This is a genomic window from Pseudomonas sp. GT1P32 (assembly GCF_054897805.1).
Genome location: NZ_CM142704.1, coordinates 3285281 through 3342951, shown reverse-complemented (window position 1 = coordinate 3342951; position 57671 = coordinate 3285281). Strand labels below are relative to the sequence as shown.

At 59.0% G+C, this 57671-nt stretch carries 52 protein-coding genes and 1 pseudogene (2 of these 53 running past the window's edge); 29 read left to right on the top strand and 24 right to left on the bottom strand.

Features of this window, described 5'->3' with window-relative positions; translation table 11 throughout:
• Positions 1-679, top strand: partial view of an RHS repeat-associated core domain-containing protein gene (locus ACYZUC_RS15390; protein WP_461996638.1) — the 3' portion only. It extends 287 nt beyond the left edge of the window; 679 of the gene's 966 nt are visible here — the last part of the coding sequence; its start codon lies beyond the left edge, outside the window; the stop codon is at positions 677-679.
• Between the two features lie 82 nt (positions 680-761).
• On the opposite strand, the gene ACYZUC_RS15385 is transcribed toward ACYZUC_RS15390, so the two are convergent.
• The 13 genes from ACYZUC_RS15385 to yaaA all read right to left on the bottom strand — a co-directional run bounded on the left by ACYZUC_RS15385 (position 762) and on the right by yaaA (position 19009).
• Complete coding sequence (locus tag ACYZUC_RS15385) at positions 762-2213, bottom strand: mannose-1-phosphate guanylyltransferase/mannose-6-phosphate isomerase (protein ID WP_461996637.1); 1452 nt, start codon at positions 2211-2213, stop codon at positions 762-764.
• A gap of 190 nt (positions 2214-2403) precedes the next feature.
• The gene (locus tag ACYZUC_RS15380; RefSeq protein WP_461996636.1) at positions 2404-3057 is read right to left on the bottom strand and encodes an alginate O-acetyltransferase AlgF; all 654 of its coding nucleotides are present in this window, start codon (positions 3055-3057) and stop codon (positions 2404-2406) included.
• A gap of 14 nt (positions 3058-3071) precedes the next feature.
• Positions 3072-4247 (bottom strand): alginate O-acetyltransferase, encoded by a 1176-nt coding sequence (locus tag ACYZUC_RS15375; protein WP_461996635.1) that lies wholly within the window; start codon positions 4245-4247, stop codon positions 3072-3074.
• A gap of 11 nt (positions 4248-4258) precedes the next feature.
• Positions 4259-5824, bottom strand: a complete 1566-nt coding sequence (locus tag ACYZUC_RS15370) for an MBOAT family O-acyltransferase (protein WP_461996634.1) — start codon at positions 5822-5824, stop codon at positions 4259-4261.
• A 210-nt stretch (positions 5825-6034) separates the two neighbouring features.
• Positions 6035-7156 carry a mannuronate-specific alginate lyase gene (locus ACYZUC_RS15365; protein ID WP_461996633.1) on the bottom strand — a complete coding sequence of 374 codons (1122 nt, stop codon included), beginning with the start codon at positions 7154-7156 and terminating at the stop codon, positions 6035-6037.
• 7 nt (positions 7157-7163) lie between these two features.
• Complete coding sequence (locus ACYZUC_RS15360) at positions 7164-8612, bottom strand: alginate O-acetyltransferase (RefSeq protein ID WP_461996632.1); 1449 nt, start codon at positions 8610-8612, stop codon at positions 7164-7166.
• A 10-nt stretch (positions 8613-8622) separates the two neighbouring features.
• A complete protein-coding gene (algG, locus tag ACYZUC_RS15355; protein WP_461996631.1) occupies positions 8623-10194 on the bottom strand; it encodes a mannuronan 5-epimerase AlgG in 1572 nt (523 codons plus the stop codon).
• Between the two features lie 26 nt (positions 10195-10220).
• The gene (locus ACYZUC_RS15350; RefSeq protein ID WP_461996630.1) at positions 10221-11705 is read right to left on the bottom strand and encodes an alginate export family protein; all 1485 of its coding nucleotides are present in this window, start codon (positions 11703-11705) and stop codon (positions 10221-10223) included.
• Positions 11702-13204, bottom strand: coding sequence for an alginate biosynthesis TPR repeat lipoprotein AlgK (gene algK / locus ACYZUC_RS15345; protein ID WP_461996629.1), 1503 nt, complete (start codon positions 13202-13204; stop codon positions 11702-11704). Before algK ends, ACYZUC_RS15350 begins: the two co-directional genes overlap by 4 nt.
• Positions 13205-13219: 15 nt before the next feature.
• Complete coding sequence (locus tag ACYZUC_RS15340) at positions 13220-14389, bottom strand: PilZ domain-containing protein (protein ID WP_461996628.1); 1170 nt, start codon at positions 14387-14389, stop codon at positions 13220-13222.
• Positions 14390-14425: 36 nt separating this feature from the next.
• Positions 14426-15907, bottom strand: a complete 1482-nt coding sequence (alg8, locus tag ACYZUC_RS15335) for a mannuronan synthase (protein ID WP_461996627.1) — start codon at positions 15905-15907, stop codon at positions 14426-14428.
• A gap of 182 nt (positions 15908-16089) precedes the next feature.
• A complete protein-coding gene (locus ACYZUC_RS15330) occupies positions 16090-17406 on the bottom strand; it encodes a nucleotide sugar dehydrogenase (protein ID WP_461996626.1) in 1317 nt (438 codons plus the stop codon).
• A gap of 823 nt (positions 17407-18229) precedes the next feature.
• Entirely contained in the window at positions 18230-19009 is a 780-nt protein-coding gene (gene yaaA, locus ACYZUC_RS15325; RefSeq protein ID WP_008025377.1) for a peroxide stress protein YaaA, read from the bottom strand.
• A gap of 252 nt (positions 19010-19261) precedes the next feature.
• On the opposite strand from yaaA, the gene ACYZUC_RS15320 reads away from it, so the two are divergent.
• The 13 genes from ACYZUC_RS15320 to ACYZUC_RS15260 all read left to right on the top strand — a co-directional run bounded on the left by ACYZUC_RS15320 (position 19262) and on the right by ACYZUC_RS15260 (position 31898).
• Positions 19262-20386 carry a polysaccharide deacetylase family protein gene (locus tag ACYZUC_RS15320; RefSeq protein WP_461996625.1) on the top strand — a complete coding sequence of 375 codons (1125 nt, stop codon included), beginning with the start codon at positions 19262-19264 and terminating at the stop codon, positions 20384-20386.
• A 335-nt stretch (positions 20387-20721) separates the two neighbouring features.
• Positions 20722-22116 carry a PhoH family protein gene (locus tag ACYZUC_RS15315; RefSeq protein ID WP_008025381.1) on the top strand — a complete coding sequence of 465 codons (1395 nt, stop codon included), beginning with the start codon at positions 20722-20724 and terminating at the stop codon, positions 22114-22116.
• Positions 22117-22347: 231 nt separating this feature from the next.
• A complete protein-coding gene (moaC, locus tag ACYZUC_RS15310) occupies positions 22348-22821 on the top strand; it encodes a cyclic pyranopterin monophosphate synthase MoaC (RefSeq protein WP_008044525.1) in 474 nt (157 codons plus the stop codon).
• Positions 22818-23060, top strand: a complete 243-nt coding sequence (gene moaD / locus ACYZUC_RS15305) for a molybdopterin converting factor subunit 1 (protein WP_008025385.1) — start codon at positions 22818-22820, stop codon at positions 23058-23060. Before moaC ends, moaD begins: the two co-directional genes overlap by 4 nt.
• Before the next feature lie 3 nt (positions 23061-23063).
• Complete coding sequence (moaE, locus tag ACYZUC_RS15300; RefSeq protein ID WP_008044526.1) at positions 23064-23516, top strand: molybdopterin synthase catalytic subunit MoaE; 453 nt, start codon at positions 23064-23066, stop codon at positions 23514-23516.
• Positions 23517-23825: 309 nt separating this feature from the next.
• A complete protein-coding gene (locus ACYZUC_RS15295; RefSeq protein ID WP_461996624.1) occupies positions 23826-24602 on the top strand; it encodes an ABC transporter substrate-binding protein in 777 nt (258 codons plus the stop codon).
• Between the two features lie 313 nt (positions 24603-24915).
• A complete protein-coding gene (locus ACYZUC_RS15290) occupies positions 24916-25425 on the top strand; it encodes a disulfide bond formation protein B (protein WP_032828589.1) in 510 nt (169 codons plus the stop codon).
• Positions 25426-26253: 828 nt separating this feature from the next.
• On the top strand, positions 26254-27198 hold the full coding sequence (cyoA, locus tag ACYZUC_RS15285) for a ubiquinol oxidase subunit II (protein ID WP_008025394.1): 945 nt from the start codon (positions 26254-26256) through the stop codon (positions 27196-27198).
• Between the two features lie 3 nt (positions 27199-27201).
• Positions 27202-29232 (top strand): cytochrome o ubiquinol oxidase subunit I, encoded by a 2031-nt coding sequence (cyoB, locus tag ACYZUC_RS15280; RefSeq protein ID WP_461996623.1) that lies wholly within the window; start codon positions 27202-27204, stop codon positions 29230-29232.
• 3 nt (positions 29233-29235) lie between these two features.
• Complete coding sequence (locus ACYZUC_RS15275; RefSeq protein WP_192346092.1) at positions 29236-29862, top strand: cytochrome o ubiquinol oxidase subunit III; 627 nt, start codon at positions 29236-29238, stop codon at positions 29860-29862.
• Positions 29863-30198 carry a cytochrome o ubiquinol oxidase subunit IV gene (gene cyoD, locus ACYZUC_RS15270; protein ID WP_095132945.1) on the top strand — a complete coding sequence of 112 codons (336 nt, stop codon included), beginning with the start codon at positions 29863-29865 and terminating at the stop codon, positions 30196-30198. It begins immediately after the preceding gene.
• Between the two features lie 11 nt (positions 30199-30209).
• Entirely contained in the window at positions 30210-31097 is an 888-nt protein-coding gene (gene cyoE / locus ACYZUC_RS15265) for a heme o synthase (RefSeq protein ID WP_461996622.1), read from the top strand.
• Between the two features lie 348 nt (positions 31098-31445).
• Complete coding sequence (locus ACYZUC_RS15260) at positions 31446-31898, top strand: hypothetical protein (RefSeq protein WP_461996621.1); 453 nt, start codon at positions 31446-31448, stop codon at positions 31896-31898.
• A gap of 54 nt (positions 31899-31952) precedes the next feature.
• Here ACYZUC_RS15260 and ACYZUC_RS15255 read toward each other — a convergent pair whose 3' ends face one another.
• Both ACYZUC_RS15255 and ACYZUC_RS15250 read right to left on the bottom strand, forming a co-directional pair.
• Complete coding sequence (locus tag ACYZUC_RS15255; protein WP_461996620.1) at positions 31953-32231, bottom strand: DUF3077 domain-containing protein; 279 nt, start codon at positions 32229-32231, stop codon at positions 31953-31955.
• A gap of 506 nt (positions 32232-32737) precedes the next feature.
• The gene (locus ACYZUC_RS15250) at positions 32738-34156 is read right to left on the bottom strand and encodes an aminotransferase-like domain-containing protein (protein WP_461996619.1); all 1419 of its coding nucleotides are present in this window, start codon (positions 34154-34156) and stop codon (positions 32738-32740) included.
• 148 nt (positions 34157-34304) lie between these two features.
• On the opposite strand from ACYZUC_RS15250, the gene ACYZUC_RS15245 reads away from it, so the two are divergent.
• From ACYZUC_RS15245 to ACYZUC_RS15200, 10 genes are all read left to right on the top strand, one after another.
• The gene (locus tag ACYZUC_RS15245) at positions 34305-35405 is read left to right on the top strand and encodes a hypothetical protein (RefSeq protein WP_461996618.1); all 1101 of its coding nucleotides are present in this window, start codon (positions 34305-34307) and stop codon (positions 35403-35405) included.
• A gap of 42 nt (positions 35406-35447) precedes the next feature.
• Entirely contained in the window at positions 35448-36728 is a 1281-nt protein-coding gene (locus ACYZUC_RS15240; protein WP_461996617.1) for a biotin carboxylase, read from the top strand.
• A 49-nt stretch (positions 36729-36777) separates the two neighbouring features.
• Positions 36778-37275, top strand: coding sequence for a RidA family protein (locus tag ACYZUC_RS15235; protein ID WP_008025407.1), 498 nt, complete (start codon positions 36778-36780; stop codon positions 37273-37275).
• 82 nt (positions 37276-37357) lie between these two features.
• On the top strand, positions 37358-37825 hold the full coding sequence (locus tag ACYZUC_RS15230; protein ID WP_461996616.1) for a cupin domain-containing protein: 468 nt from the start codon (positions 37358-37360) through the stop codon (positions 37823-37825).
• 206 nt (positions 37826-38031) lie between these two features.
• Positions 38032-38676, top strand: a complete 645-nt coding sequence (gene yfcF / locus ACYZUC_RS15225) for a glutathione transferase (RefSeq protein WP_223554796.1) — start codon at positions 38032-38034, stop codon at positions 38674-38676.
• A 31-nt stretch (positions 38677-38707) separates the two neighbouring features.
• Complete coding sequence (locus ACYZUC_RS15220) at positions 38708-40048, top strand: KamA family radical SAM protein (RefSeq protein WP_461996615.1); 1341 nt, start codon at positions 38708-38710, stop codon at positions 40046-40048.
• Between the two features lie 24 nt (positions 40049-40072).
• Positions 40073-40945 (top strand): branched-chain amino acid aminotransferase, encoded by an 873-nt coding sequence (locus tag ACYZUC_RS15215; RefSeq protein ID WP_461996614.1) that lies wholly within the window; start codon positions 40073-40075, stop codon positions 40943-40945.
• 21 nt (positions 40946-40966) lie between these two features.
• Complete coding sequence (locus tag ACYZUC_RS15210) at positions 40967-41725, top strand: TauD/TfdA family dioxygenase (RefSeq protein ID WP_008025417.1); 759 nt, start codon at positions 40967-40969, stop codon at positions 41723-41725.
• Positions 41726-41792: 67 nt separating this feature from the next.
• A complete protein-coding gene (locus ACYZUC_RS15205) occupies positions 41793-42752 on the top strand; it encodes a diiron oxygenase (RefSeq protein ID WP_461996613.1) in 960 nt (319 codons plus the stop codon).
• A 13-nt stretch (positions 42753-42765) separates the two neighbouring features.
• Entirely contained in the window at positions 42766-43566 is an 801-nt protein-coding gene (locus ACYZUC_RS15200) for an N-acyl homoserine lactonase family protein (protein WP_461996612.1), read from the top strand.
• A gap of 94 nt (positions 43567-43660) precedes the next feature.
• Here the strand turns inward: ACYZUC_RS15200 and ACYZUC_RS15195 are convergent, their stop codons facing one another.
• Complete coding sequence (locus tag ACYZUC_RS15195; RefSeq protein ID WP_461996611.1) at positions 43661-45091, bottom strand: aminotransferase-like domain-containing protein; 1431 nt, start codon at positions 45089-45091, stop codon at positions 43661-43663.
• Between the two features lie 221 nt (positions 45092-45312).
• On the bottom strand, positions 45313-46017 hold the full coding sequence (locus ACYZUC_RS15190; RefSeq protein WP_461996610.1) for a hypothetical protein: 705 nt from the start codon (positions 46015-46017) through the stop codon (positions 45313-45315).
• On the opposite strand from ACYZUC_RS15190, the gene ACYZUC_RS15185 reads away from it, so the two are divergent.
• The gene (locus tag ACYZUC_RS15185; RefSeq protein ID WP_461996609.1) at positions 46017-46211 is read left to right on the top strand and encodes a hypothetical protein; all 195 of its coding nucleotides are present in this window, start codon (positions 46017-46019) and stop codon (positions 46209-46211) included. The two genes, ACYZUC_RS15190 and ACYZUC_RS15185, sit on opposite strands and share 1 nt — an antisense overlap.
• 28 nt (positions 46212-46239) lie before the next feature.
• Here ACYZUC_RS15185 and ACYZUC_RS15180 read toward each other — a convergent pair whose 3' ends face one another.
• The 3 genes from ACYZUC_RS15180 to ACYZUC_RS15170 are packed head-to-tail and all read right to left on the bottom strand — an operon-like array spanning position 46240 to position 49023.
• Positions 46240-46740, bottom strand: a complete 501-nt coding sequence (locus ACYZUC_RS15180; RefSeq protein WP_461996608.1) for a hypothetical protein — start codon at positions 46738-46740, stop codon at positions 46240-46242.
• Positions 46741-46792: 52 nt separating this feature from the next.
• On the bottom strand, positions 46793-48310 hold the full coding sequence (locus ACYZUC_RS15175) for a sensor histidine kinase (RefSeq protein WP_207285715.1): 1518 nt from the start codon (positions 48308-48310) through the stop codon (positions 46793-46795).
• Positions 48307-49023 carry a response regulator transcription factor gene (locus ACYZUC_RS15170; protein WP_461996607.1) on the bottom strand — a complete coding sequence of 239 codons (717 nt, stop codon included), beginning with the start codon at positions 49021-49023 and terminating at the stop codon, positions 48307-48309. Before ACYZUC_RS15170 ends, ACYZUC_RS15175 begins: the two co-directional genes overlap by 4 nt.
• Before the next feature lie 150 nt (positions 49024-49173).
• Between ACYZUC_RS15170 and msrB the strand changes: the two genes are divergently transcribed.
• Genes msrB through msrA form a run of 3 tightly spaced genes read left to right on the top strand, consistent with a single transcriptional unit; the run spans position 49174 to position 52241 of the window.
• Entirely contained in the window at positions 49174-49692 is a 519-nt protein-coding gene (gene msrB, locus ACYZUC_RS15165) for a peptide-methionine (R)-S-oxide reductase MsrB (protein WP_461996606.1), read from the top strand.
• 34 nt (positions 49693-49726) lie between these two features.
• Positions 49727-51502 carry a cytochrome c biogenesis protein DipZ gene (locus ACYZUC_RS15160; protein WP_461996605.1) on the top strand — a complete coding sequence of 592 codons (1776 nt, stop codon included), beginning with the start codon at positions 49727-49729 and terminating at the stop codon, positions 51500-51502.
• A gap of 31 nt (positions 51503-51533) precedes the next feature.
• On the top strand, positions 51534-52241 hold the full coding sequence (gene msrA / locus ACYZUC_RS15155) for a peptide-methionine (S)-S-oxide reductase MsrA (protein WP_461996604.1): 708 nt from the start codon (positions 51534-51536) through the stop codon (positions 52239-52241).
• Between the two features lie 16 nt (positions 52242-52257).
• Here msrA and ACYZUC_RS15150 read toward each other — a convergent pair.
• Both ACYZUC_RS15150 and ACYZUC_RS15145 read right to left on the bottom strand, forming a co-directional pair.
• A pseudogene (locus ACYZUC_RS15150) lies at positions 52258-53278 on the bottom strand (GGDEF domain-containing protein).
• 65 nt (positions 53279-53343) lie between these two features.
• Positions 53344-54249, bottom strand: a complete 906-nt coding sequence (locus ACYZUC_RS15145; RefSeq protein ID WP_461996603.1) for a LysR family transcriptional regulator — start codon at positions 54247-54249, stop codon at positions 53344-53346.
• 102 nt (positions 54250-54351) lie between these two features.
• Between ACYZUC_RS15145 and ACYZUC_RS15140 the strand changes: the two genes are divergently transcribed.
• Positions 54352-55527, top strand: coding sequence for an acetylornithine/succinylornithine family transaminase (locus tag ACYZUC_RS15140; protein WP_461996602.1), 1176 nt, complete (start codon positions 54352-54354; stop codon positions 55525-55527).
• 87 nt (positions 55528-55614) lie between these two features.
• On the opposite strand, the gene ACYZUC_RS15135 is transcribed toward ACYZUC_RS15140, so the two are convergent.
• Positions 55615-56130: a P-loop NTPase family protein gene (locus tag ACYZUC_RS15135; protein ID WP_461996601.1), complete on the bottom strand. Its 516-nt coding sequence runs from the start codon at positions 56128-56130 to the stop codon at positions 55615-55617.
• A 64-nt stretch (positions 56131-56194) separates the two neighbouring features.
• Positions 56195-57671, bottom strand: the 3' portion of a protein-coding gene (locus ACYZUC_RS15130) for an alkaline phosphatase D family protein (RefSeq protein ID WP_461996600.1). 446 nt of this gene lie beyond the right edge of the window; only the last 1477 of its 1923 coding nucleotides appear in the window; the start codon falls outside the window, past its right edge; its stop codon occupies positions 56195-56197.

Sequence of the window (57671 nt, the reverse complement as noted above, 5' to 3'; positions counted from 1 at the left end):
GAATCTACTGTTGCAGCGCCATGACAAAACGAAGGGAGGCTACGAAGAAACCCATGATTATCGCGTTTTCGAAGTGGGTGATCCGGAGTACGCCTTGACTGGGCAGGAAATCGTTGAGGCATTGGAGGGCTACCGCAAGACGTACCTGGACCTGGCGCATCGTGCATCCACTAGCGGTGCTGGAAAGTCGGAGTTGGGCCTGTCGATGATAGAACTTTCAAATCAAGCAGGACGGATGCGTGATCTCGCTAAGGGCATTGATGGATCAACTGCTTCGGCACCAGCGAACAAACCTCGCTTTTTTGCATTGATGAAAGCAAAGCCGGAAAACGGAAAGCGAGAAATCCTGGCCATTCAGAAAATATCGATAAGTCAGCGCACCGCTGGTGAAGACAGGGCGTTTGTCAGTGGCGTTATTCAGAACCCACTCATTCGACCTGAGGTGAGGGGCGGTTTTAGCGATCTGCCTGGGAGAGAGTCGATACCTGTACTGAGGCGGGTGCGAACCTTCGTTACGGTTCGGAGTTTGAACGAGGTGGGCAAAAGTACGAACATGAAATATGTGCTGTTTGGCTCAACAAACAATAGAGACTTGGACGTGGCGAAAAGACTCAAGGCAAAATTGAAGTCCGAGCCTACCCACCTGCCACTTTCGAGGTTGAACCCGAAAGGTCGATGATTTTCATAAAAAAAGCCCCCACCCAACCCACTGCGGATAGGGAACGCAGTGACCTGGACGGGGGCTTCTTTTTACCGATGACTTACTGCGCGATGGTCTTCACCGAAACCCCACGCTCAATCGGCGTAGACCGACCATAGATATCTTCAAACCGCTCGATATCGTCCTCACCCAGATAGCTACCCGATTGCACCTCGATAATCTCGAGTGGAATCTTGCCCGGGTTGCGCAAACGGTGAACCGAAGCAATCGGAATGTAGGTCGACTGGTTCTCGCACAGCAGGAACACATTCTCGTCGCAGGTCACTTCGGCGGTGCCGCTGACCACGATCCAGTGTTCGGCGCGGTGGTGATGCATTTGCAGTGACAGGCACGCGCCCGGTTTCACCGAGATGTGCTTGACCTGGAAGCGGCCGCCCATGTCCACCGAGTCATACGAACCCCACGGACGATAGACTTCGCAGTGGTTCTGGGTTTCGCTGCGGCCCTGTTCGTTGAGGGTGTTGACCATCTGTTTCACGCCTTGGACCGAGTCCTTGTGGGCGATCATCATGGCGTCCTTGGTTTCGACCACCACGATGTTTTCCAGGCCGATCACCGACACCAGTTTGCCGTTGCCATGGATCATGCAGTTTTTGCTGTCCTGAATGACCACGTCGCCTTTGGTGACGTTACCGTTGACGTCTTTGTCATTCACTTCCCACAGCGACGCCCAGCAACCGACATCGCTCCAGCCGGCGGTCAACGGTACGACGCAGGCGCGCTGGGTTTTTTCCATGACCGAGTAATCGATGGAGTTGTCAGGGCAGCAGGCGAAGGTGGCTTCGTCGATGGTGACGGTGTCGGCGTCCTGAACGCTGCGCTCAAGGGTCAGCAGGCAGGTGTCGTAGATGTCCGGATCGTGCTTTTTCAGCTCTTCGAGGAAGCGGCTGGCGCGGAACAGGAACATGCCGCTGTTCCAGAAGTAACCGCCGGACTGGACGAACTCGGTGGCGCGTTTCACGTCCGGTTTTTCAACGAAGTGCGAGACGCGGCTGACGCCTTCCGGCAGCAGCGAGTCGTTGGTCGACTTGATGTAGCCGTAGCCGGTTTCCGGTTTGGTCGCCGGGACGCCGAACAGCACCATTTCGCCGTTTTCGGCAGCCACAGTGGCCAGGGCGAGAGCGCGTTGCAGGGCTTTCTGGTCTTCCAGTACGTGGTCGGCCGGCAGCACCAGCATCAACTCGTCACGACCTTCGTTGACCAGCATCATCGCGGTCAGGGCCACGGCCGGCGCGGTGTTGCGGCCGAACGGTTCCATCAGGATGCGCTGGGTTTCCAGCTTACGGTTGCTCAGTTGCTCGTTGACGATGAAGCGGTGGTCTTTGTTGCAGACCACGATCGGGGTGTCCATGCCTTCGAACACCAGGCGTTCCAGGGTTTGCTGGAACAGCGTGTGTTCGCCGGTCAGGGCCAGGAATTGTTTAGGGAACTGCTTACGGGAAAGCGGCCAAAGACGTGAGCCACTACCACCTGACAAGATCACCGGAATCATGTTGTTACTCCTTGAAAATCGTATGGGTCAGAGCTACTGCGTTCTGTCGTTTCACTCTTGTTTTTGTTCCGTGTCCCGACTGACACCTCGGTCCCTTGTAGGAGCATGGCTTGCCAGCGAAGGCGGTCTCGAGGGCCTCTTCGCCGGCAAGCCGTGCTCCTACAGGGCACGGGTCAACCGGGTAAATGTATTAGCGCGTCGAAACCGGGCGTTTTACCCAGACTGGCGACAGGCTGCTGCCGTTGCCGGTGACGTACAGCACCGCCGCTTCGCCGCGTTCCAGGGCAACCGGTTTCACGTCGCCCACTTTCGTGGCGCCATCGTATAGCGCCAGGCTGACTTTGACCGGGTTGATTTCACGCTCGCCGCGGCCCTTGGCGGCCACGGAAGGAACCACTTCGGTCTTGCCGTCAGCGGTTTTCAGGGTCAGGGCCTTGTCACTCAGGTTCTGTACGCGAACCAGGGATTTCTGCTTGTTCTTGAATGGCGGCTCTTCGATCAGTTGCGGCGCGCCGCTGGCGTTGTTGACCAGGGTGTAATAGTGATCGCCGGCCAGTTTCACCGGCAGGGTCTGGCTGCCGACCTTGGCGCTGTAGTCGCCGCCCGGCATGAAGCTGAAGTCAGTGCTGGACAGCGGCGCGACGTCGCTCAGGTTGGTGCTGCCGACGGTGGCGCTGACTTCAGCGTTACCGGCGTTGTAGACCCGTACGAAGCTCGAACCTTTCGGTGCAGTCGGGCCGTAGAGCGCGGCATCGCCGGCGAAGGCATTCATGGAAAGCACGCTGAAGGTCGCGGCCAGAGCAAAGGTCTTGGCGAGACGGCGAGGAGTAGTAGTGAAAGTCATGGTGTACCTCTCTTTCAGTTTTGCGCCCGGTCGGGCGTCTCGGATTTAGTGTTTACGGCTACGTTTTGTTGGCGGGCGCCGGCTTCTTTGAGCGCTGCGACCCACTGCGGGTCGGCGTCGCCGATTTCGTTGTTCACAGGCAGATAACGTTCAGGAAACTCCCAGATCAGCACCTGTGGCGGGCTGTTCTTGAAGGCATCACTTTTCAGGTAGCTGAGCATCGGCAGAATCGGGCCGTGGCCGTCTTCGGCGTAATTGACCACGTCGCTGTGCAACGCCTCTTTCAGCGCGCCGACGAAGTTCCAGTTGGGGTTGGCGCTGTAGCTGGTGCCGATCAGGGCCACCGGCACTTCGGTGTTGGCGAACAGCGCGTCATCACCGCCAGCCTGATCGTCGGCCACCACGGTGTTGCGCTTCTGCAGCGGCTCGGTCGCCGGCATCAGGTTTTCGAACAGTGGGTCGAGCGGCAGGAACAAGCGCAGGTCACCCTTGTGGGTCACTTTCTCTGCCGGCTCGGTGACGAAACGTTGAGGCTCGCCGCTGAGCGGGGTTTTTTCAGCGATGGTTTTGGCCAGGGTCTGGGCGGCGATTTGCGCGCCTTCCGGGGTCCAGTGGGTGTCGGTGCGCAGGAACACTTGCTGACCGTCGAGCTTGGCCTTCAGCAGGGGGCCGTACAGGTCGGGTGCGAGGATCTTGTTGGCCGCCAAACGAGCGTGGAAGTCCTCATAAAGATTGGCGTGAATGCTCGAAGGTTTCACTTCGCCCAGGTGTTCCGGATACAGGCGAGTCTTGGCCGGCACGATCGCCATCACCAGTTTCACGCCTTTCTCTTTCAGTTCCTGGCGCACGCCTTCGACCAGCGCGTAGTTGCCTTGCAGGTTCAATTCTTCGTTGACGATCGGGTTGAATTCTTCATCGCTGTACAACCACTGATCGCGACCGAGCACGACGCCCGGACGGCCTTCGTTGAACAGTTTGAAATCCAGCGCAGCCCAGAGGTTGGTGCCCAGGCGCTTGATCGGGAACTCGTCGTCGTAGTGCGTTTCGACAGCCTTGGCCCAACGGCCATTGAGCACCGTCGCATCGGCGTTGGTGCTGAAGCCGAAGAAGCTGCGCGTCGACCACAGGCCCAGGACCAGCAGGGTCACCAGGAACAGGGCGATGTAGAAGATGCGTAATGAGCGGGTCATGGTCAGATCCCTCAGAACTGGAAGTAAAGGAACGGCGAGAAGCTTTGCGCCGAGAGTTTGAAAATCGAAGCGATGAACAGCACCAGTACCAGCGTGCGCATCACGTAACGCGACCAGTCCGCGGTCCAGTAAGCCGGCTGCACGGTGGCTTCGACGCCAACGGTGTAGCCCGGTTGGTGGATGCTGGCCGGGTTGTCGCCCGGTACGGCTTTGATCATTCCTGGTGTCGCAGCGGCAGGGCCATCGGCCTCGACGTTGACCGCAGGTTTGGTCTTGACCGGTGGCTGGTTGCTGTAGAAATCACGGATGCCGAAGAACGCCAGGGTTGCGTACGCCACCACCAGAGTCGCCACTTGCAGACCGGTGAGGCTGGCCTCGTTGAGTTCCGACAGCGACCACTCGCCGAAGCTGAACATCGCGCCGTACATGCGGCCGGCGACGTGCAGGTTTTCCGAGCGGAAGATCACCCAGCCCATCACTACCAGCAGGAAGGTCAGCGCCCAGCGAATCGGGTTGATGCTGCGCGGCGAAGTGTTCAGGCCCAGCGCTTTTTCAATCGCCAGCCACATGCCGTGCCACGCACCCCACACGATGTAGGTGATGTTCGCGCCGTGCCACAGACCACCCAGCAGCATGGTCAGGAACAGGTTGCGATAGGTCATCAGCGTGCCTTTGCGGTTACCGCCCAGCGTGATGTACAGGTAGTCACGCAGCCAGGTGGACAGGCTGATGTGCCAGCGACGCCAGAACTCGGTGATCGACTGGCTGATGTACGGCTGCTTGAAGTTTTCCATGAAGCGGAAACCCATCATCAAGCCCAGGCCGATGGCCATGTCGCTGTAACCGGAGAAGTCGAAATACAGCTGCGCGGTGTACGCCAGCGCGCCGAGCCAGGCATCGCCCGTGGTCGGGTTCTGCAAGGCGAAGCAATGGTCGGCGACCACCGCGAGGGTGTCGGCGATGAAGACCTTCTTGATGAAACCCTGCATGAACCGCGTGGCACCTCCGGAGAACTTGTCGAGGGTGTGGGTGCGGTTATTGAACTGGTCGGCAAGGTCGCGAAAACGCAACACCGGGCCGGCAATCAGGTGCGGGAAGATCGCCACGAACGCCGCAAAGTCGATCAGGTTGCGCGTTGCCGGGGTGTCACCACGGTAGACGTCGATGATGTAGCTGATGGACTCGAAGATGTAGAACGAGATCCCGATCGGCAGCAGCACGTGGGTCAGGATGAACGGCGACAGACCCACCGATGTCATCATCGCGTTGATGCTGTCGACGCCGAAGTTGGCGTACTTGAAGTAGCCGAGGATGCACAGGTCGACGCCCACGCCGAGCAGCAGCCAGCGCTGGGCCGGTTTGGTCCGAACGCCTGCGGCACCGACTTTGAGGCCGATCCAGTAGTTCCACAGCGTGACGGCGGCGAACAGCGCGAGGAAGTCCACGCGCCACCAGGCATAGAACACATAACTGGCGATCAGCAGCAGCAGGTTGCGATAGCGTATTCCGCTCAAGTAGTACATGCCGAGAAAGATCGGCAGGAACAAAAACAGGAACACGTTGGATGAAAATACCATCCCGGTCTCTCCATGTTTAACCAACAGTCAAGGGCCGCAGCCCCCCCAAACCCCCCCACGAAAAACCTGGGGAGATGTATTGCATTCAAAACCACCACGAACCTTGTAGGAGCCGGCTTGCTGGCGATGGCGGTGGATCAGTCAACATCGATGGTGAATGTCATACCGCCATCGCCAGCAAGCCGGCTCCTACAGGGGATTTGTGTTGAGCTAAGAGCCTTTGCCTTTCTCGTTGGCCGGGTCGTAGACCTTGGTCAGGTCACCCCCGAGGCGGAAGGTCTTGAACGGCTGCATCTCGTGCTTTTTCTCAAGCACATCCGGCGAGCAGGTGTAGAGCGTGCAGAACGGTTCGAGCCAGGCGAATTTCGAGTCGACCTTGAGGTCGGTCATGTCCTGTTCCTTGCCGTTCTTGTTCTCGAAGATGTCGGGGTCTTTAACCCCCGCGAGCACTCGATCACCCAAACGTTTCAAAGCGCCGTTGTTTTCCTGACGCAGATCCACACCGTTGACCTGGGCGAAACTGGCGATCATCGCCAGCGGCGGCAGGGCATAGTTGTGATAGGCGAGGGCGCGTTGCTGGCGCTTGAGTTCGTTGGGTAAGAAGCCTTGGGCGTCGACCTGATTGGCGCCGACCTTGTATTCCTTGACGGCCCAGTCGAACAGATCGCGGCGGTTGGTGGCGACGGACGTTGCCATCACCGACCAGGCGGCCCAGTACGAGTGGTTGTTGGTTTGTTCCAGCGGCAGGTTGTCCCAATCGCTGACCACCTGATCGGCCATTTTGCTGAACCAGGCTTCAATCAACTGCGACTCTTGCTGATGGTTCGCCAACGGATGCGAATCGGAGAATTTCAGGCGGATGTATGAAGACGCCATGCTGCCCAACGCCCATTTGCGCATCGATTTTCCGGTGTGGTTGAAGTCCTTGGACATCAACGCATCGGCCTTGGCCCAGGCGGTCAACCAGTTCAGCGTGCATTCAAGCTGTTCCGGGCGACCGTCACGCATGAACTGCATCACGCGCTTGCTGGTGCCGCGTTCGATCTTGGTGATGTCGGCCGTGGTGTCGCGGAAGGCTTTTTCCGATGCCTCGTTCAGGGTCGAACGGGCCTTGTCGGAACCTTCGTATTTGCTGCGAAATTGCAGCGCGCCGGTGTACGGCGTCGGCATCGCGTCACAGCCTTCTTTGCTGTCGCCGGTTTTGACTTTTTCAATCGGCGCGAAGTAACCCTGTGGCGGACGCAGCGGCGCGGCGGCCTGCGTGGCGCCGGCGAACATCGCCAGCGTCAGCAGGGAGGGCGCGAGTAGTTTTTTCAAAGTTCGGGTTTGCATGATTGCCTCATTGCCCGACCGAAGCAGTACGCTGCTCGGCATTCGGGAACACGTTGCGTTTGCAGATTTTCGCTTCGACTTTCTGCGGCGCGGCACCGGCTTCAGGGCCCTGGATTTCGACGGCCAGCAGATTCTGCGAGGCCCAGTCTTCGTCCGTGCGCAACTCAAAGGCGAAACGCCCGTCGGTGTCGGAGGTTTCCGGTTTTTCGATCTTGATGTCCTCGTGGCGACCGTTCATGTACCAGAGGGTGGCTTGCAGGGTTTTCACCGACGGATCGGCAAAACGGATGTCGACCTGGTGACTGCTGTTTTGCAGGTTCAGGTTCTTGCTGTTGACCATCAATTCGTTCTTGCCCGGTTTCAACGTGGTGCTGCCGGTCATCTGTGCATCCTTTCCTTCGCAACCGTTGTCCAGCAGCGCCATCATCTGGCGGTAGATGGTTTCCTGGTCGAGGCGATAGAGCGGCGAGAATTCCCAGATCAGAATCTTCGGCGGCTTGGTCTGGAACTCTTCGCTGCCCAGGTACTGCAGCATCGAACCTTCCAGGCCACCACCGGGGAACGCCACGTTGAGGATGTCGGCGCCGATGGCCTCTTCGAGGAAACCGGCGAAGTTGTAGTTCTTGCCACTGTGGCTGGTGCCGACCAGGGTGATCTCGGGATTGCCGGAGTCACTGAACAGATCGCCATCCGCTGCTTCGCCTTTTGGCTCGGTGGTGAATTGATCCATGTACTGGATTGCGTAGCTGGTGCCACAGAGTTGACCGGCCATGTTGTGTAACGTTCCGGTCTTGCCCATGCGACCCGACTTATGGCTCTCGAATTCACGCTTGGGAATGCTGGCAAATTCAGGCAGTTGCTTGATTTTCTCGCCGACGATTTTTGCCGTGCGCTGGGCGCCATACGGCGTCCAGTGCTGGTCGCCACGGAAGTAGAAATCGTGGGCGGGCAGGGTGTCGGGCAGCGATTCGTTGGTCAGCGGCGACAGGTCCGGCACCACGTAACCCATGGCGGCGAAGCGGCCGAGCATGGTCTTGTAGTTCCTCAGCGCTTTGTCGAAATCGAATTTGGCCTTGTCTTCCGGGTTGAGCTTATTGCGGTTCACCAGGCCACGAGTGGGTTGATAAACAACAACGAGCTCCACGCCTTTGCTCTTGAACGCATCGTGCAGTTCTTTCATGCGTTTGTAGCCGGCGGGGGTGGTGTCGAATTCGGTGCGCAAGTCTTCTTGCGTACGGAACAACCAGTCACCCTGAGCCTGCACCAGCGTGGTGAAGTTCTGCTGATAACGCGTGGTGTAGTTCTTCGCGTCGTGGGCTTCGGGGCACAGGTTGCAGCACGGTTCGGCGCTGAAGGTCGGCGCCTTGGCTTCATCTGCACGAACGCCGCCGCTGGCCGCAAGAATGCCGGCGGTCAGAGCCGACAGGCTGAGTAATTTGATCAAGTGTGGGTGCATAAAATTATCCTCAGTCCCGCATTTCGGTCTGGCGTTCGACAGGGTCGATCAGCACGGCTTTCTGCTGGCGTACCAGCAGGTCGAGAATTTCATCCTGACGCTCGCCGAGAATCCCGCTGAAGCTGATGCCGCTGGATTTGGTCGGGGCAAGCATGGACACGCGATACAGCTCGACGCTCAGCGGCGAGTCGATGGACAGCGGGCCACTGCCGTTGCCGGCCAGTTCGCCGCCGACAACGATCAGCGACACCTGGGCGTCGAACGGGTCGAGCTTGATGTCCCGGTCGGTGTCGCTCAGGTCCTTGATGTGGCCGTAGACGCCGGTCAGGCCGTTGGCCATGGACAGGTTTTCGTACAGGCGAATGTTCACGCTGTTACGAATGCGGATGCCGTGGCGACGGTTGCTGATCACCTTGTTCGCCCACAGCAGGTTGTCGGCACTCTCGTAGAGGGTGATGCCGTCGGTGTGGTTCTTGTAGATCTCGTTGTAGGCGATGATGTTGTTGACGCTGTTCCGGTCGATCACCAGGCCCGACAACTTGTTGTCGTAGCTGCGGTTGTTGAAGATGAAGCTGTCGTTGACCTCACGGGAAATGATGATCCCGTGCTTCTTCTTGGTCCCGTAAACGGTGTTGTCGGCGATGATCAGACGGTGCGAGCGGTCATGCGGGTCGATGCCGTAGACGATGTTGTCTTTGTAGGTGTTGCCCTTGACCACGAAGTCGCGGGTTTCGTAGCAGTAGAAGCCGTACCACATGTCCGAGAACTCGGAGCCGACGATCCAGCCGGTCGGTTCAGGGCGCTTGAGCACCTTGGCCATGTTCGGCGTGTACTGGGAAATACTCACGCCATACGACTTACTGTTGGCGTAGCCGAAACTGGCGATCTTGCTGTTGGCGATGTAGGTCTCGGTGCCGCCCCAGGACAGCAGGAACGGACGGAATTCCTTCGGCGACTTGAACGTCGCCGGGCCGTTGTCCTTCTCGCGCCAGCCAGTGATTTTGGTGTCGCGCACAAACAGCTGGCCGTCGTTGACCAGGAATGAACCGGCCTCTTGGGACAGGCGCAATTCCTGGGTCTGCTTGTCGATTTCGAGGATGCCTTTCTCACCGACCACAATCGGCAACTTCGCCAGGAACACGCCCGGCGAGGTTTCGCTGAAGTACTGCTTGGGCAGCTTCTTCGCCAGGTCCTTGAGGTTCATGTAGCCGTCGTCGATGAAGATCGCCTGCGGGATGCCGTGCTGACGCACCACCCACTCGGCCATCTTGTTGTCGCCGCCGATGAAGTCCTTCAGCGCGTTCTCTTGCATCATCCGGCGCACGCTGATTTTGCCGGCCTTGGTGCGCACGATTTTCGCGGCGATGGCGTCGGCGGTGTAGCCGGCGGTGTCCGGCAGTGTCGGCTTTTCCAGTTCCAGCGGCGCAGTCGGGGCGCTGCTGACGGTGTAGGTCTTGGCCTGTTGCAGTTCCTTGGCCATGGTCACCGGCTTGGTCGGTTCCACATTGGCGAAGGCGGCCGAGCTCGCCAGCAGCATCGCGCCGGCCAGCATGGTCAACGAGCCTCTCTTCGGACTGTTCATGTCAGAAACTCCCTTAGCGGTTCGCATCAGAAGCGCCAGATCACGTCGATGAACGCGCGGTGCATGTACGAGTCGACTTCTTTGCCATAGGCATCACCCGGCTTGAACACACCGCCACGCAAGCGCACCAGGGCCGACGGTTCGTCGATCGATTGGCTCAGCGCGGCAGGCAACAGGCCTTGCTTGAAGTACTTGGTGACCACGAGGTCCATTTCCTGGCCGAGGTCTTTGTTGCCATCTTCCAGCGGCAGGGACGTGCTGGAGAGAATCGCGCCGGTTGGGTCGGTGTCGTTCTCGACGGCGTTGATGCCGTTGCTGCCGACCGGCTTGTTGCCGTCGACGCGCCAGAACTTGTGGTAGATCACGCTGGCGTCGTACTCGTCGTTGAGCATCCACGAACCGAACAACGTAGCGGTCTGCATGTTGTTCATTTCGCCACGGAACGCTTCGCCGAAACGGTGAACCCGCGAGCGCGTACCGGTGTAGTTCGAGCGGTTGCTTTCCAGGCCGTTCTGTTCGTAATCGGCACTGGCGCGGGCATAGGCTGCACCGACTTGCCATTGCGGATCGAGGCGCAGGCGCACGCCGATATCGGTGGCCCAGCCGTTGAGGTCTTCACCGCGCTTGGCTTCGGTCGGGCGGGAGCCATCGGCGTTGAGCTGATTCACCGTGTCGGTGTCGCCGCTCATGCCGGTGATGCTGCCCCAGTAGTTGACGGTGTTGGTGTTGCGGTAGTTGTAGGCGTCGCTGTCAGCGGTGAGGCCGAGCCAGCTGATGTCGCCGTTCTGTTTCTTGTCCAGCGAGTCGCCGGCCACGCCCGGTTCCGGGTAGTCGAGCTTGCCGTCATCGTGGGTGTGATGACCGCGAATGCCGACCCAGTTGCCCGGTGTCCACTGATACGCCGCGTCGGCGTAAACGTGCAGGCGATCCTTGTCTTTCGGTGCCAACTCTTTGAGGTCGGTGCGGTATTCGCTGAAGCGTTCGGCGACGCCGACGTTGGCGCGCAACAGTGTGGTGTCGAAGGTCCAGTTCAGGGCTTCGATGTTGGTGTCGCGCCATTGGCCGTCGTCGTTGCGCAGGCGTTGACGACCGAGCTTCAACTGCTCGCCCGGATACGGCGTCAGGCCGCTGTAGCCGACCCAGAATTCGCGCATGGCCAGGTAGTTTTTCTTGGTCTTGCGATCACCGTTGTCGGTGGTCTGGGTGCCGTCGCTGTCGGACTGCTGCAAGGTGTCGGTTTCGATGATGTCGGTGGACGTCACGGCCTGACCCATGGCGTAGGCGCTCCACGCGCCGCTTTCGCCGTAGACCCAGGGACGCAGGTCGAGACCGACACCATTGACGTCGCCGCCGCTGGCAGTGCCGAGGTCACGGTCGTCTTCGGACTGGCCGGTGATTTTTACGTCCAGACCGAAATTCTTGGTTTCGGTGATTGCCGCCAGGGTCGGGCAGGACCAGATCAGCGCAAACGTCAGGCCGATGCCGGCCTTCATGAATGGATTCAACTTCATAGGGATTCCTCGCCGTCTTCTTCTTGCAGGGCATGCAGTTCCAGCGTGTTCTGGCTCAAGGCACCACGAACGGCCTGTTCTTGTTTCAACAGGCGTTGGGCCTCGGCAAGCTGGGCAGGCGGCAGTTGGGCTTCGAGAGTTTGCGCAAGCTCGGTGGCCTGCGGGGTGTTCTGGGCCTTGGCCAATTGGCTGAAGACATAAGCATTAAGCGGGTCGGGCTTGGTGCCCTTGCCTTGGGAAAACAGTTGGGCGATGGCGAAGTCGGCGCTGTTCTGGCCGTTGCGCGCAGCGGTCAGCAAATGATCCAGTGCCTTTTGCGAATAGACCTTGCCCAGGTAACCGCGACGGTAGATCTGGCCGAGGTAGTAATCGGCGGCGACTTCCTTGCCGACGGCTTTCTGGAAATGTGCTTCGGCGACTTTCGCGTCGGCCGGCACCCATTTGCCTTCGTAGTAGAGCTTGCCGAGCAACAGTTCTGCGCGCGGCTGGTCAGCGGCGCGGCCGTTGTCCAGGTACTTCATCATCGTGTCGACGTCGCCGAGTTCCGGGAAGTCGTAGAGCAATTGCGCCAGGCTGACCCACGAAGCGGGGTAGGCGGGCGCGATGTCTTCGAGCAGCGACTGAGCGGTTTTTTCGTCGGTCTTGCCCAGGCTTGCGTCACCGAGCACACGAGCGACGCTGTCCACGCGCTGAGCGGAAACGATGCCACGGGTATGTGCCGCTTGCATCTGCTTGATCAGCTCGGCCTGCTGTTCCGGTTTGCCTTGTTTCTGGTAAACCGTGGCCAGCTCGACGTAGCAGATGTCGGTGGTGTTCAACGCGGCTTTGCAGATCGTTGCGACTTCGTCCAGGTGCTGGTCGTAAGTGCCTTGGGTGCGATAGAGCAGCACTTGGGCCAGGCCGGCTTCCGGTTTGCCTTCGGCGCGCCATTGGCTGATCTGCTGCTGCGCGTTGACGTTGGGGAAACTGTGCGGGTATTGCAGGTACAGCATCGCCAGCGGGATCAGCGTGTTGCCTTCGCCATTGGCCGAAGCTTTTTTCAGCAGGGCTTCAGCTTCGTGCTGTTCGGCTTCGGTGGAGCCGGGTTTGGCCACCAGCAAGCGACCCAGGCGAGCCTGCGCTCGCGGCGAAACGTCGGCCGCCGCGCGGTAAGTCGCCTCGGCCTGCTTGAGCTGCGCCGGGTCGCGGCTGTCGACCTGGATATCGGCGAGGCCTACTTGAGCCTCGCTGTAGCCCAGGTCGGCCAGTTGCTTGTAGTTCTGCTGCGCCAGCGCGGTGTCGCCGCGTTTGAGTGCTTCATTGGCCAGACGCTGATCGGGCAGGCCGGCGCAACCGGCCAGGCTCACGGCCAATGCCAAGGCACACACTGTTCCCATGTAGGAGTGAGCCTGCTCGCGATGCAGCCGGCTCGGTACGTCAGACAGACCGCGAGGACCCAATCGCGAGCAGGCTCGCTCCCACAGGGTTTGCGGTGTGGTGAGGATAGTTGGAGTCGTCACAGGCATGTCCTCCGCTTACAGGCCAGAAGCCATGGCTTTATCGATCAGCCAGTTCAGGTTCGGGCCACGGTCACTGTTCACTTCAACCGGGCGACCGGCGAACTTGCTGTCCAGCGGCTCGTCCGGCTGGATCAGCACGCGGATGTCGGACGACAGGTCGGCACTTTTCAGGCTGGTGCTGCTGACGATCTTGCCGGTGCGGGTCTTGTCTTCGCCGGCAATCTGGAAGTTGACGTTGGTGCCTGGGCGTACGTCGCCGAACTGGCGATAGGAGAAGCGTGCTTCAACGTTGGCTTCGCTGTTACGCGGCACCAGCTGGAAGATCACGTCGCCCTTGCTGGCGTACTGACCGTCAGCGACCAGTTGCTGGGCCACGGTGCAATCGCATGGCGAGGTCAGGGTGCCGGTCATTTGCTTGCCGAACAGTTCTTCAACCTTGGCCGGTTGCAGCTGATTGTCGTCAAGATGCCCCTTGAGCACGTCGAGCATGCTGGTGCTGAACGTTGCGAGCGGAGCGCCTTTGGCGGCAACGCCGTCAGCCTTGATCAGGCTTTGCACGGTGCCGTCACGCGGCATGGTGATGTTCATGCCGGGCACGCTGACCAGACCGGCCTGCGCGTGGCTGACGAAGTACATGCCGTACACCGATTTGAAAATGAAACCGAACGCCGTCAGGCCAACGAGGAAAATCCCCAGGCTGAACGTCACGGCGCGCAGGCGACCGAACGCGGTCATGCCGTGGCCGCCATCCTTGACCTTGCGCGCCTTGGTGAAGTTGTCGCGCTGCAGGGTCGCCAGCACTTCACCGATGCTGACGATGTCGCCAGCCAGGTGCGAAGTGATCAGGTGGCGCAGGGTCGAGATGTCTTGTTGTTCCAGGTTCTGGAACTGGCAGCCGGCACGGCCGGTCTGGCGGTCGAAGGAGCGCACTTGCAGCTCCACGTCCATGGCCAGGCCGAGGTTATCGATGACGAACTGCAGGCGAGCCTTGTACACGTCGCCGATCTTCAGTGGCAACTGACCGGCGTTGAACGCCAGGCCGCCGGCGGAGAGGTCAAGGACTCGGGCTTCCATCGGGGTCCGGTCGGGACCGAAGAAACGCAGCTTGGCCGGAATTTTCACTCGTGCGTGTTGGCGCTGGGCTTCGGATTCATGCACTACATTGGCGTTGACGGCGGTATTCATAGGGGCGATTTCCTGGTTAATTCAATAAGGGGGCGGTCAGACCATCATCAGCAGCACGGCGACAAAAATGCTGCCGGCGGAGAAGGTCATGGTCCGAGACGACCAGGTGTTGAACCAACGTTGAAAGCTGGCGAGATCACGGGTCAGGGAAGTGGGCTGGCGAGTCCAGGACTGTTGGTCGAGGCGGAAGAACACGTAGATCTTCACCAGCGCGCCGACGATCTGGTTGTAATAGAGAATCGCCGGGTAAGCCGGACCGATCCGGTGGCCGGAGCAGGACAGCAGCAGGGTCAGGATCAGTCGGGTGATGCCGATCCACAGCAGGTAAACGAGGATGAACGCGGTGCCGTACTTGAACGACGCGATGAGCGCGACGGTCAGGCCCAGCAAGGATGTCCACATCGACACACGCTGATCGAACAGCACCACCGAGGTGAACAGGCCGAGGCGTTTCATCCCCAGGCCCAGGGCGCGGGAGTTCTGGCGCAGGTTGTTGCCGTACCAGCGGAACATCAGTTTGCGGCTGGCCTTGATGAAGCTTTTTTCCGGCGGGTGTTCCACGGTGTGGATCGCCGCGTCCGGCACGTAGAACGTGTCGTAGCCCAAGCGCATCAGGCTGAACCAGCTCGACTTGTCGTCGCCGGTGAGGAACTTGAAGCGGCCCAGGCGCCAGTGTTGCAGCGAGTCGCTTTCCACGTCGGCGATGAAGTCCGGGTTGGTGACCACGGAGGCGCGGAATACCGACATCCGGCCGGTCATGGTCAGCACGCGTTTGGACAGGGCCATCGAGCACATGTTGATGTGGCGCTGGGCGAAACGCAGCTTGTGCCATTCGCTCATGATGTAGCCGCCGCGCACTTCGCAGAATTCGTTGGTGGTCAGGCCGCCGACATTGCCGAACAGCTGGAACCACGGCACGGTCTTGAGCACGACGCCTTCGGCGAGCACGGTGTCGCCATCGATCACGGCCACCACGGCGCGGTCGTCCGGCAGGTGACGGGAGATGGCGCGGAAGCCGTAGGCCAGGCCATCACGCTTGCCGGTGCCGGGAATGCGCACGAAGTCGAGCTTGACGCGCTCCGGTGGATTCATCTTGGTCCACAGGCTTTTCACCAGCTTCTCATCGGACATTTCCACGATGGAGCAGACCATGGTGGTCGGCAGGCCGCAGTCGATCGCTTCACGGATCACCGAGGCGTAGACCTGGGCGGTGGTCAGCGCGTCGATACGGAAACTGGTGACCATCAAAAACACATGTGACGGGTCTGCCGCTTTACCCAGCTTGCGCACTTTGCGCCGCAGGTGCGGGTAGACCACGTACAGAAACAGCATGCCGCGCAGAAAGTGCGTGGCACCCATCGAGTAGCGCCAGATACCGACGATACCGATCAGGAAAATGAAGTCCTTCGACTCGGAGTCGAACGTGGACACAGGCAGCGCCATGGCGATGCCCATCAAAAGACTTAAGTAAAACAGCCAACCGGCGGCCTGAAGTAGGCCGTGCTTTAGCCTGTGCATAATCTGCATCCGTCTCGATCTCGGGCGAGCCTGTGGGGTGGCCCGATGGGGTTAAGGCAGGCTTGTGAAAACCGTAACGTCACCGCAAAACCTGTAGGAGCGAGGCTTGCCCGCGAAGGCTGCCTGCCTGACACACCGGGGCGCCTGGTTCGCCGGCAAGCCTGGCTCCTACAGAGGCTGTGTTACCAGCAGATGCCTTCGGTACGGCCACTCACACTGGTGGCTTGCGACATGAAGCCGACCAGGTCGATCACTTGCTTGCCGTGCGGAGCGTTCTGCGCCAGGGCGCGGAATTTTTCGTCACGGTTGCCGAGGATGATCACGTCGGAGTTGTTGATCACTTCGTCGAAGTCGGAGTTGAGCAAGGACGAGACGTGAGGAATCTTCGACTCGATGTAGTCCTTGTTCGCACCGTGAACGCGGGCGTATTCGACGTTGGCGTCGTAGATGCTCAGGTCGTAGCCTTTGCCGATCAGCATTTCTGCCAGATCCACCAGCGGGCTTTCGCGCAGGTCATCGGTGCCGGCCTTGAAGCTCAGGCCCAGCAGGGCGACTTTGCGCTTGTCGTGGCTGGAAACGATGTCGAAGGCGTTTTGGACCTGGGATTCGTTGCTGCGCATCAGCGAGTTCAGCAGCGGCGATTCCACGTCCAGAGCGCCGGCGCGGTAGGTCAGGGCGCGCACGTCTTTCGGCAGGCACGAACCGCCGAAGGCGAAGCCTGGGCGCATGTAGTACTGGGACAGGTTCAGGGTCTTGTCCTGGCAGACCACTTCCATCACTTCACGACCATCGACGCCGCACGCCTTGGCGATGTTGCCGATCTCGTTGGCGAAGGTCACCTTGGTGGCGTGCCACACGTTGCAGGTGTACTTGATCATCTCGGCAACGGCGATGTCCTTGCGGATGATCGGCGCGTCGAGTTCTTCGTACAGCGATTGCAGAACATCGCCGGATGCCTTGTCGAATTCGCCGATGACGGTCATCGGTGGCAGGTCGTAGTCGGCGATCGCGGTGCTTTCACGCAGGAACTCAGGGTTCACCGCCACACCGAAATCAACACCGGCCTTCTTGCCGGAGCAGTCTTCGAGAATCGGGATGACAACGTTTGCGACGGTGCCCGGCAAAACGGTGCTGCGAACCACGATGGTGTGGCGGGTGGTCTTGTCACGCAGGACAAAACCGATCTCGCGGCACACGGCTTCGATGTAGTTCAGTTCCAGGTCGCCGTTCTTTTTGCTCGGCGTGCCGACGCAGATCATCGACAGGTCGGTGTCGCGAATCGCTTCTGCGAAATCGGTCGTACCGCGCAGTTTGCCGGTCTCGATACCCTTGGCCAGCAGTTCGCCCAGACCTGGTTCAACGATCGGTGATTTACCGGCGTTAATCATATCGATCTTGTCTTTGGCGACATCCACGCCAACGACGTCATGGCCCCGTGCAGACAGGCAACCGGCACATACTGCACCGACGTAACCCAAACCAAATATGCTGATGCGCATCGCATTTACCTCTCGTTAACAAGACTGTGTTCAACAAGCCATTACATGGCCGGAGTTAAGTGTGTTCAGCGGTCATAATGCACTCGGAAGTTCGGGCGACAGGCGCCGCAATACCGTGTACAGGCATACTAAGTTCCGAGTGTCTAAATAAGTGCACTCAAGGTGTGCGTAACCAGGCCTTATTGTTATGACTTGCCCTGTTATGCAGCCGAGTCCTCTGGTCGAGGTCCTTCGTGCAAAGGTCTTGCGCGCTCAATACCAGGCCAGAAGCCCGTCAATCAAGCGGTTGGGTGCTCAGATGAGCACGTTTATAGGGGCGCAGCCTTGGCCGTGTAGGGGATAGTAGTGATGCGTTATCTCCTTTCCTTCAGATGTTGCCCAAATCAGGGATTATTTAGCCGAAGTTATTGTGACAACTTCACTGCGTGAATCTCTTCTCTGCGTAAGTTATCTCGTACATGTTCAGAGATAATGGTTACCGGTGGTATGAGCTACGCATTTGGACATAGTTCCAGTCCACCTCTCGTGAATTCTGAAATTTCTTGAAATATTGAAAAAGATGGCACTGCTTTCATATTGATAGCAACGGCTGTTTCACCCTTGATACATAGGGTCGTCGTCGGATTAGATAGTCTTATGCCACTACGAATAAATTTTTTTAGTGCCACTACTGAAAAAAATCACGAAAGTCGAGTGAAACTAAAGTTAGGATTTTGACTGATTGGAAATTGGCGCCAAATAACTGGCGAGAAAGGCGGGGGATTGTTTGACGATTTGAAGACGGTGCACGACGCTATTGAGGTCGTGCACCGACCGGGTGCACTTATTCGGGGGCGTGATCGCGCAGGAACACCAGATTGTCCGGTTTAGACTGCTCGGCACTGTACCGATAGCCCTGAACGTCAAACTGCTTGAGTGCTGCGGGGTCGTTGATGCGTTCTTCGATGACGAAGCGGCTCATCATGCCCCGGGCCTTTTTCGCGTAGAAGCTGATGATCTTGTACTGACCGTTTTTCAGGTCCTTGAACTCGGTATTGATGATGCGGGCATTCAGGGCGCTGCGTTTGACCGCCGAGAAATACTCGTTGGACGCCAGGTTCAGCAGCACATCATCGCCCTGATCGGCCAGGGCTTCGTTCAACCATTCGCTGATGCGCGTGCCCCAGAAGGCATACAGGTCCTTGCCACGGGCGTTGGGCAATTTGGTGCCCATTTCCAGACGGTACGGCTGCATCAGGTCCAGTGGACGCAACAGGCCATACAGGCCGGACAGCATGCGCAGATGCTGCTGGGCGTAATCGAAATCGGCTTCGCTGAAGGTTTGTGCGTTGAGACCGGTGTAAACGTCACCCTTGAACGCCAGCAGGGCCTGTTTGGCGTTTTCAGGCGTGAACGCCGGTGTCCAGCTGCCGAAACGCGCGGCGTTGAGCCCGCCGATCTTGTCGGAGACGTGCATCAGCTCGCTGATCTGCGCCGGCGTCAGGTCGCGCAATTGCAGGATCAGCTCCTGGGAATGGTCGAGGTATTGCGGTTGGGTGAAGCGCTGGGTGGCCGGCGGTGTTTCGTAATCGAGGGTCTTGGCGGGGGAAATCACCATCAGCATGAAGTCGTCTCCTTTAATCGTGGGGCGATTCTAGGGGGTTGTCCGTGTTGACTCCAGCTATCAAGTCCATAGGTGATCGACGGCTTACACAATATCTGTAGGAGCGAGGCTTGCCCGCGAAGGCGGTGTGTCAGTCGGCATCATCGGTAACTGATACACCGCTTTCGCGGGCAAGCCTCGCTCCTACAGGGGAACGTGGCCAGTGCCGGATCAGCTATAGTGCCGCGCGGGTTTTGTTATGGAGACATCCCATTGCGTATCGTTTTTCTTTTTTCGGCCTGGCTGTTGAGTTTCGGTGCCATGGCGGCGCCGGGCGATGTGGCGACGCTCGATCGCAGCACCTGGCCTGAACAGCTCAGCAATCCGACGCTGTTCGATGTCGCCTCGCGGGCAGAGATTCTGATGTTCGCGCGCGTGCTGCTGGCCAGCGAATCGCTGGATGAAGCAAGCCTGGCCCAGCGCCTGGGCCTGCGCACCATCAACCTGGACTCGGTCAACCGTCTGCGGCAGCGCATGTGGCAACAGTTGCTGGCCAACTACAACTTCGCCCAGCAGAGTTGTGATCAGGACGCTTCCTGGTGTTATCTGGTGGAGGACATGGCCACCTTGCGTGAGCAAGCCGCCAAGTTTCAGGTCAGCGCCGACAGCTACTACATCAAGTGGTCCGAGCCGAGCCGACTGTTCCATGCGCAGTACCTCGACGAGCAATTGCGCAAGGCTGCGCTGTTTCCGCAAACCAGCAGCGAAATCGATCGTTTTGGCGACTACGAGCGCAACGGCGAGCAGATGCATGACCGGCTGTTCCTGTTGACCTTCGACAGCGCCGCCAATGCCGCGCCGGACAACACGGCGTGGGTCACCGAGTACCTGCGCAAGGCCAACATGACGGGCACGTTTTTCGTACTTGGCAAGGACATTCAGGCGCGTCTGACCGATCGTTCCGTCGCCAACCTGCAAGCGACTTACTCGGCGCAGTGCATCGGCGTGCAAGGCTGGGAGTTCCGCTCCCACAGCTATTGGCAGGACTGGCAGGACTCGGTGCGGCGCAGCGCCGAACTGGTCAAAAGCAAATTTCCGGAGAACTACGTGCCGCTGTTTCGTCCTCCCGATGGTCAGCGCCGTTCAGATGCGCAAGGCTTCTTCAGATCCCAGGGCCTGCAAGTGGCGCTATGGGACATCGATGCCCAGGACGGCGCCGGCAAACTCAAGGCCAATCAGAGCGCGCAGCGCGTGTTGACCTTGATGCTGTTGTGGCGGCATGGGGTGATCAATTTCAACATTAAACAGGATGGCGTGAAAACGGCGATGCCCTGGCTTGTCACGCAAACGGCGCTCAGCGGGATCGGTTGGGAAGATTGTCAGGATGCGTTTCGCTGAAAGCGGGAAAGCCCATAAACATTGGGGCTAAGGCGATTCTGGAAGGAAATTCAGTGCAGGCGGACTTCCGACTTTAACGGCACATTGCCTGCACGCCAAGGGCTATTCGTCACTCTGAAAAATAAACTTCAAAAAAGCGTCAAAGTGCTTTTTTCTGTCACATGTTTTGGAGTATTACGAAGACAGACCGCCGAAACCTGCAACACAGGTGGCGTCTCCCAAGACCCATTTTGTGAGCAGTTCACCTGAGTCCCCGCAGGTGAATTCGGCAGTCACTTCGAGGCGCAGCACCGCCAAGGTATTGCGTCGAATGGCTCCCACAAAGGTGACCGAGTATGGATGATCACGGACGTAGTTCTTCCTCCAACCAGCCAATCCTTTATGTACTCGATACCAACGTATTGATTCACGATCCAAACGCCCTGCTGAACTTCGAAGAACACCACGTCGCGATCCCGATGACCGTGCTTGAAGAGCTGGACAAGCTCAAGAGCGGGCATCACAGCGTGGCTGCGGAATGCCGTCAGGCGATTCGCCTGATCGACAAGACCCTGGGCGAAGCCAGCCCTGAAGACGTTGAGCTGGGGGTGCCGATCCAGCGTGGCAAAAGTGGGCCCAAGGGTTTGCTGTCAATTCTGATGAGCAAACGCGCCGAACCGAACATCATTCTTCCCGAACACCTGAATGACAACATCATCATCAATCAGTTGATCGACCTGCACGCGCGTGCGCCAAAGCTGCCCGTCGTGCTGGTCACCAAAGACATCAACATGCGCCTCAAGGCCCGTGCCTGCGGGATCGCGGCCGAGGACTACAGCACTGACCAACTGGTTGATGACGTTTCGTTGCTGCCCAATGGTTATCACAACATGGACGGCTCCTTCTGGGATCGCGTGAGTAATGTCGAAACCCGTCAGGACCACGGCCGCACCTGGCATCAGGTGAAGCTGACCGACAACCTGCCGGCCGTGCACATCAACGAGTTCATCATTGACGAGCAGGGCTTTGTCGGCTGGATCAAGGAGATCGACGAAGACAAGCTGCTGATTCTCGATCTGCATCAGGAGCCCCTGTTGCACCAGGAAGCCTGGGGCCTGAAACCGCGTGACATCTATCAGAGCCTGGCGCTGTACGCCTTGCTTGATCCGGATATTCACCTGGTCAACCTGTCGGGTGCGGCCGGTTCCGGCAAAACCATCCTGGCACTGGCGGCGGCGATCGAGCAGACCATGGTCAGCAAACGCTATCGTCGGATCATCGCGACGCGCAGCGTGCAGGGCCTGGACCAGGAGATCGGTTTCCTGCCCGGCACCGAAGCGGAAAAAATGGAGCCGTGGCTGGGTGCCATCACCGACAACCTCGAAGCCTTGCACATGGATGACGAAAACACCCATGGCAGCGTCGATTACATCCTCAGCAAAGTGCCGTTGCAGTTCAAATCCCTCAACTACATCCGGGGGCGCAGCTTCCAGCAGAGCCTGATCCTGATCGACGAATGCCAGAACCTCACGCCGCACCAGATGAAAACCATCATCACCCGTGCCGGCGCCGGTTCCAAAGTGGTGTGCCTGGGTAACCTGGCGCAGATCGACACCCCTTACCTGTCCGCGACCAGCTCCGGGCTGACCTACCTGACTGAACGTTTCAAGGATTTCCCCAACGGTGTGCACATCACCCTGCAAGGGGTGCCTCGCTCGATTCTGGCCGAATACGCGGAATCGCATTTGTAACCACGTCACCAGAACCGGGCGGCCCTTGCGGGTCGCCCGGTTTTTTTATGCCCGACACAAAACCCTGTAGGAGCCGGCTTGCTGGCGATAGGGCCTTGAGCCTTGCGTTGATCTTAAGGCTGCCATCGCCAGCAAGCCGGCTCCTACAGGGTTGTGAATGATCCAATAATCAAACGTGCGGAAGATTGACCCACAGGTTTACAATCGAGGCTCTTGATCAGGAGTAACCCTGTGCTGACTCATCTCGATTCCCAAGGTCGCGCCAACATGGTCGACGTCACTGAAAAAGACGTAACGTTCCGTGAAGCCACCGCCCAGGCGCGGGTGCGCATGCTGCCCGAAACCCTGCAAATGATCGTCAGCGGCGGTCACCCCAAGGGTGATGTGTTCGCCGTGGCGCGCATCGCCGGCATTCAGGCGGCGAAGAAAACCAGCGATCTGATTCCTCTGTGCCATCCGTTGCTGCTCACCGGCGTCAAGGTCGAACTGAGTGCCGAAGGCGACGACACCGTGCGCATCGTCGCGAGCTGCAAGTTGTCCGGGCAGACCGGTGTCGAGATGGAAGCGCTGACCGCAGCCAGTGTCGCGGCGCTGACGATTTATGACATGTGCAAGGCCGTGGATCGTGGCATGACCATCGAGAGTGTGCGGTTGCTGGAGAAACTCGGGGGCAAGAGCGGTCATTACCAGGCGGATCAGTCATGAACCTCACCGTGAAGTTTTTCGCTCGTTATAGAGAAGCACTGGGTGTCGACTCAGTGAAAGTTGAAGGGGATTTCGCCACCGTCGATGACGTTCGCGCGCTGCTGGCCAAGCGTGACGGCGCCGATGTGTTGAGCGAGCAGAACCTGATGTGCGCCCGCAACGAAGACCTCTGCCAACTCGACGAGCCGGTAAGTGATGGCGATGAAGTGGCGTTCTTTCCGACCGTGACCGGGGGCTGAACCATGGCGATTCGCGTGCAGTCCACGGCGTTCGATCCGGGGGCGGAAGTCAACGCCATGCACGCCGCCAATGTCGGCGTCGGTGCGGTGGTGAGTTTTGTCGGTTACGTGCGCGACTTCAATGACGGGCTCGACGTGGCCGGGATGTTCCTGGAGCACTATCCGGGCATGACCGAAAAGGCCCTTGGCAAGATCGCCATCGAGGCCGAACAGCGCTGGCCGTTGCTCAAGCTGGAAGTGCTGCACCGCATCGGCGCCCTGGAACCGGGTGAGCCGATCGTCTTCGTCGGCGCGGCCAGCGCCCACCGCCAGGCCGCGTTCGATGCCTGCGCCTTTGTCATGGACTACCTGAAAACCCGCGCACCGTTCTGGAAAAAAGAGAACACCCGTGAAGGCGCGCGCTGGGTGGAAGGGCGTGACAGTGATCATGCGGCTGCGGATCGCTGGAAGCAGTAGTTCCTGTAGCGCATTCAATTACGCCTTCGCGGGCAAGCCTCGCTCCTACAGGGGGGTTGTGTCATACGCATATTATGTGAACGACACAAAACCCTGTAGGAGCGAGGCTTGCCCGCGAAGACGCCATCTGCATCACCCAATACCATCCTGACTCACCGCCCGACCACCGGCCGGCGCATCCGCATTCCCCCCAATTGACGGTTCATACATAAAAGTCCAGTATGGAATTATAAGTACAAAAAAGGCGTGCCCCGTTTCTGCTCTTTCTTCTGTCTTGCCAAACCAACAACAACCCGCGAGAGAACGAACATGAAGAAATTCCCCCTCATCACCGGTCTGGCCCTGAGCCTGTTGGCGTGCAGCACTCTGTTTGCCGCCGAGAAAACCCTGCGCATCGGCATCGAGGCGGCTTACCCACCGTTCGCGTCGAAAACCGACAAAGGTGAAATCGTCGGTTTCGACTACGACATCGGCAATGCCCTGTGCGCGCAGATGCAGGTCAAGTGCGTGTGGGTCGAAGGTGAGTTTGACGGTCTGATTCCTTCCCTGAAAGTGAAGAAAATCGACATGGCGCTGTCGTCCATGACCATCAACGAAGACCGCAAGAAGTCAGTGGACTTCACCCACAAGTACTACTTCACCTCATCGCGACTGGTGATGAAGGAAGGCGCGGCGGTGGATGATCAGTACGCCAGCCTCAAAGGCAAGACCGTCGGCGTGCAACGTGCGACCACCACGGATCGTTATGCCACCGAGGTTTTTGAACCCAAGGGCATCACTGTCAAGCGTTACGGCAACAACGAAGAGATCTACATGGACCTGGCGGCCGGTCGCCTCGACGCCATTTTCGCCGACACCATCCCGCTGAATGACTTTCTGTCGATGCCGCGCGGCAAGGGTTACGCCTTCGTCGGGCCGGAGCTCAAGGATCCGAAATACGTGGGCGAGGGCGCCGGGATTGCGGTGCGCAAAGGCAACACCGAGTTGGTCAGCCAACTGAACACGGCCATCGACGGTATTCGCGCCAGCGGCGAGTACCAGAAGATTTCGGATAAGTACTTCAAGTCTGATATCTACGGCGACTGACCGAACGCCCAGGTTTGAGAGGTTTCGCTGATGTACACGTTTCCCTTGTAGGAGCCGGCTTGCTGGCGATGGACCCAAGTGCGCCGCGTTGATCCAGGCAGCACGCGTTATCGTTAACGACCATCGCCAGCAAGCCGGCTCCTACAAGTTGGAGGCCGTCGGCTTTTTACATCCCACGAATATGCTGGAAGTTAATCCCTTCTTAACCGCCCTATCGTTTATTCCCCGACATCTATTCCGCACGCCCCGGGCTCTCCAACGTCCGGGCCAGCGTGTAGACTTCCGGTCAATCGATATCTAGAAGGGAAACGCAATGAGCGAGGAAACGATGCGGTTGGGCCGTGAGCGGCGCTATCTGGTGTTGCTGGGCATCATCTGTCTGGCGCTGATCGGCGGCGCGCTGTACATGCAGATCGTGCTGGGCGAGGCGCCGTGCCCGCTGTGCATCCTGCAACGCTACGCCTTGTTGCTGATCGCAATTTTCGCGTTCATCGGCGCGGCAATGCGCACCCGCCGCAGCATCACGGTGTTTGAAACCCTGGTGGTGATCTGCGCCCTGGCAGGCGTCGGCGTAGCTGGGCATCACGTCTATACCCAGTTCTATCCGGCGGTCAGCTGCGGCATCGATGTGTTGCAACCGATAGTCGATGGTCTGCCGTTGGCGAAGATCTTCCCGCTGGGGTTCCAGGTCGATGGTTTTTGCTCCACACCGTACCCGCCGATCCTCGGTCTGTCGCTGGCACAGTGGGCGTTGATTGCCTTTGTCCTGGTGGTGGTGCTGGTGCCGTTGCTCACCTCGCGCAACCGCAAGGCGCTGCGCTGACGTCATTCGCGGTATCGCTGCGTAACACATGAAAACGCCCCGGCCCTCGTTGAGAGAGCCGGGGCGTTTTGCCATTCAGGGCGCGGGTAAAAAGACCTTGATGCGCGACAAGAACGGGTGCGGCGCATGTGCGACATGTTGTCACAGCGCGAGTGTCGCAAGGCATTTCAACGAGTCGGATTGGTGCGTGTCCACGCAACGAAATTGGTCTTCTGATTTCGCAACAGGCTTTAACGCTCTCAACCTGGAACAGGCAGTTTTAACAGGCCCTGGCAAATTGCCAGAGCCCTTGTCACATGGGGGCTTAGGCAGGGTAGAGGGCAGAGGCAGAGCTTTCGATACTGTCTGAACTGCGCGTGGTAGCCCTACTTATTTTGGTGTTTTTGTTGAGAATTAATTTCGATAAGATGCCGCACTTTTGCGAAAACCGTTAATGATTGTTGCTGGAATGGATAAAAATTATTTCGGGATGAGACATGGTTTATGAATCGTTACATATCTACAATCGCCCGCACTGAATTCCCGGCACTGCTCACCCTGCTTCAGGTGCTTGAGCAGCAATAGGACGTCGAGGGGCCGGATGGCTTCATACGACTCCTCTGGTGTCGGTGCCTTCCAACTATCCGCACCAAATGGAATTGGTCTGTAACAAGGCCTTTGACCACGAATTCGAATAAGAACTCACCGCTTGCCCAGGAATTGTCGAGCAGCGTCTGACGCGCGACGGGCGGCCCTTATTCAATCCAAGAAAATGCCAACCCTTGGCAGGGTGAAGTGTTGGCGATCAAAACCCAACTGCATTGCGCAAGCTGCTTTAGAGGTCGTGAGATGAGTAAAAACAGGTACCCCAGACTACTAGGCTTATTGCCGCTGATCGGCACGTTGTTGCTGTCAGGCTGCAACATGACCTTGCTCGATCCCAAGGGCCAGGTTGGCCTGGACGAGCGAAACCTGATCATCACCGCAACGCTGCTGATGCTGTTGGTCGTGGTTCCGGTCATCGTCATGACCTTCCTGTTCGCCTGGAAATACCGCGCGTCCAACACCGACGCCGTGTACACGCCGAAGTGGTCGCACTCCACCAAGATCGAAATCGCGGTGTGGGCTGTTCCAGTGCTGATCATCATTGCCCTGGGTTATGTCACTTACAAGTCGACCCACGCACTGGACCCTTACAAGCCGCTGGTCTCCGACGTCAAGCCAATCACCATTGAAGTGGTCGCGCTGGACTGGAAGTGGATGTTCATCTATCCGGAGCAAGGCATCGCCACCGTCAACAAGATCGTGTTCCCGGCGCACACGCCGATCAACTTCAAGGTGACTTCGGACTCCGTGATGAACTCGTTCTTCATCCCGGCGCTGGGTGGCCAGATCTACGCGATGGCCGGCATGCAGACCAAACTGCACCTGATCGCCAACCAGAACGCTGAAATGGACGGTATCTCCGCCAACTACAGCGGCGCGGGTTTCACCGGCATGAAATTCAAAGCTATCGCCACTTCCCAGGAAGATTTCGACGCCTGGGTCAGCGAAGTCAAAAAGGCACCTAAACAGCTTGAAAAAGCTGAATACGAAGCCCTTTCCAAGCCAAGCCAGAACAACCCAGTCGAGCTCTACTCCTCGGTCACGCCGAACCTGTTCCAGATCATCGTCGACAAGTACGAAGGCATGAAACCAGGCAAGCCGATGCACCACGAGAAGAAAGAGCACGAAGTGGCCGCCATGGAAGGGATGGACATGAGTTCGCATTCAGCTGCCGGGGCAGAGGAGTAAACGATGTTTGGTAAATTAAGTTGGGAAGCGATCCCGTTCCACGAGCCGATCGTGATGATAACCATCTCGATGATCGCGCTCGGTGGTCTGGCGTTGTTCGCTGCAATCACCTACTTCAAGAAGTGGACTTACTTGTGGACCGAGTGGCTGACGTCGGTCGACCACAAGAAAATCGGCGTGATGTACATCATCGTCGCCATGGTCATGCTGCTGCGCGGCTTTGCCGACGCCATCATGATGCGTACCCAGCTGGCCATGGCCACCGAGGGTTCGCCTGGCTACCTGCCACCTGAACACTATGACCAGATCTTCACCGCTCACGGTGTGATCATGATCATCTTCATGGCGATGCCATTCTTCACCGGCCTGATGAACCTTGCAGTGCCGCTGCAGATCGGCGCGCGTGACGTTGCCTACCCGTTCCTGAACTCCCTGAGCTTCTGGTTGCTGGTATCCGGCGTAGTGCTGATCAACCTGTCCCTGGGCGTCGGCGAATTCGCCAAGACCGGCTGGGTTGCCTATCCACCGCTGTCGGGCCTGCAATACAGCCCTGGCGTGGGGATGGATTACTACATCTGGGCGCTACAGCTATCCGGGTTGGGTACGACGCTGACGGGGGTCAACTTCCTCGCCACCGTGCTGAAAATGCGTACCCCTGGCATGAAGCTGATGGACATGCCGATCTTCACCTGGACCTGCACCTGGGCCAACGTTCTGATCGTGGCTTCGTTCCCGATCCTGACCGCTACCCTGGCACTGCTGACGCTTGACCGTTACATGGATTTCCACATTTTCACCAATGAACTTGGTGGCAATCCGATGATGTACGTCAACCTGTTCTGGGCCTGGGGTCACCCCGAGGTTTACATCCTGATTCTGCCGGCGTTCGGGATCTTCTCCGAAGTCATTTCGACCTTCTCCGGCAAGCGTCTGTTCGGCCACCACTCGATGATCTACGCCTCGGGCGCGATCTCGATCCTGGGCTTCATGGTCTGGCTGCACCACTTCTTCACCATGGGTTCGGGTGCCAGCGTCAACGCCTTCTTCGGTCTGGCGACGATGCTGATTTCGATCCCGACGGGGGTGAAGCTATTCAACTGGCTGTTCACCATCTACCAGGGCCGTCTGCGTTTCACCAGCCAGGTTCTGTGGACCCTGGGCTTCATGGTGACCTTCGCCATCGGCGGCATGACCGGCGTACTGCTGGCCATCCCGGGTGCCGACTTCGTTCTGCACAACAGCCTGTTCGTGATCGCGCACTTCCACAACGTGATCATCGGCGGCGCGGTATTCGGTTACATCGCAGGCTTCGGCTTCTACTTCCCTAAAGCGTTCGGCTTCAAGCTGCACGAAGGTTGGGGCAAGGCAGCGTTCTGGTTCTGGATCACCGGCTTCTTCGTCGCGTTCATGCCGCTCTATGTACTGGGCTTCATGGGCATGACCCGTCGTCTGAACGCCACCACCAACCCTGAGTGGGTGCCGTACCTGTACGTCGCCATGTTCGGTGCGGTGATGATTGCCGTCGGCATCGCTTGCCAGCTGATTCAGCTGTACGTCAGCGTGCGTGATCGCAACAAGCCAGAAAACATGTGCGAACACGGCGACCCGTGGAATGCACACACCCTGGAATGGTCGACCTCGTCGCCACCACCGTTCTACAACTTCGCGGTACTGCCAAAAGCAGAAACCATCGATCCGTTCACCGAAGCCAAGGAAAACGGTACTGCGTACAAGGCTCCGGCCAAGTACGAGCCGATCCACATGCCAAACAACACCGCGACCGGTGTGGTCATGGGTGCTCTGTTGACCGTGTTCGGGTTCGCGATGATCTGGCACATCTGGTGGTTGGCTGCATTCGGCCTGATCGGCACCGTGGTGTACTTCGTGATCCACGCTGCACGTGATGATCAAGGCTATATGGTGCCGGTCGACGTGATCGAGCGCATCGAAGCCGAGCAGCACAAGCGTCTGGTAGCGGCCGGGAAAGTCCCAGCCACCGCCACCCGTGTTGAAACCTCGTTGGAACAGGCTTAAACCATGTCGAACTTAGTGACCAATGCTGGACACACCCATGTCGATGGACATGGGCACGATGACCATCACCACGACTCGGGCGAGATGACCGTATTCGGTTTCTGGCTCTACCTGATGACCGACTGCATCCTGTTTGCATCGATCTTCGCGGCGTACGCGGTACTGGTTAACAACGTAGCGGGTGGCCCGTCGGGCCACGACATCTTCGAACTGCCATACGTACTGGGCGAAACCGCTCTGCTGCTGTTCAGTTCGATCACCTACGGCTTCGCCATGCTGGCGTTGTTCAAGGGCAAGAAGAACCAGGTCCTGGGCTGGCTGGCCCTGACCTTCATGTTCGGTGCCGGCTTCATCGGCATGGAGATCAACGAGTTCCACATGCTGATCTCCGAGGGCTTCGGTCCTAGCCGCAGCGGCTTCCTGTCCGGGTTCTTCACCCTGGTCGGCACCCACGGTCTGCACGTGACCAGCGGTCTGATCTGGATGGCGATCATGATGTACCAGGTGCAGAAAAACGGCCTGACGGCGACCAACAAGACCCGTCTGAGCTGCCTGAGCCTGTTCTGGCACTTCCTGGACGTGGTGTGGATCTGCGTATTCACCGTTGTTTATCTGATGGGGACTATGTAAATGGCTAACGCTCATTCCCACGATAGCCACGACGCCGGCCACGGCAGCGTCAAGTCCTACGCTATCGGTTTCATCCTGTCGGTCATCCTGACGGTCATTCCTTTCGGCCTGGTGATGTACCCATCGCTGCCGAAAGCCTTGACCCTGTGGATCGTACTGGCCTTCGCAGTGATCCAGGTGCTGGTGCACCTGGTGTACTTCCTTCACCTGGACCGTTCGGCCGCGCAGCGTAACAACGTGATTGCGTTTGTGTTCGCCGCGATCGTGATCGTCCTGCTGGTTGGCCTGTCGTTGTGGATCATGTTCAGCATCCACTCCAACATGATGGCGCACTGAGGTAAATCCGGATGTCCTTGAAGCACTTTATCCAAATCACCAAACCGGGGATCATTTTCGGTAACGTGCTTTCAGTGGCAGGCGGATTTTTCCTGGCCTCGAAAGGGCATGTCGATCTGGCCATCTTCCTGGCCGCCATGATCGGCACGTCCCTGGTAGTGGCTTCCGGTTGCGTGTTCAACAACTGCATCGACCGTGACATCGACATCAAGATGGAACGCACCAAGAACCGGGCGCTGGTGCAGGGCTTTGTCTCCCTGAAACTGGCCCTGGTCTTCGCGACCGTCCTGGGTGTTACCGGCGTTGCGTTGCTGTACAAGGTGGCCAATCCGTTGGCTGCGCTGTTCGCCGTAATCGGCTTCGTCATCTACGTCGGCTTCTACAGCCTGTACCTCAAGCGCAAGTCGGTTCACGGCACGCTGGTGGGCAGTCTGTCGGGTGCGATGCCGCCGGTGATCGGCTATGTCGCGGTGAGCAACACCTTCGACATGGCTGCACTGACGCTGCTGGTGATGTTCAGCCTGTGGCAGATGCCGCATTCCTACGCCATCGCGATCTTCCGCTTCAACGATTACCTGGCCGCATCGATTCCGGTGTTGCCCGTGAAGCGCGGGATTCAAGTGGCCAAGAAGCACATCCTGATCTACATCCTGGCCTTCCTCGTGGCGACCTTGATGCTGACCTTCAGCGGTTACGCCGGCATGAGCTACCTCGCCGTCGCCGCGGCCATGGGCATGTACTGGTTGTACATGGCCTGGACCGGCTACAAGGCAGTGGATGACACGGTCTGGGCACGCAAGCTGTTCGTGTTCTCGATCTTCACCATTACCGCGTTGAGCGTGATGATGTCCCTGGACTTCAAAGTGCCGACCGAGCTGTTGCTGACGTACGCGCCTTAAGCGTCGGATGCTGTAACGAAAAACCCCGCCCTTTGAGAGAAGGAGCGGGGTTTTTTGTTGGCGGCATTCTGGTGGACCGTGTTGCCTGCATCGCGAGCAAGCTTGCTCCTACAGTTGATCGGCGTTGCTCCACATCTTGAGTACGACACAGACCCCTGTAGGAGCAAGCTTGCTCGCGATGGCGGTCTGACAGACGACAACGATTCATCGGTAAAGCTGCAGAAACTTCCCACACAGCTTTCAGGTTGTCGGTCGGAAGTCGCCTGTCTTACCTTTGGATCGTTGGCGATGAGGAGCCTCCACCCTAGGGTCTAAACCTCATCCTGCAAGACTACTTGAGGATTAAAGATGGCAATGTCCTTTAATGGCTACGACCTCTCATCAGCATTGGCCACATTGGTCAGGAATCCATTAAATCAAGCAGATGACGTTGCGCTGGTGAGCGCCGCCAAATCGGTCTGGTACTCCAATTCGAATCTTGAGAGTGAAGTTGCAGCTTTTCTGAATTGCCATACTGACGAGGTTGAGCTTCGACGCGCTGGCTACTTGCTTGAGCGGTTCACTCGCTTTGCATGCGTATCCGATAGCCGCGTTTCGGAAGCCCTCAATGCTCTTGAGCTTTTTGCACATTCGACTTCCCATCAAGAGGCCACGCCACAAGCAGTCACACCGCTGTGCCGACGTCGTGATGAGCTTGCCATCTCTTGGGGATTGAGTGAAGGGCTTGGCCTGAAGGCTCAGACCCTGATGCCTTACCAGACAAGGCACTATGAGGCAGAGCAGCGCGCGATGTTTTCCTGAGCTAATTGACATCTGAAAAGCCCCGCATTCAAAAGAATCGCGGGGCTTTTTCATTCAAGCGCGGTTGTTACACGGTGCTTCGAGCACCTTCACCACGTCATCGATCACAGCCTTGCTCATCTCCTGCAAAAAGTGCGAGGCCCAGGCGTGCCGGTCACTGTCGCGAACCATGGCGGCGTCGGAGGCGAGGAGCTTGGCGACGTGGAGCAGGTCGGAAGCGTGGGAGAGGGCTTCGATCACCGGGACACCGGCGCTGATGCGGAAGAGCGGTTCGTTGGCGTGGAAGGAAAAATGGGTGAGGCCGATGGTTTTCAGGTCTTGGGGATTGGTCATTGGACACCTCCAATGGTTGGGAGGTGATGGGGGATGACGGAAACAGCAGATGAATAGATAACGCTCATTAGCAACTCCTATAGTCCAATAGAGCTGCCGCATTCGTTATCAGGCGAATGGGTGGCAGCTGTGCGCAGGCTGATAAACCGGTCATAGGCACCCGGCAGACCCAAAGGTCTCCCACGCACAGCCACCATTGCACGAAATTTCAGGCATAAAAAAACGCCGAAAATCGTGATTTGGGCGCTGAGGCGCCTATATGTTACCCGGGTTATCAGGCCCGGTCGCTGAATTGACAGCGACCGGGCGAAGTTAGCGTGTGGATATCAAATTGCACAATCGTGGCCTTGTGCTGGCCGGGATGCGTTTGGACACCGCAGTCCTTGTGGGAGCGGGCTTGCCCGCGAAGGCGGTGTATCAGGCAACATTGATGCTGGATGTGACGGCCTCTTCGCGGGCAAGTCGGGTCGCCGCACCGCTCGCTCCTAAAGGACGGTGGTGGTCAGTTACTTACTTGGTGTATCGAGCAACCGAAAGAACCGCTCCCGCACCTGAACGTTGTCACTGTGCGCCACGTTGAAACGCAGGAAGTGACTGGCATCCGGCGCTTTGCTGAGCAGGGTGCCGGGCGCGAGCACCAGGTCGATGTCCAGGCCTTTCCTCGCCAGCGTTTCGGCATGATGCCCTTCGGGCAATCGCGTCCAGATAAACAACCCTTCATGGGGCAGCGATGACACCGAGCAACCGGCTTCCATCAGCCAACTGCTCACCCGACTGCTCGCCTCGTAAAGCCGATCCACCGTGCGCCGGGTGTGTTTGGCATAGCTGCCGTCACTGAGCATCGTGCAGATAATCTGCTCCGCCAGTTCCGACGTCATGCCACCGCAGGCCATTTTCAGGGTGACCATCCGTGCCGCCAGTTGCGGCGAAAGCACCGCATAGCTGACCCGACTGTTCGCCGTCAGGGTCTTGGAGAAACCGGAAACGTAACTGACATTGTCCAGCCCGCCCGCTGCCAGGCGCGGGGTCGTTCGTTGCTGCATGTCGCAATACAAATCGTCTTCGAGGATGTGAAAACCGTAACGGTGGCTCAACTCCAGCAAGCGATAGACCTGCGCCGGGGAGAACGAGTGCCCGGTCGGATTGTGCAGGGTGTTATTGGTCATGTAGAGCACGGGCCGATGGACAATCAGCAATTGCTCGAAGGCGTCCAGGTCCATGCCGTCCGCGCCACGGGGGATGGTGATGACCCGGGCGCCATGCAGGGCCAGGTTGGTGTGCATGGTGAAGTAACACGGATCGTCAAGCAGCACCGTGTCGCCGGGTTTGACCAGCAGGCGCATCAGCATGTCGATGGCCTGCACGGTGTTGGCGGTGGTGATGATCTGGTCCACCGGCACTTCGATGCCCAGGGTCGCCAGTTTGACCCGCAACGCTTCACGCAGCGGCAGGTAACCGGCGGCGACGCCGTATTCGCCCATGCGCAGGGACGTTGCGCGCAGCGTGCCGCGCACGGCTTTGAGCAATTCGTCCGCCGGTAGCCACGAGGAAGGCAGAAAACCGGCGCCGGGGCGCAGCGAGCCGTTGTCCTGCAGCACCGCGCGGCGGACCACGCTGAGGGTGTCTTGAGGTTGCAGGTCTGGACCGGCATCGGTCTTGAGCGTGATGCTGGAGCGGTGCACGTAATGCCCCGACCCCTGGCGTGAAACCACCAGACCCTTGGCGCGCAAGCGGTCCAGCGCATCCACCACCGTGGACTTGCCCACGTTCATCAACTCGGAAAGTTCGCGAATCGGCGGCAGCCGCGAGCCGTGAGGCAGCCCGCCCTGGCTGATCGCTACCGACAATTGATCGACGATCTGCTGGACCAGCGGCATACCCGGCTGGAACTCGATGGCGGCGATCACTGCACGCTGAACCTGCATTTTACTGGTCTCTCCGGCAGTAAAGTTCGTTTGATTCTATACGAACTTGCTCTGATGAAAACAAGCGACTCTCTCTACCATCACCTTACAGACTTTCCTGATTGTTCGCGCTGAACGCCTGAATAATCGCTGGTTCCAGAGGTGTTGCATGAGTGTTCAAACAACCGTCGCCGTCGCTAAACCGGTGATCAATATTCGCCTGTTCACGATCCGGATCATCACCGCCGTGTCGCTGTTTGCCGTGCTGGGCAAGGCCAACGTCTGGCTCGACACCGCCACCAACAGCATCCTCGCCCTCGGTTATCGGGCGTTGCTGTTGCTGCTGCCGCTGACGTTATTGGTGCTGGGCCGTCGCTCCCTGAGCGTCACGTTGATGTGCGCCGCCCTCGGGCTGGTGTTGCTGGCGGTCACCAGCAACCAGGGCATGGTGATGTTCGCCGCCGCGTTGTTCGCCTACGGCATCGCGATTGCCGGTTACCTGATCAAGAGCGAAGCCGCCCAAACCAAGGAGGGCGCGGCCTACAACCGCGTCGCCATGAACATGGGCAGTCTGGTGGCGGGCCTGATCCTGCTCTCGCCGCTGCTGACCCCGACCCTGTTTTTCCTCGGCGCGGCGGGTTTCGTCCTGCTGTGCCTGCCCATCGCCATGGGCGCGACCTTCACCTCTCAACCGGTGGTTGCCAGCCCGGTCACTCATGACGGCAGCGGCTGGCGCAACAAACTGCCATGGGTGATCGCCGGCATCATCATGGGCATCAAGCTGTTCGGCGTGTTCTCGATCCTGCCCCAGGCAATCCTGCTCAAAACCGGCGAACTGCCGGCCTGGTATGGCCTGATGCTGATCCTCAACAGCGCCGTGGTGGTCTTCGCCCAGGTGCCGATGATGAAACTGATCGAGCGCACCGGGCGCTTCAAGGTGGTCGCTGTCATCGGGATCATCATCGGCGGCTTCGCGGTGCTCTCGTCGCCGGGCGCATTCCACGTCGAAACCCTTGTGGGCGCGTTGATCTGGGTCGCGCTGCTGTCCATCGCCGAGTGCGCGTTCAGCTACCTCGATTACTTCTCCGTCAAACAAAACAACATGTTCGTCAAGGAAGTGTCCCTGGGCGTCGGCGCCGGGCTGACGGTGCTGATCATGCGGGTCATGCCGCCGCCCTATAGCGCCCTGGTACTGGCGGCCATCGGCGCGGGAGGCATCCTCGCCTGGTACTGGCTCAACCGTAGATCCAACGCGTCGCTGCACGACTGAGTCACCGCGTTTGCGTTTTTTACTCCACAGGTCGGAGGCTTCATGAATACGACGTCATGCGTAGTGGTGGTCGGGTACAACGGCAATCGGGTTCACGACATCCAGAAACTGCGCGAACTCTGCAAAACGCTCTACAACGCCCGGTTGATCCTGCTGGTCGAGAAGATTCAGCCCGATGACGACCAGGTGGCCGATCACGTCTGCAGCACGTCGCTGGCGCCGGAAGATGTCACCGAGTCCCTTGAACTGGTGGCGGGTTGCTTGAATGCCGATCACTGGAAACTGATCGGCGTGCTGCCGTTTTCCGACCGTGGCGTGCTGCTCGGTGCGGCGCTGGCGAGTCATTACGGCTTGCCCGGCATCACCCCGGCCGAGGCGCGTGCGGGGTTGGATAAACAAATCTTTCGCAAGCTGGAAGCAGCGGCCGAGCGTTCGCCGGAAGATTATCGCCCGGTGTTTTCCGTGCGCATCGAAAGCCTCGCCGAGCTGCGTCAGCGGGTCGTCGAACTGGGCGGCAAAGCCTTCATCAAACCGGCCTGTGAAGGCGCAAGCAGGGGCTGCCGGGTCATCCATCATCCGTCCGAATGCGACGAGGCGTGGCAGGCACTCAAGCCGTATCGCGAGGGCGGCATCGTCCTTGAAGAGCTGATTCAGAACGCCCGGGAATACAGCTGGGATTACGTTGCGGGCAGCACGTGGGTCACTGAGAAAACCACCACCGAAGGCGCCTATCGCGCGGAAATCCAGCAAGTGGTGCCGGCACCGCTGGCGGCAGACGTGCAGGCCCGACTGGCGGCAGCCGGACGACACATGTCCGGGTTGGTCTCGCTGGATAACGGCGCGTACCACAACGAGGTGTTCCTGCGCAGCGATGGCCTGACGTCGGCGGTGGAAACCAACATGCGCCCCGGCGGCATGCACATCTGGGACCTGGCCCGCCTGGCGTTCGTCGATTTCGATCCGTGGGAACGCTGGGTCAGGTGGGCAGTGGAAGGCAAGACCGACCCGCGCGATCCCGTCGCTCGGGGCTATTGCGGCATCCGTCTAGTCCGGGCACCGGCCGGCGGACTGCTGCGCTACGTGCCGGACATCGAGTCCCTGGCCCGGGACCTGAACATCGACCTGGTAGAAGCCGTTTACACCAAACGCCTCAGTGATTCGGTCACCGCACTGGTGAAGGACAACACCTCGTTTATCGGCCACATCGTGTTGTTCAGCGAAGACTACGCACAGCTCAGCGACAACCTGCTGCGCCTGGCAGACGCGATCGAATCACGTGTCGAGGTCACTTGCCTGGCGGCCCCGGCGAGAGCCGCGGGTTGAGTCTCCCGAATCTGCGTTTTGGTATTTTTGAGTTGAGAGGATTGTTTCAATGATCGAGCAAAAAATGACCTGTGATGAGCGCTTTATAGCCCTGGCGAAAGAGCTGGACTATGACATCTACGGCGAAAACACTGCGGGTGGTCATTACGCGCCGCTGATTCGGCATCACGATGAGCTCTATCTCAGCGGTCTGGTGCCGCGCATGACCGGCGAAATCCGCTACCCCGGCAGAGTAGGGCTGGAGCTCAGCCTGGCCGATGCACAAGCCGCCGCCAGTATCAGCGCCATGCGCGGGCTGGCCTTGATCGTTGATGCCATCGGCTCGTTGGACAAAATAAAGTCGCTGATACGTATCACTGTTTACGTGAAGTCCACGGCGGACTTTGTTGACCTCAGCGAAGTTGCCAACGGTGCATCGGATGTCTTCAGCCATGTGCTGGGCGATGCGGGTAAACATACTCGAACCACTGTCGGCGTTTATCAGTTACCGAAAAATGCCGCCGTAGAAGTTGACATGATTGTGGCGCTTCGGCCTTCGGTTTTGTGAGTGTTAGTGCGCCGACTTTACAGTGATCAATTGTTCACCTAGTGTCTGGTCACTTAAGTCGCTCATAACTCGGTGTTTACGGATGAATAACATTCAAGGTGGTTTTTTTTCATATAAGGACTTTCGCCAGAGTTTAACCCGTCCACCGGTGAGTGCTCGGGTGTGGAAGGGCGATGAACTTACCGATATGCGCCACAGCCTTGCGGCCAGCGAGGTCGATATTGTCGCGCTGGCTCACCATGACAGCAGCGAAGGTTGCAAGTTGACGCCAGGGATGGCGGTGTCGATGCAATGGTTGAACCCTGGCACCGAACTGAACGGTCATGCCCATTCGTGGTGGCACCTGTTCATCATTCAGTCCGGCAGCGGCACCTTGACCCTGGGCGATGCCGATGCAGTGAACATAAGCCCCGGCGACGTGTTGCTGGTGCCGGCCTGGTCCCGGCACGGCTTCGTCAACACCAGCGCCACTGAGCCGCTGGCCATGCTGAACATGAGCAACATGCCCCAGATGGCGTTGCTCTCCAATGCTGCAGACGCCACGGTCTGACACGCTAAATCTTCCCGTTTTGCCCACCAGGGAGTCCGCATGCGCAGACTCCCTTTTTCATTTCTGCTACCCCGGCAGGTCAGGGTTGTTTTGATTTTCTGTATCCGTAGAAACAGATAATTTCTGTATCTGTTCAGCACCTGGCCAACTAACTACGATCAATTCCAATGCAACGGATTATTGTGGTTAGTGCAAGGGAGCGTTCTATGGATAGTACGAAGCTGAAACTGTATGTTGGCGCAGATTTTGTCAGTGCTTTTGCAATGTCGGCATTTGTTGCGCTGAAAGAAAAGCAACTTTCGTTTGAACTTGTTAAGGTCGATTTAAAGGCGCGTGATAACTACCTGGCGAGTTATCGTGATGTATCGCTGACCTGCAAGATTCCCACGCTGGTTCACGATGGTTTTGCACTGTCGGAATCTTCGGCCATTGCCGAATACCTGGAAGAAATAGCGCCGGGGCATAAAAAACTGTTCCCGCTCGACATCAAACAGCGCGCTCGCGCCCGTCAGCTCCAGGCCTGGCTGCGCAGTGATTTGTTGGTGATTCGCAAAGAGCGCCCGGCGGACCTCATCTACTTCGGCAAGAAAGAAACCCCGTTGTCAGACGACGCCCAGGCCGCTGTCGCAAGGCTGTTCTTCGTCGCGGATCGGTTGCTGGAGGAGGGGGCCGATCACCTGTTTGGTGACTGGAGCATTGCCGACACCGACCTGGCAATCATGCTCAACCGATTGCTCGCCAATGGCGACCGCGTTCCTCAGCGGCTCGCGGCCTATGTGCGCCGGCAGTGGGATCGCGACAGCGTTCGGGCATGGATGGACATAGAGCGCGCAGCGCCGGCCATCCAGTAACTAACGCCAGGCAATCACCAGGAGCGCTGCCATGCAGGGACCGTCGGAGCTGGAAAGATACAAACCCTACAACTCACGCACCATTCGCGACACGCCGTACTGGCAGAAACTGACGCCAGCGTTGCAGGAAGCCATGACCGTGGTGGCCCGGGTCATGCCGTTTCGCACCAATGAATATGTGCTGGGCACGTTGATCGACTGGAACAACATCCCGGACGATCCGATTTTTCGCATGACCTTTCCCCACAAGGACATGCTGCTACCGGACGAATACGCGTCGCTCAAGCAACTGATCGAACGGGATGACGCCGTCGCCATCAAGCGACGGATCGAGGCGATCTGGTTGCGCATGAACCCGCATCCAGCCGGGCAGCTGACGCACAACGGCGCGACCCTCGACGGAAAAATCCTGCCGGGCATTCAGCACAAGTATCGCGAGACCGTGCTGTTTTTCCCCGGTGCCGGTCAGACGTGTCACGCCTACTGCACGTTCTGTTTCCGCTGGGCGCAGTTCATCGGCGAAGAGGAGCTCAAGTTCAACGCGCGTGAGTCCCAGGAGCTGGTGAATTACCTGCGGGTGCACACTGAAGTGACGGATGTGCTGATCACCGGTGGCGATCCGATGATCATGAACACCCGTTCGCTGGCCGGTTACATCGAGCCGCTGCTGGCGCTGCCGCACCTCAAAAGCATCCGCATCGGCACCAAGTCCGTGGCGTATTGGCCACAGCGGTTTGTCAGCGACAAGGATGCGCCGCAGCTGCTGGATCTGTTCAAGCGCATCGTTGCGGCCGGGAAAAACCTGTCGGTCATGGGGCACTACAACCACCCGGTCGAGATTCGCCAGGACATTGCCCGGCAGGCTGTCGAACGCATTCGTTCCACCGGAGCGACGTTGCGCATGCAGGCGCCGGTGATCCGCCACATCAACGAGAACCCTGCAGATTGGGCCGAACTATGGACTGAAGGCGTGCGGCTGGGAGCGGTGCCTTATTACATGTTCGTCGAGCGCGATACCGGGCCCAGCCACTACTTCGCGATGCCACTGGCGCGTGCGTTCGAGATCTTCCAGGCGGCTTACCGCACGGTGTCCGGGCTGGCGCGCACCGTGCGCGGGCCATCCATGAGCACCTTCTACGGCAAGGTGTTGATCAACGGCATCGAGACCGTGGCCGGGGAGAAAGTCTTCGTGCTGCAGTTTCTCCAGGCTCGGGACCCGCAATGGGTATTGCGCACGTTCTATGCGCGCTTTGATCCGAGCGCGACCTGGTTCGATGAGTTGCGGCCAGCGTTTGGCGAACGTGCGTTCTTCTTTCAGCCAGAGCCTGCGGCAGCGCCCGAATTGATACCGGTCCTGCTCGAAACGGCGTAGGACGATTCATCAGGAGATAAGGATATGAGCAGTATTCCGTTTGATCAGCGAGAAGGTTTTATCTGGCTCGACGGCGAGTTCGTCGAGTGGTCCGAGGCACGCTTGCATGTGCTGACCCATGGTTTGCACTACGCGAGCACCGTGTACGAAGGGGAGCGCGTCTACAACGGCAAGATCTTCAAGCTGCGCGAACACAGCGAGCGGCTGTATCGCTCGGCACAGTTGATGGATTTTGCGATTCCCTATGAGCTGGCCGAACTGGAAGCGGCCAGTCATGAACTGCTGCAACGCAACAACGTCGTGGACGGCTATCTGCGGCCGGTGGCGTGGCGTGGCAGTGAAATGATCTCGACCTCGGCTCGTTTCAACCGTGTGCATGTGGCGATCGCCTGCTGGCAATGGCCGAGTTACTTCGACCCGGCGGGGCACATGGGCGGCATTCGCTTGAAGACCGCGCAGTGGCGCCGTCCGCCGCCAAGCAGCAGCCCGTTCGAAGCCAAGGCGTCCGGGCATTACCAGATCGCCACGCTCAGCAAGCACGATGCGGAAAACAACGGTTTTCACGACGCGCTGATGCTCGACTGGCGCGGTCACGTCGCCGAAGCCACCAGCGCCAACGTGTTCTTCGTCAAGGACCGGACGCTGCACACGCCGCTGCCCGATTGCTTCCTCAATGGCATCACCCGCCAGACCGTTATCGAATTGGCCGGGGCGCTGGATTACCAGGTGGTCGAGCGCACCATTCTTCCTGCGGAGCTTGGCGATTTCGATGAGTGTTTTCTGACGGGCACCGCCGCCGAAATCACCCCCGTGCAGAGCATCGACGAGCAGCGCTACCGACCGGGCAACGCCTGCCGCGAATTCATTGCCGCTTACACCTCAACCGTTAACGCCTGATAAACCGCCAGGAACACCACCATGTCAGATCAAGGGATTGTTGCGTCTACACCTTACGTTTCACTGGGCCACCGCCATGACGAATTGTCGTCCCGCGGCTGGACGGTACTGACCCCGGCCGAATTTGCCTACGATGTCGTCGGCACATTGCAGGCGTTCGGTCAGATCATTCCGCAATTCAACGGGCAGACGGCCTTCGCCATTACCCGCAAACCGGGGTACGAAGCGTTGCCGTACTCCCAGAGCATGAACGGCATCGGCCCGCACACCGAAGCGCCGGTCTACGGCCCACCGCCGCGTTATCTGGCGCTGCATTGTCATCATCAGGCCACGTGCGGTGGCGGACATACCGGGTTGGTCGACGGGATCGAGTTTTTGGCATTCCTCGAACGCACGGAGCCCGAGTTGCGCGAATGGATCGACGACACGCCCGTGGAGTTCGTGGCCACCGCCAAACCGGGTGAAGTGGCGCAAACGCGGGTCAAGGAATACATCCTGACGCCTACAGAGGACGGGGACATTTTCCGCTTCAGCTACAACCAGTTTCACTACGGCGATGTGAACCCTTCCGAGGAGGATCTGCAGCAATCGAAGGTGACGAACAGCTCATCGCCACTGGCCAGGTTCGCGATGCTCGGCGAGGAATACTTCATCCAGCACAACACGCCGGTGCTGATTCCCGACGGTTGCATGCTGATTTGGGACAACTGGCGAATGATCCACGCCCGCAGTCGATACACTGACCCGGCGCGAAACCTGACCCGCTACTGGCTGGCCTGATTCATCCGTCGCCCACAATTCCATCGGCGTACCCCTCGGCGGGTACGCGTCTTACAGGTATCGCGTCATGCAAACAGCAATCGAGATCGCCAAGGTCGATCATCAACTGGTCGTGCGGCTCAATCAGGCCTGGACCAAAAGGGCCACGGTGTGCGCACCGGACAAGGCCTCGGTCAGCGAAGCGTTCGACCCGACGCGCCCGGATTACCCGGAGTGCATGGTGCCGTTTTTCCATCACCCGAAATTCCAGGCCCTGAGCGACGAACTCAAAAGCACCGTGGTGACCTGGGGCTGGATCGGCTACAACCTGCGCACGGTCACGGCCGAAGAGCACGTGGTGAACCCGGCGCTGAGCGTCATCGCCAATCAATACCTGGGCAAAAACGACTGGCATTTTCGCGAAGCGATGCAGCAGACGTTGATCGACGAGCACTACCACACGCTCATGCACCTGCGGGCCATCGAACGGACCAAAGAGGATCGAGCGCTTGATCAGGATCTGGACCTGCCGCCGTCGGTGACCTATCTGCGTCTTGCCGCGCTGCGTGAGGAATTGCCCGAGCAGTGGCAGCGCGATCTGGCGGCGATCACCTTCGCGGTAGTGGCCGAGATCAGCGTCAACGCTTACCTCGATCTACTGGCCGACGATCAAACCATTCAGCCGCAAAACCGCCGCGTCGCCGAACTGCATAACCGCGACGAATATGCCCACAGCAAGATTCTCGCGGAAGTGGCGAAGGTCATGTACGCCAACATGCAGCCGCCTCAACGGGCATTTTTCGCACAGACGCTGTCGGTGGCGCTGAGTGCTTTTGTCGCTCAGGACTACTCGATGTGGGAGGCGATTCTGACGCAGCTTGGCGTCGAAGACGCTGCGCTGATCATTGCCGACACCCGGGAGAGCAACAAGAACGCCACGATCATGCGCGACTACAGCGGCCTGCACCGTCTGGCGCAGGATCTGGGGATTAGCGACGAGATCGATTTCGACTTCCGTCCGACCCTCAAAACCGCTGCAGTGGCCTGATCGGGAGGTGAATATGTCCGTTCCTGTGTACGAAGTGTTCGCCATCCGAGTCGGCGCAAATGCCCAGCGCACTGCCCGGGAGAACTTTCTTTACGACGCCTGCTGCGGTGATCCGAATGCGTCGATGCCGCTGGATTACTACTTCTGGGTCATTCGTAATGAGCAGCAGGTGATTGTGGTCGACACGTGCTTTCAACCCGCGACAGCGGATCGGCGCAACCGTCAGATGTATCGCCTGCCGGAAGAATCCCTACGTCAACTGGACATCGATCCGGCGCAGGTCGAGAACCTGATCCTCACCCATTTGCACTGGGACCACGCCGGCAACCTGGGGTTGTTTCCGAAAGCCACGGTGCATTTGCAGGAAGCGGAGCTGCGCTTCTGCACCGGTCCGAAAATGGCCCATCGCACGGTGAACAAAACCTACGAGGTCGAGGATGTGATGTCGGCGCTGCCACCGTTGTTTGAGGGGCGTTTGCGCTTGCATAGCGGCACGGTCGAGGTGATGCCCGGTGTGACGCTGCACCCGGTGGGCGGCCATACACCGGGTAGCCAGGTGGTGCGGGTGAACACCGCACGTGGGTGGATTGTTCTGGCATCGGATGCGGCGCATTTGTGGGCGAACATTCGTCAGCGCAGTCCGTTTCCGATCATTGATGATCTGGCACAGACGCTGGAAGCGTTTATCGAAATCGACCGTTTGGCCGATGGCGAAGACCACGTCATTCCCGGCCATGACCCGTTGATCGCCGAACGCTTCCCGCATTGGAACGACGATCCGCACATCATCTGCCTGCACGCCAATCCCTTGTAGGAGCCGGCTTGCTGGCGATGGCGGCGGATCAGACAACATCGATGTCGCCTGATATACCGCTATCGCCAGCAAGCCGGCTCCTACAGGTTATGTGTCAGATCTGGTTTCTGAGGAGTTGGCCGAGGGTCGCCAGCGCTTCATCAATCTTTGGCGAATACGGCGCCCCACAACCGATCCGCACGAAGTGACTGAAGCGCTGGGCATTGGAAAAGATATCCCCAGGCAAAATCTGGATGCCCACCTTCAACGCCGCATGAAAAAACGCCATGGACGCCTGTTCAGGCGGCAGTTCCACCCACAACAACGTACCGCCCTGTGGATGGGTGATGCGGGTGCCCGGTGGAAAATAGCGAGTGATCGCCGCACTCATCTGCTGGCGCTGCTGTGTCAGCGTTTTCCTCAAGCGGCGCAGGTAACGTTCGTAGGACGGGGTCTTCATGAACGCACTGACCGCCAGTTGCGACAACGCTTCGCAACCTCGGGACTGCGTGTGTTTGAGCATTTCCACGCGGTCGTGCCACTGCCCGGCGCTGATCCAGCCCAGGCGTATGCCCGGCGCCAGCGTTTTGTTCAGCGACGCGCAATAGATGACGTTGTCGGTGCGGTCCCAGTGTTTGAGCGTGGATAACGGCTGCTCGGTGTCCACCAGGTCGCCGTAGGTATCGTCTTCGATCAGCACGGTGCCGTGCTCGGCACACAATTGCACCAGCCGCGCCTTGTGGGTATCGGGCATGATGCTGCCGAGCGGATTCTGCAGGTTGGGAATGACGATCAGCGCCCGAATCCGTTCGGTGCCTTGCAACAGCTGTTCGAGCGCGAACAGATTGATGCCCGAATGGGCCGTTGCCGGGACTTCGAGCACTCGCAAGTTCAAACTTTCGAGAATTTGCAGCAGGCCGTAAAAGGTCGGGGATTCCACGGCCACGGTGTCGCCGGGGTGGGTCACCGCACGCAAGGCCAGGTTGATCGCTTCGGTCGCGCCGTTGGTGATCACCATTTTCTCGGCGCTCAGGTTGGCCTTTGCCGTCAGCGCTCGTCGGGCAAGGATGTTGCGCAACTCGATGTTGCCGCAGGTCGGCCCTGTCGCACCCAGCAGTTTCTGATCCTGACGCAATGCCTTGCTCATATGGTCTTGCAGAATCTTCAACGGATAGAGTTCCGGCGCGCAGTAGGCGCTGGCGAAATTGACCTTGACCGTCGCGCGTTGGCTGGCCTTGAGCACCGATGACACTTGCTCGTGAATGCCGAGATAGACCTCGGCATCAAGGGGCGCAGGCGTTGTGGTCACGACCGGTTTGGGCAAGGTGTCCGGCTGGCGAATGTAGTTGCCGGAGCGCGGGCGGGCTTCCAGGACGCCATAGTCCTCAAGCTCCCGGCACACCTGCACCGCGGTCGACAGGCTGACGGCGTGTTTTTCCATCATCAGACGAATGGAGGGGAAGCGTTCCCCGGTTTTCAAGGTGCCGCTGCGGATCGCGTCGAGGTAGTGGTTGGCTAACTGACGGTATAAAGGGGTCGGGTGCATGATGACCTCAGCAATCGCACCACTGAGGTCTTGGGCTGGAAAGAAAGTTGACGTTCCCCGCAGGCGGACCCGTGGTGCTCAAGGGTTAAGGGAAGTTTTTTTCTGGTGTCGATACACAGAGAGTAATCGCGCTTTTGCCGGAATCGCGGGCAATAAAAAGCCCCGCTCTAGGGCGGGGCTTTTAGGTCAGTGGCGCTTGAGGCGCTGCTGAGCGGGAAGTGTTACTGCGCGGCGATGCTGTAGCCATCGAACGCGGTTTGCTGCTGAAGCGCGGTGATGATGTTTTTGCGGTTAACCGCGTGTTCGGTTCCGCTGCTGTCCAGGAACGATTCGCTTTCCAGCTCTGCTTCATCGCCTTCGCCGACAAAGGTAAAGCCGAGGAACTCCAGGGCCTCACGGTCAACGTTCAGTCGTGAACGCGGAGTGCGCAGCGGCAACGTGACGCTGATGCCGTCCTTGCTGATGGTGAACACTTCGACATCTTTCTTGGCGCGGGCAGTTTTGCTCTTGCCACTGGTTGGGTTGCTGATGGCCTGATGTGTCTGGTTCAGTACTTTCAGGGCCAGACCGTAGACGATCTCCTGAAACGCAGGATCGTCCTTGAAGCTGGAAAGGATCCGGCTGATCGAGAATTTGCTGCTCAGGTCTTCAAGGGCCGCGATATCGGCCGCCTCGGCGTCCTTGAGTTGCTTGAGTTCGCCCATCAATTCATAGGCTTTATCGTCGTCGAAGCTGTCGTGGGCCTGGCGAATCGCGGCGCGCAGCTCGCGGATCTGGTCGCTTTCCCGGGTGGACTGGAAAGCGTCCAGCACCATCTCGGCGATGGTCTTGGCCTGGGGCATGTGCTGTGAAAGATTGATGGAGTTTTCGTATTCCGCTTTGGACGACAAGGTGACTACGGATTCAGCGGTATTGGAATCGGACATTGAAATTTCACTACTTCTTTAACTTGAATTGGGGCGAAAAAGCACAGGGCTTTTTCAGGCCGCCTAATCTATTGGACCTGCGCGGCGTTGTCACGGGTGAACAGGCGAGCGGGCAAAAGAACTGGCTACCACCACCTTGTAGGAGCCGGCTTGCTGGCGAAGGCGGCGTGTCAGTCGATACCAATTTTGACTGACCCTCCGCCTTCGCCAGCAAGCCGGCTCCTACAGGATGGCGGGCTTGAGGGAGCGGAACGTTTGATAAAACCGGAATGAGCGTCCGCAGAACAAACCGCTCGAAAAGCCCGATGCACAGGCCTTGAGCAACACCATCGGCAGCGTGGCCGAGTGCTGCGGATCAACCTCGGCCTGATAGCCAAAGTAATAGCTGACAGCGAAAAACAGCAGGTAGAGCACCAGGGTTTTTGTCGTGCCCGGCACGATCAACCCGGTTTGCGCTTGATCCAGCTCGACACCCTTGCGCGAAAAAATCACCAGCGCGACGAAGCTGCCAGCGATCACGGCAGCCAGCCAGCAACTGATTGAGAGTGAGAAGTCGGGTGTCAGATTCAACGAATACAGCGACCAGCCCAACAAAATCGGCGGTGTGATCAGCAGCGAAAATTTGCTTTCACGAGTCGGGGACAGGGCTTTGATGCCGTAGTAACAGAGCAGCAGAAATATTGCATAAACCCACAGTGGGGTGTTTTCCAGGGTGTTGAGCATCGAACAGCGTCCTTGCCGAAAAGTGAAGTCAGGATCATAGCGGTTGCGGCGACTATTTCCCCGGTGAATTCAGATTCATCGACCGTACCGCCCATTGCTCTGCGGTTTGCTGATCAACCGGCAGTGTGAAGCGGAACGTTGCACCGCGGCCGGGCACATCGATCAGCTGGATATCGCGACCGTGCAGTTGCAGGATCCGATGCACGATTCGCAGCCCGAGTCCGCCATCGCGCCGTGCCCCGCCAATGTTGAACGGGCGCAGGAACAACCCTTCGCGCAGTTCTGGCGCGATGCCGGGCCCGGTGTCGCTGACGGTGACTTCGACGAAAGACCCTTGAGGGCGCAGGCTCAGTTCGACTTCCCCACCTTGGGCGGTGTGGCGCAGAGCGTTGTCGAACAGATTGGTGAGCACGCGTTCAATCAGCCCCAGATCGGCGCAGGCGGCTGCAACGTTGGGGGCAAAGTTGGCTTTTAGTTCGACCTGACGCGCCTCGGCGGTCAGTTCGAATTTCTGGAAGATGTCCTGCACCAGGTCGGTCAGGGAGAAGCGCTCCAGCACCGGTTGCACAAAACCATGTTCCAGGCGCACCAGTTCCAGCAGCGATTGCGCCAAACCGCCGACTTTGCGGCTTTGATCCAGGGCGATGCCGAGGTAACGACGGCGGTCGGCGGGGGACAACGTGGCGTCCTTGAGCGACAGGGTTTCCAGATAACCGTGCAGCGAGGCCAACGGCGTGCGCAAGTCGTGGGAAATATTCGCCACCAGTTCGCGGCGTTCCTGATCCTGGCGGGTCAACGAACGCCATTGCTCACTGAGGCGCGCCTGCATTTGTCGGAAGGTAGCGTCGAGAATGGCAATTTCATCGTGGCTGGCGGTTTTTTCCACCGGCGCTGATTCAGGAGGCGTGGCCGGGACGCCATCGATGTCGAACTGGCTGACGGTTTCGGTCAGTCGGCGCAAAGGTCGGGTAATCAGCGCAAATGCGGTAAGACCGGCAATCAGGCACAGCAATGCAACCAACCCGATCGATAACAGGGCGGTATTGAGGGCCGCACTGGTGGCACCGCGTTCAGCCAGGCGATCGTGGTCCTCACCGAGCAGCACCACATAGAGATAACCAGCCGGCTTGCCGTCAACTTTCAGCGGCGCGGCGCTGAACACCTTGCGCGCATCGACGCTGCGCGGGTCGTCGCCGAGAATCGGCAGGGCATCGCCTTTGAGCAGGCGCTGGATCGGCGCGAGGTCGATCCGTTCCCGATGAATCCGGCCTTCGGGCGCGGCGCTGCCGACAATCTTGCCCTCGGTGTCGAGCAGATAGACCTCGACACTGGGATTGACCAGCATCAGTTTGCTGAACAAGTCACGCACGGCATTGGGCATCAGGCCCTGGGTGTCCATCAGCACAGTGTCACGGGCAATGTGTTGGGCCAGATCCCGCGACAACCCTTGCACCACTTCCTGCTCATGCATCTGGTTGGAGCGCACCTGCATCCATGCCGAGGTGCCGCAGCACACCAGCAACAGCACGGCGAACACCAGCGACAGCCGCTGGGTGAGGGTCAGCCTCATGGCTGTTCCTCCCTGGCCGCGAATTTGTAGCCACGGCCCCACACCGTGAGGATGCGCACCGGTTGTGCCGGGTCGGCTTCGATTTTCGCGCGCAGGCGGTTGATATGGGTATTGACCGTGTGCTCGTAGCCTTCATGGCTGTAACCCCACACAGCATTGAGCAGGTCCATGCGCGAGAACACCTTGCCGGGCTGGCGGGCGAAGAAATACAGCAGGTCGAACTCCCGTGGTGTGAGGTCGAGGCGTTTGCCGTCAAGGGACACCTCACGGGTGATCGGGTCGATGGAAAGGCCATCGATGATCAGGCTGCCGGCGTCCATTTTCAGGTTGCGGGCCATGGCGTCGACCCGCCGCAACAGCGCTTTGACCCGGGCGACCAGCTCAAGCATGGAAAAGGGTTTGGCCAGGTAATCGTCGGCACCGAGTTCCAGCCCCAGAATCCGGTGCACTTCACTTGAGCGCGCGCTGGTGATGATGATCGGTGTGTAGCGGGCCATGGCGCGGGCGCGCCGGCAGATTTCCAGGCCATCGACGCCCGGCAGCATCAGGTCGAGGATCAGTGCATCCCAGCTCCCTTGCTGCAGCATTCGCATGCCTTCATCGCCATCGGCGCAGTGCACCACCTCGAACTGCTCATCACGAAGATGCAGGCAGATAAGGTCGGCGATATGCAGGTCGTCCTCGACCACGAGGACGCGTTTGGTCGGTTCCATCAAGCTCAATCCTTCGGCGCAATGAGCGCATTGTGCGGGTTTTCCGGGGCCAGAGTTATCACGAATTGTTTAACTTCCCGTGAGGATTTGGCGATCAACCCAAGCCTAGGCTGTGTTCCATGAAAGGCACTTTGGATTTTGGAGACGGCCATGTTTTCACGGCGACAATTTCTTGTAGCGAGCGGCGGGCTGGGGGTTGCAGCCCTGGCGATCGGTGTATTGCCAAAATTTGCTGCCAGCTCTGCGCTGGTCAGCGAGGCCAGCGCGGCGGAGGTTTTCGAGGTAACGCACACTGACAACGAATGGCGTGCCCTGCTCAGTGACGAGCAGTACGAAATCCTGCGGGAAGAGGGCACTGAACGGGCTTACAGCAGTGCGCTGAACAATGAGCATCGTGATGGAACCTTTGCCTGTGCCGGTTGCGATCTGCCGCTGTTTTCCTCTGCAACCAAGTTCGACAGCCGCACCGGTTGGCCGAGTTTCTGGGCACCGCTGGACAAGGCGGTGGCGACCCGTCAGGACCGGTCCTTTGGTGTGTTGCGCGAAGAGGTTCACTGCCGGCGTTGCGGCGGTCATCTGGGCCATGTTTTCGACGATGGACCCAAACCTACCGGTTTGCGCTACTGCATGAACGGCCTCGCGATGACCTTCAAGCCGCAGGCGGCTTGATTCCTTTTTCTCTCATTTCCTGCAGGTCGACGCCATGTGGCTTCTGGTTCTCGCTTATCTCGGTGGTGTGCTGACGATCGTCAGCCCGTGCATTCTGCCGGTGTTGCCGTTTGTCTTCGCTCGCACCGGGCAGCCGTTCATGAAGAGCAGCCTGCCGCTGCTGGCGGGCATGGCGCTGACCTTCGCGCTGGTCGCTTCATTGGCGGCAGTGGGCGGCGGTTGGGTGGTGCAACTCAATCAATACGGACGCTGGCTCGCGTTGGTGTTTGTCGCCCTGTTCGGGCTGACGCTGTTGCTGCCGCAGTTGGCCGAACGCTTGACGCGCCCGTTGGTGGCGGCTGGCAGTCGGTTGTCGGAGGCGGCAGGCGCCGATGCCCGGCCGCGTCCCGGCGCTTCGTTTCTGATCGGTGTTGCCACGGGGCTGCTCTGGGCGCCGTGTGCCGGGCCAATTCTGGGCCTGTTATTAACCGGCGCCGCGCTGCAAGGGGCAAGCATCGCCACCACCCTGTTGCTGTTGGCCTACGCCGCCGGTGCCGCCACTTCCCTCGCTGTTGCGTTGCTGCTGGGCGGTAAGGTTTTCGCCGCAATGAAGCGTTCCATCGGTGCTGGCGAGTGGGTCCGTCGAGGTTTGGGCGCGGCCATGCTGGCCGGTGTGGCGGCGATTGCGTTGGGGCTTGATACCGGGATTCTGGCGCGGTTTTCCACGGCATCTACCGGTGGTATCGAACAGGCGCTGGTGGGCCGTTTGGCCGGTAAGACACCGAACGGCAGCGAGGCGATGATGGCGAGGACCCCGGCTGCTGATGGTGCGATGAGCGTGGCTGACAAAGCGCCGGGCACACTGCCCATCGAAGGCAAGCTGCCACCGCTGGATGGCGCCGTGCAATGGCTTAACTCGCCACCACTCGATGCCCAGGCGTTGAAGGGCAAGGTAGTGCTGGTGGATTTCTGGACTTACTCCTGCATCAACTGCCTGCGCAGCTTGCCGTATGTAAAAGCCTGGGCTGAAAAATACCGTGATCAGGGCTTGGTGGTGATCGGCGTCCATGCGCCCGAATTCGCCTTCGAGCGCAACGTAGACAACGTCACCAAAGCTATGAAGGACCTGGGTATCAACTACCCGGTGGCCATCGATAACGAATTCAAGATCTGGCGAGCTTTCAACAATGAGTATTGGCCGGCTCACTATTTTGCCGACGCCCAGGGGCGCATTCGTTATCACCACTTTGGCGAAGGCGAGTACGCCGAGTCGGAGCGGGTGATCCAGCAATTGCTGCGTGAAGCGGGTGCCGCCAAGGTGGATGACGGGTTGATCAATGCCAATGCCGAGGGTGTTCAGCTCGCGCCGGACATGAACGAAGTGCAGTCGCCGGAAACCTATGTCGGTTACCAGCGTGCCGAAAACTTTGTCGCCGAAACCAGTCTGGCGCCCGACAAGGTGACGACCTACAACCCTCCGTCGCAACTGGCGCTCAACGACTGGAGCCTGGGCGGTCAGTGGACTGTCGGTTCGGAGCGGGCCACTTCAAGCGAGCCCGCCAGTCGCATTGTCTACCGCTTCCACGCACGTGATTTGCATCTGGTACTGGGGCCCGGCGCAGACGGCAGACCGGTGCGTTTCAAAGTGCTGATTGACGGAAAAGCCCCCGGCGATGCCCACGGTACGGACGTAGCGCCCGATGGCAGCGGTAGCGTTACCGAACAACGTTTGTATCAACTGGTGCGTCAGTCCGGCGCAGTAACGGATCGCACGTTCAGCATCGAATTTCTCGATCCGGGTGTCTCGGCGTATGCCTTTACGTTCGGTTGATCGCCACTTCACTGATTCAGGAGTCAGCCTCATGAAAACCCTGTTCACCTTGCGTCGTACCCTGTTGGGCCTGGCCGCCGCTGGCGTCATCGGCCAATGCTCTGCGTTCTCTTTCGGTTCCGCCGAAGACGCGGTCATCATCCCCGCACCCACACTCGACGAAATCACCCAGGCCCACAGCGAAACCGCCGTGTTTGCCGGCGGTTGCTTCTGGGGCGTCCAAGGTGTGTTCCAGCATGTCAAAGGCGTGAAAAAAGCCGTCTCCGGTTACGCGGGCGGGGCGGCCAACACCGCCCAATACGAGCGGGTCAGCGACGGCAACACCGGTCACGCGGAATCGGTCGAAGTGACCTTCGACCCTACTCAGGTCAGCTATGGCACCTTGTTGCAAATCTACTTCTCGGTGGCTCACAACCCGACCGAACTCAATCGTCAGGGACCTGACCGTGGCACGCAGTATCGCTCGGCGATTTTTCCGGAAAACAGCGAGCAGCAACGTGTCGCCCAGGCCTACATTGCCCAGCTCGACGCTGCGAAATCGTTCAACAAACCGATTGTCACCAAACTGGAAACCTATAACGGTTTCTACCCGGCGGAAGAGGAGCATCAGGACTTTCTGACTGAACACCCCACCTATCCGTACATCGTTATCAACGATCTACCGAAAGTGGCGCAGTTGAAAAAGTTGTTTCCGGAGCGGTATCAAGAGAAACCGGTGTTGGTGAAGGCGGGGATGTGAGGGGCGAGAAAAAAGCTCACCCCGAAATCACATTCTTGCCCGCCACTTTCGACCGATACAACGCTTGATCAGCCCTGGCCAGCAGCCCGGTCTGTTGTTCTTCTTCAAAGCGTTGTACGACGCCAAAACTCATGGTTACTTGAAAGTCTCCCACTGGCAGCAAACTGGCGACGCTATGGCGGATTGTCTCCGCGAGGCTTCTGGCGTCGGCCAACGGGGTATCGGGAAGAATGATGATGAACTCGTCACCGCCCCAGCGCGCGAGCAAATCGCCGTTGCGTACGCAATGTTTCACGCTCTGGACTACCTGCACCAACGCGGCATCCCCCAAGGCATGGCCGTAGTGATCGTTGATGTTCTTGAAGTCGTCGATGTCCATGGCAATCAGCGACAGCGGCTGTCGGAAGCGCTGGGCGCGATCACATGCCTGAGGCAGGTCCTTGCTCAGGCGATGGCGATTGGCGATTGGCGATTGCGGTCAGTGCGTCGGTTTCCGCCAGTTTGCGGTTTTCTTCGAGCTGAATCTGCAGTTGCTGGTTGACCCGGGATAACTCTCGAGTGCGTTCTTCGACGATGGCTTCGAGGGATTTGTTCTTTCGTTCAAGCTCTTCGAACAGACGCTTCTTGTCTTCGATGCTGCGGTGCGCACCGACCATGCGCGCCACCGAACCGTCGGCGTTGCGGGCGAGCACGTAGCCGCGGTCTTCGACCCAGGTATAGCTACCATCCTGCATGCGGCAGCGATACTCGGCCTGATAGCCGGGAGCCTGTTGGCTCAGGTAGGCGTCAAACAGGGCCATGACCCGTGGGTAATCCTCGGGATGCATCACCGATTCCCAAGTGAATACCGTGTTGTCGAGGGAGTGAGGCGCATAGCCGAGCATTTCGTACCAGCCGGGGTTGCGGTAAACGAACCCGGTATTGGCGTTCCAGTCCCAGATGCCATCACTGACCAGTTCCAGAATGGTGTGCAGCATGTCTTCGTTCAAATCCGACAGATTGAACTTCAACGCTTCAATATCCGAGGCCCCATCCATCACTGCTCTCCCTGACTAAAGCGACCCACCAGTCGAGGAGATTAGTCGATGGTGCATTCAACCGCCTAGTGCTTGCCCCACATCCCCATGGCGAAGTCGACGAAACGGCGTAATTTCGGCAAGCGGTAGCGATCCTGAGCGTACATCAGGCTCATTGGCCGGCTCGGCGGCAGGTAATTGGGCATCAAGGCCACCAGTGTTCCGTCCTTGAGGTCTTGTTCTACCAAGGCGTCGGGTAACAGCACGATGCCCATGCCGGTGCGTGCCGCCTGATGCAAGCCGGCGGAGCTGTTGATCAGCATCGGTCCACTGACCGCCACCGCTACCTCGCCTTCGGCCCCGCTCAGACGCCATTCCTTTTCCACCGATTGCCAGTCATCACCGGCCGGGTAGGCGAAGGACAGGCAGTCGTGGTGTCGCAGGTCATCAGGTTTTTCCGGGTTGCCGCGACGCGCCAGGTAGATCGGCGATGCGCACATGGTCAGGGTGTAGTCCACGAGTGGACGGGCGATCAGGTTGGTCTGTTCCATGTTGCCCAGGCGAAACGCCACGTCGATGCCGTTTTCAAGCAGGTCCGGGCGGCGGTTGGTGAGGACCACGTCCAGTTTGACGCGTGGGCACAGCAGGGCGAATTCGCTGAGCGCCGGTGCCAGTTTTTCCGTGCCGAAGGTTAACGGTGCGGTAATGCGCAGGGTGCCGCTCGGTTCGTCGAGGGCCTGCTCGGCCAGGCGTTCGGATTCGGCCACCAGTCCCAGCACTTCCAGGCAGCGTTGATAGTACGCGGTGCCAAATTCCGTCAACCGCTGGCGCCGGGTCGTACGGTTGAGCAAGCGCACACCCAGACGCTGCTCCAGTGCCCGCAGGTGATTGCCCACCATGGTGGTGGACATTTCGCACTGAAAAGCGGCGGCGGTCATGCTGCCGGATTCCACCACCCTTACGTAAACGGTCATTGCCTGGAACAAATCCATTATCAATCCCGACTTTAAAATGATTGAAGTATTGCAGCGTTTATCCAGTTCAGGTGGCTAACCATACTGCAAAAACACCGACCATTGATGGAGCTTGATGTCATGACCGCCGCCTGCCTGATGAGTACTTACCAACCGCTGGCACTGAGTTTCAGTAAAGGCCTGGGCACACGCCTGTGGGATCAGGCCGGTCGTGAATACCTGGACGCGGTGGCGGGCGTGGCAGTGACCAACGTTGGGCACTCACATCCTAAAATTGTCTCGGCGATCAGCGAACAGGCCGGCCTGCTGCTGCACACCTCCAACCTCTACAGCATCGACTGGCAACAGCGGCTGGCGCAGAAACTGACGCGGTTGGCGGACATGGAGCGGGCGTTTTTCAATAACTCCGGCGCCGAAGCCAACGAGACCGCGCTGAAACTGGCGCGGCTGCATGGCTGGCACAAAGGCATCGAGCAGCCCTTGGTGGTCGTCATGGAAAACGCGTTCCATGGCCGGACGCTCGGCACCCTGTCCGCCAGCGATGGCCCGGCCGTGCGCCTGGGGTTCAATGAACTACCGGGTGATTTCGTCAAAGTACCGTTCGGCGACCTCAAGGCGCTGGACAAGGTCCAGCAGGCCCACGGCGCAAGAATCGTGGCAATCCTGATGGAACCGATCCAGGGTGAAAGCGGCGTGCAACTGGCACCGCCCGGTTACCTCAAGGCCGTGCGCGACCTGTGCAATCGGCGTGGCTGGCTGATGATGCTCGACGAAATCCAGACCGGCATCGGTCGCACCGGCCAGTGGTTTGCGTTCCAGCACGAAGGCATCGTTCCGGACGTCATGACGTTGGCCAAAGGCCTCGGTAACGGCGTCCCTATCGGCGCTTGCCTGGCCCGGGGCAAAGCCGCCGACCTCTTCACCCCCGGCAGCCATGGCAGTACGTTCGGCGGTAATCCTTTGGCCTGCCGCGTGGGTTGCACCGTGCTGGACATCATCGAAGAACAGGGCCTGCTGGAAAACGCCAAAATACAGGGCGAACGCTTGCTCGCCAGATTGCGCACCGAGTTGGCCGATGACCCAAACGTGCTGGCGATTCGCGGGCAGGGTTTGATGATCGGCATCGAACTCAAGCAACCGATTCGCGACCTGACCCTGATCGCCGCCCGGGATCACGCCTTGCTGATCAACGTGACACGGGGCAAGACCATCCGCCTACTGCCACCGCTGACGATTGATGAGCGCGAGGTGGAGATGATTGTCAGAGGGGTTTGTCGGGCGGTGAAAACGGTCTGAGCTACCTTAATGCTGACCGCTTTTTGTAGGAGCCAGGCTTGCCGGCGAAGGTGCTCTTGAGGACGCTTTCGCCGGCAAGCCTGGCTCCTACAGGTGCGGTTCGCTCTTATACGGCCGGGAATCAGCGAAGTCGGTGATGTCCGCGCGGTTCAAGAGTCGCAGTTTTGAACCGGCAAACCCTTCGAACAACTGCCTATGCGCGGCAAACCCACTGGAACCTTCGCGAGCACGGTAACTGCCGGCCCAGTCGAGCAAGGCGACCAGCCTCTCGTCCTGCTCATCCCGATTCGCCTCACGCAGACGAATATTGGCAACGCATTCCTCATCGCCAACACACAGCCAGATCAACGCCGTGGCCCTGTGGATAAGTTCGCAGACGATCCAGTCGTAAACACCTTCGATCACCCAGCGCTCTTCATCTGCCGCGATCCGCGCCATGCCCAGGGCTTCGGCGCGGGGGCGGGCGATGCTGTGTTCGTCGGATATCCAGTGAATCGCGTCCAGATCAACCCACGGCGCTTTCAAGTGATCCGCCAGGCGCTTGGCCAGCCAACTCTTGCCGGAGCCGGAATTGCCGATGATCAGGGTCCGGATGAGATCCATAAATCACCACGATCTACTGTAGGAGCAAGCTTGCTCGCGATGCAGACAACTCGGTCTCTCGCCTTCAATCCTCAGCCTCAGGCGCCACCATCCGCGTCTTCGGCGAGCCATCCGAATTGTGCTGGTATATCGCCTGCGGCTGTCCTTTTTCATTAAAGAACACCTGCCCGATCCCCGCCGAATTCCACAACCGTTCACCCGCCTCGGCATGCTCCGGAACATGCGGGACGATGCGCATCCGCCGGCGTTTGGTCAGCCAGTTCAGCGGTGAGCGCGGCGAATAGAGCCAGCGGTTGAGGCGGTCGAACCATTCCAGCAGCGTCGGCGGAAATTCGTTCTTGATGCCGCTGCTGGTGATCTGCCAGATCCTAGGGCCCGCCTTGCGGTGTCGGATCAGCACTTCGTAGACGAAGGAATAATGCACATCGCCTGACAGCACCACGTAGTTACCCGGTGTACGCGAGTGTCGGAAAATGTTCAGGATCACCTGCGCCGCGCCGCGATGGGCCATCCAGTTTTCGGCGTCCACCAACAGGGGATAACCGAACCAGCTGAACACCCGTTGCACGGTTTCGATCAGCTTCACACCGAACACCGGCGCTGGCGAAACGATGATCGCCGACGGGTGACCCAGCAGCTCCTGTTGCAGTTCGCAGAGGGCTTCCCAGTCCAATAGACCCGAGGGTTGCTTGAGTGTCATCTCGCTGCGCCAGCGCCGGGTGCGGGTGTCGAGCACCACCATCGCGGGGCTGGTGGGCAGCACGTAATGCCAGTGCTGAAACTTCAGCAGCTCATCGATCAAGGCGTCCTGCACCGGGCCGTCGAGATAGCCGTCTTCACCGGTCGCGCTGAAACCATTGGTCTTCTCCAGCACCGCGCCGAACGCATCCGGGTTGTTGCCCCAACCCTGGCACAACATGTAAGCAATCAGCGCGTTGCCGATGATGCGCTTGGAGAACGGGTGGCCGTAGGCCGTTTCCTCCCATTGCGCGGAAAGATTCCAGTCATCGGTAATATCGTGGTCGTCGAAGATCATCAGGCACGGCAGATGCGCGAAGGCCCGTGCGACACCGCCCAGGCCAGCTTTGAAGGCATCGATGCGCGTCTGCTCCAGCGCATAACGCTCGCGCCGTTCGGGAATCAACTTCGGCGGTTTTGGCGTGATCAGCGTCCAGGGTGTCGGCGACCACACCAGCAGGTACATGGCCATGACTTCAGCAAAGGTCACCAGATGATTGTCGGCACTGCTGCTGGTGAAAATCGGCTTGCGCGCCCCGCCGAAAAATCGCTCGCGCAGGGTTTCATTGCTTTGCAGCGCCGGTAACAAATCCGCACGGTGGTAGTAGCTGGCCGCATGCTCATAGAGCTTGGCGCTGTCGCTGACCACGGCGCCTTCGAGGTGTTCGCCGAACAATCCCAACCGTGCGATCAAGGCATGAATGCCCCGCAGCATCGGCCCGGCGACATCGTCGGCGTACACCTGGTCGCCACTCATCATCAGCAACGCCGGGCGCTCAGTGGCCTCGTGTTCCGAGGCCAAC

What these genes read in the sequence shown, in the direction of transcription:
- ACYZUC_RS15385 (WP_461996637.1), bottom strand. Translation starts at nt 2,213, where the DNA reads ATGATTCCGGTGATCTTGTCAGGTGGTAGTGGCTCACGTCTTTGGCCG.
- ACYZUC_RS15380 (WP_461996636.1), bottom strand. Translation starts at nt 3,057, where the DNA reads ATGACTTTCACTACTACTCCTCGCCGTCTCGCCAAGACCTTTGCTCTG.
- ACYZUC_RS15375 (WP_461996635.1), bottom strand. Translation starts at nt 4,247, where the DNA reads ATGACCCGCTCATTACGCATCTTCTACATCGCCCTGTTCCTGGTGACC.
- ACYZUC_RS15370 (WP_461996634.1), bottom strand. Translation starts at nt 5,824, where the DNA reads ATGGTATTTTCATCCAACGTGTTCCTGTTTTTGTTCCTGCCGATCTTT.
- ACYZUC_RS15365 (WP_461996633.1), bottom strand. Translation starts at nt 7,156, where the DNA reads ATGCAAACCCGAACTTTGAAAAAACTACTCGCGCCCTCCCTGCTGACG.
- ACYZUC_RS15360 (WP_461996632.1), bottom strand. Translation starts at nt 8,612, where the DNA reads ATGCACCCACACTTGATCAAATTACTCAGCCTGTCGGCTCTGACCGCC.
- algG (WP_461996631.1), bottom strand. Translation starts at nt 10,194, where the DNA reads ATGAACAGTCCGAAGAGAGGCTCGTTGACCATGCTGGCCGGCGCGATG.
- ACYZUC_RS15350 (WP_461996630.1), bottom strand. Translation starts at nt 11,705, where the DNA reads ATGAAGTTGAATCCATTCATGAAGGCCGGCATCGGCCTGACGTTTGCG.
- ACYZUC_RS15340 (WP_461996628.1), bottom strand. Translation starts at nt 14,389, where the DNA reads ATGAATACCGCCGTCAACGCCAATGTAGTGCATGAATCCGAAGCCCAG.
- alg8 (WP_461996627.1), bottom strand. Translation starts at nt 15,907, where the DNA reads ATGCACAGGCTAAAGCACGGCCTACTTCAGGCCGCCGGTTGGCTGTTT.
- ACYZUC_RS15330 (WP_461996626.1), bottom strand. Translation starts at nt 17,406, where the DNA reads ATGCGCATCAGCATATTTGGTTTGGGTTACGTCGGTGCAGTATGTGCC.
- yaaA (WP_008025377.1), bottom strand. Translation starts at nt 19,009, where the DNA reads ATGCTGATGGTGATTTCCCCCGCCAAGACCCTCGATTACGAAACACCG.
- ACYZUC_RS15315 (WP_008025381.1), top strand. Translation starts at nt 20,722, where the DNA reads ATGGATGATCACGGACGTAGTTCTTCCTCCAACCAGCCAATCCTTTAT.
- moaD (WP_008025385.1), top strand. Translation starts at nt 22,818, where the DNA reads ATGAACCTCACCGTGAAGTTTTTCGCTCGTTATAGAGAAGCACTGGGT.
- moaE (WP_008044526.1), top strand. Translation starts at nt 23,064, where the DNA reads ATGGCGATTCGCGTGCAGTCCACGGCGTTCGATCCGGGGGCGGAAGTC.
- ACYZUC_RS15295 (WP_461996624.1), top strand. Translation starts at nt 23,826, where the DNA reads ATGAAGAAATTCCCCCTCATCACCGGTCTGGCCCTGAGCCTGTTGGCG.
- ACYZUC_RS15290 (WP_032828589.1), top strand. Translation starts at nt 24,916, where the DNA reads ATGAGCGAGGAAACGATGCGGTTGGGCCGTGAGCGGCGCTATCTGGTG.
- cyoA (WP_008025394.1), top strand. Translation starts at nt 26,254, where the DNA reads ATGAGTAAAAACAGGTACCCCAGACTACTAGGCTTATTGCCGCTGATC.
- cyoB (WP_461996623.1), top strand. Translation starts at nt 27,202, where the DNA reads ATGTTTGGTAAATTAAGTTGGGAAGCGATCCCGTTCCACGAGCCGATC.
- ACYZUC_RS15275 (WP_192346092.1), top strand. Translation starts at nt 29,236, where the DNA reads ATGTCGAACTTAGTGACCAATGCTGGACACACCCATGTCGATGGACAT.
- cyoD (WP_095132945.1), top strand. Translation starts at nt 29,863, where the DNA reads ATGGCTAACGCTCATTCCCACGATAGCCACGACGCCGGCCACGGCAGC.
- cyoE (WP_461996622.1), top strand. Translation starts at nt 30,210, where the DNA reads ATGTCCTTGAAGCACTTTATCCAAATCACCAAACCGGGGATCATTTTC.
- ACYZUC_RS15260 (WP_461996621.1), top strand. Translation starts at nt 31,446, where the DNA reads ATGGCAATGTCCTTTAATGGCTACGACCTCTCATCAGCATTGGCCACA.
- ACYZUC_RS15255 (WP_461996620.1), bottom strand. Translation starts at nt 32,231, where the DNA reads ATGACCAATCCCCAAGACCTGAAAACCATCGGCCTCACCCATTTTTCC.
- ACYZUC_RS15250 (WP_461996619.1), bottom strand. Translation starts at nt 34,156, where the DNA reads ATGCAGGTTCAGCGTGCAGTGATCGCCGCCATCGAGTTCCAGCCGGGT.
- ACYZUC_RS15245 (WP_461996618.1), top strand. Translation starts at nt 34,305, where the DNA reads ATGAGTGTTCAAACAACCGTCGCCGTCGCTAAACCGGTGATCAATATT.
- ACYZUC_RS15240 (WP_461996617.1), top strand. Translation starts at nt 35,448, where the DNA reads ATGAATACGACGTCATGCGTAGTGGTGGTCGGGTACAACGGCAATCGG.
- ACYZUC_RS15235 (WP_008025407.1), top strand. Translation starts at nt 36,778, where the DNA reads ATGATCGAGCAAAAAATGACCTGTGATGAGCGCTTTATAGCCCTGGCG.
- ACYZUC_RS15230 (WP_461996616.1), top strand. Translation starts at nt 37,358, where the DNA reads ATGAATAACATTCAAGGTGGTTTTTTTTCATATAAGGACTTTCGCCAG.
- yfcF (WP_223554796.1), top strand. Translation starts at nt 38,032, where the DNA reads ATGGATAGTACGAAGCTGAAACTGTATGTTGGCGCAGATTTTGTCAGT.
- ACYZUC_RS15220 (WP_461996615.1), top strand. Translation starts at nt 38,708, where the DNA reads ATGCAGGGACCGTCGGAGCTGGAAAGATACAAACCCTACAACTCACGC.
- ACYZUC_RS15215 (WP_461996614.1), top strand. Translation starts at nt 40,073, where the DNA reads ATGAGCAGTATTCCGTTTGATCAGCGAGAAGGTTTTATCTGGCTCGAC.
- ACYZUC_RS15210 (WP_008025417.1), top strand. Translation starts at nt 40,967, where the DNA reads ATGTCAGATCAAGGGATTGTTGCGTCTACACCTTACGTTTCACTGGGC.
- ACYZUC_RS15205 (WP_461996613.1), top strand. Translation starts at nt 41,793, where the DNA reads ATGCAAACAGCAATCGAGATCGCCAAGGTCGATCATCAACTGGTCGTG.
- ACYZUC_RS15200 (WP_461996612.1), top strand. Translation starts at nt 42,766, where the DNA reads ATGTCCGTTCCTGTGTACGAAGTGTTCGCCATCCGAGTCGGCGCAAAT.
- ACYZUC_RS15195 (WP_461996611.1), bottom strand. Translation starts at nt 45,091, where the DNA reads ATGCACCCGACCCCTTTATACCGTCAGTTAGCCAACCACTACCTCGAC.
- ACYZUC_RS15190 (WP_461996610.1), bottom strand. Translation starts at nt 46,017, where the DNA reads ATGTCCGATTCCAATACCGCTGAATCCGTAGTCACCTTGTCGTCCAAA.
- ACYZUC_RS15180 (WP_461996608.1), bottom strand. Translation starts at nt 46,740, where the DNA reads ATGCTCAACACCCTGGAAAACACCCCACTGTGGGTTTATGCAATATTT.
- ACYZUC_RS15175 (WP_207285715.1), bottom strand. Translation starts at nt 48,310, where the DNA reads ATGAGGCTGACCCTCACCCAGCGGCTGTCGCTGGTGTTCGCCGTGCTG.
- ACYZUC_RS15170 (WP_461996607.1), bottom strand. Translation starts at nt 49,023, where the DNA reads ATGGAACCGACCAAACGCGTCCTCGTGGTCGAGGACGACCTGCATATC.
- msrB (WP_461996606.1), top strand. Translation starts at nt 49,174, where the DNA reads ATGTTTTCACGGCGACAATTTCTTGTAGCGAGCGGCGGGCTGGGGGTT.
- ACYZUC_RS15160 (WP_461996605.1), top strand. Translation starts at nt 49,727, where the DNA reads ATGTGGCTTCTGGTTCTCGCTTATCTCGGTGGTGTGCTGACGATCGTC.
- msrA (WP_461996604.1), top strand. Translation starts at nt 51,534, where the DNA reads ATGAAAACCCTGTTCACCTTGCGTCGTACCCTGTTGGGCCTGGCCGCC.
- ACYZUC_RS15145 (WP_461996603.1), bottom strand. Translation starts at nt 54,249, where the DNA reads ATGGATTTGTTCCAGGCAATGACCGTTTACGTAAGGGTGGTGGAATCC.
- ACYZUC_RS15140 (WP_461996602.1), top strand. Translation starts at nt 54,352, where the DNA reads ATGACCGCCGCCTGCCTGATGAGTACTTACCAACCGCTGGCACTGAGT.
- ACYZUC_RS15135 (WP_461996601.1), bottom strand. Translation starts at nt 56,130, where the DNA reads ATGGATCTCATCCGGACCCTGATCATCGGCAATTCCGGCTCCGGCAAG.